Here is a 57,671-nt window from a genome sequence, read left to right as displayed (position 1 = left end):
GTAGATGTCGTAAACGGATTTGCTGGTTTACGAGTTCGTTCTTTTTTAGTTACCTTCGTTACTTCGAATCGATCACCATCTAACGCATTTGTAATCAACTTCACGTCATCTTGATTCGTTAGCTTAAATGGTTTCCCTTTATAATGAAGAAACTTAGCTGTAAATTTTGATTTTTGATATCGGAATGCCCCTTCAATCGTCCAGTACTCTTCTGGTTTGAAGTTTCTAATTTCATTTTCACGATCAATAACTAATCGAAGTGCCACTGATTGCACACGACCTGCTGACAAGCCCTTTTTCACTTTTTTCCATAATACTGGTGAAATGTTATAACCTACTAATCTATCTAAAATACGTCGTGCTTGTTGTGCATCAACGAGCTCCATTTCGATACCACGTGGGTTTTTGAAACTTGCCTTTACTGCGTCTTTTGTAATTTCGTTGAATACGACTCTATTATCTGTTTGATCTTGTAGTTCAAGTATATTTGCCAAATGCCATGCAATTGCCTCACCTTCGCGATCGGGGTCACTTGCAAGGAAAACTTTTTTTGCTTTCTTTGCATGTCGTTTCAATTCTTTTACGACAGGCCCTTTACCACGAATTGTAATATATTTAGGCTCATAGTTATCTTCTACGTCCACACCCATTTGACTGCGTGGTAAATCTCGCACATGTCCCATAGAAGCAATGACTTTATATTTTTTTCCTAAATATTTTTCGATTGTTTTAGCTTTTGCAGGCGATTCAACAATGACAAGATTCTCTGCCAATGGAGATCCCCCCTTGCAATTTCTGATTACAAATGTAAATGATAAACGCTCAATTTTGTTTTTGTCAATGTTTTATCATTATTTTGCAAGGCTTTTCCAAAATTACTGACAATAATCCTTCAAAATATCATTTTCTGACAAGACGACTTCTGCACCTTCTTGAATTCTCAATAAATTCCCCTTTGTAAATGGATTATACATATCACCGGGTAATACATACACATTGCGATTTTGTTCTAGTGCGTGATCTATCGTAATAAGCGCACCACTCCGCTCTTTCGCTTCAGTAATAAATACTCCTTTTGACAGACCGCTAATAAGTCGATTCCGTTCGGGAAAACGATAAGCCGCTGGTGGTACAAATGGCGGGTATTCACTAATTGTTAATTGTGCACGGTCCATATAGTTGCGTAAGTACTTCGTTTCTTTCGGATAATGATGTTGATGGCCAAATCCCAATACAGCAATTGTTGGACAACCGTATCGAATCGCTAATTGATGCGCACATGCATCTGCACCCTTTGCTAGCCCTGATACAATCTCTAATTGTGCTGATGCAAAATGTGGCATGATATCGTTTAATACTTTGTTCGTATAGTGAGTATGATTGCGAGAACCTACAATCGCAAGTGTTTGATTATATGTTAAAAGTTGAAGTTGTCCACGACAAAATAGGATAGTTGGGGGATCATAAATATGTTTTAAAAGCGTGGGATAATTGGCAGCATATAAACTGACGGTATGAATACATTCATCTTGTAAATGCTGCTCAATCAATTGTATATTCATGTGACGTAACTTATTGATTTTTCTTTGAATTCTTTTATCTTGATGTGATTCTAGTATTTCAATTAATGTCGATTGGTTGCCATTCACTCTCTCTATATTCGGGAAGAATTTGTGGATTTGCCGTGTAGAAAACCCACTATATACTAGTAGCAACAGTAATTGTTCAATCGTTAATTTATCTGTCATGTGTTACCTCCAATCATAAAATACAAAAAGGCAGGGCTTATCCGTTATGCAAAAGGATAAAACCCCACCCATATATTTATTACATGTGTACATGTATCAATATATCTTATTTTTTAACTGTTAAAAGTGATTCGTAAATACCAGCTTCTTTAGCAGCATCGATTAATGTTGCACCAATTTCAGATGGTGTTGCTGCTGTTTTAATACCACAGCTGTTTAAAGTTTTAATCTTCTCAGCTGCTGTTCCTTTACCACCTGAGATAATCGCACCAGCATGACCCATACGTTTTCCTGGAGGTGCTGTTTGTCCACCGATGAAGCCAACGACTGGTTTTGTCATGTTTGCCTTAACCCATTCTGCTGCTTCTTCTTCAGCAGTACCACCGATTTCACCAATCATCACAACCGCTTTTGTTTCTTCGTCGTTATTAAACGCTTCTAAAACATCGATGAAGTTTGTACCGTTAACTGGGTCACCACCGATACCAACTGCTGTTGATTGACCGATACCTTCTTCAGTTAATTGATGAACCGCTTCATAAGTCAATGTACCAGAACGAGATACAACGCCTACGTGGCCTTTTTTGTGGATATATCCAGGCATGATACCAATCTTTGTTTCATCAGAAGTAATAACACCTGGGCAGTTAGGTCCGATAAGACGTGTCTTCTTACCTTCTAAGTAGCGTTTTACTTTAACCATATCCACAACTGGAATATGTTCTGTAATACAGATCGCTAAGTCTAACTCAGCATCTGCACATTCTAAGATCGCATCTGCTGCGAATGGTGCAGGTACATAAATAACTGATACAGTTGCACCTGTTTCATTTTTAGCTTCTTCTACTGTATTGAATACTGGTACGCCTTCAACTACTTGTCCACCTTTACCTGGTGTAACACCTGCTACGATTTGCGTGCCATATTCTAACATTTGTTTAGTATGGAAAAGGGCAGTTGACCCTGTAATACCTTGTACGATAACTTTCGTATTCTTATCTACAAATACACTCATTTTAGTTGTCCCATCCTTTCCTTACGCTTCGTTTACAAGTTTAACGATTTTTTGTGCACCTTCAGCCATTGTGCTTGCAGGTTCGATCGCTAAGCCTGATTCTTCCAAGATTTGTTTACCTTGTGCTACGTTTGTACCTTCTAAACGCACAACTAATGGTAATGTAAGGTCTACTTCCTTAACAGCTGCTACAATACCTTCAGCGATGACATCACAGCGCATAATACCACCAAAGATGTTTACAAAAATACCTTTAACATTTTCATCACCTAAGATGATTTTGAATGCTTCAGTAACTTTTTCTTTTGTAGCACCGCCCCCTACGTCTAGGAAGTTTGCTGGCGTACCATTGAAATGGTTGATTGTATCCATTGTCGCCATTGCAAGACCTGCACCGTTTACCATACAACCGATGTTACCATCTAAAGCGATGTAAGAAAGGTCATATTTTGATGCTTCGATTTCTTTTGGATCTTCTTCTTCTAAGTCACGTAATTCTTGAATGTCTTTATGACGGAATAATGCATTGTCATCAAAGTTAATCTTAGAGTCTAATGCTAATACGTCTCCTTCACCTGTTAAAACAAGTGGGTTGATCTCAACGATTGAGCAGTCTTTTTCAATGAACACGTTATAAAGTGAAATTAAAAACTTAACTGCTTTGTTGACTGATTCTTTTGGAATATTGATGTTGAATGCGATACGACGTGCTTGGTATGGTGCAAGACCTACCACTGGATCGATTGTTTCTTTGAAGATCTTCTCTGGAGACTTCGCAGCAACTTCTTCGATCTCAGTTCCCCCTTCTTCAGACGCCATTAATGTTACGCGATCTGTTGCACGGTCGATAACAAAGCCGACATAGTATTCTTTCTTAATGTCCGCACCTTCTTCAATGTAAAGACGCTTCACTTCTTTACCTTCTGGGCCTGTTTGGTGTGTGACTAAAACTTTACCCAATAACTCATTCGCATAAGTTTCCACTTCTGATAAAGACTTAGCAATTTTAACACCGCCTGCTTTACCACGGCCCCCTGCATGGATTTGTGCTTTCACTACATAAACATCTGTGTCTAATTCTTTTGCCTTTTCAACAGCTTCTTCAGCCGAGAAAGCAACACGCCCCTCTGGTACTGCTACGCCCATTGAGCGAAAGATTGCTTTTCCTTGATACTCATGGATATTCATACTCCATCCTCCTGTTTCTTAAGGTTAAGTTCATATTCAATTATAAAAAATGTAAGCGCTATTGTAAACAGATTCATACTACTTTCATATGATTCATTTTTTGTATTCCAAATCATTCAAAACATAAATCTTCTCTATTACTATATCTCACATGACATCATGCAAATAAAAACAACACCTTGTTATGTTGTTCACAAAGGTGTTGTTCATAAGTCATGTATTATTTTTCAGTTTGGAATGTCACTTGTGTTTCTTCATCCATTGGGACACTTACAATTTTTTGATCGTCTTCGGCAGATTCTACGACAAAGTTATGCTCTTTCAATACACGAATAAGATCTAGTTGTGATAATTCTTCTACTGATACATCTAAGTTTTCTTCAATTTCATTTTTGATTTTTGCTAAAGTTGCTTCATCTTCAGTAATCTCAGCTTCTTTTTCTTCAAAATGTACTAAGACTGAATAAAGCTTTTGTAATGTTTCATCCATAAATTAACATATCCCTTTCTTTTTGGCATGTATATAATTAGTAAAACATAAATATAGCTTTTTGAAAACTATTTAACATAATAACTTACTCTAAAATCTCTATACGACCGTGATGATACTGCACTTTTTGCCCTTTTTTTACTTTTTCATAATCAGACTTAGGTAACACAATTAATCGATCTTGTTGGTTATCAGTTTTAATCGTCAATGTGTATAGTTTTTCACCCGGTTTTACTTGTTTTTTTAAAATGCGTTTCTGCGCATCTAACGACATCATTTTACCCTTTCGCTGTTTCTCTAAATCATCATTTGCTGTAATGATTTGATAAAAAAGCACATTATTATAGTAGCCTGTAATTTGATATTGTAAAAATGGCGCTAAATTGTCTTGATACGATGTTGGCACTGGCACAATAGGATGATATTTTGCTGGGAGTTCAACTTGTTTGTGCTGGGCTGTTACATTTCGTCCTTTTTGTTGTCCTGTACTTCGGTATTGCTGATTCCGTACTGCAGTTTGTCGAGTGGCGTTTTGTTGTGCACGTTGCATTGCTTGTCGACTTGCATTCAGTGATGATTGCCTTGCAGTGATGCTAGATCGAGATGCATTACTTGAAGACGAACTCGTACTCTGTGTCGTTGATGAACTGCTAGTACTTGAACTTGTCGCACTGTGTGCTTGCACTTGTATAGATGCGAGCGTTCCAAACACGAATAAGCAACTAACTATACCTATGAATCGCTTTTTCATCGATTACCACTCACTTCATTTTTATCTACTACTTCACCTTTTACACTGTCATCACCAAATGTCATGTAAGGAGGACGATATACGTGAATATCCTTACCGTCTTTGACAAAGAATGGTGTCGTCTCATCTTCAATAATATGTTCATATACATAATCTAAGTTTGTATAAATATGTTTCAGTTTCCCCTTTTCTTTGTATGCAATATCTACTTTCGGATAATCTTCGTCGCCATTGTTCAACACTTCATAATACACGAATTCATGTTTATGTTTCTGATATGCTTCATCACCTGGTGCGGAAACAGGCGCTTCTCTCCCACATGCACTTAATAAAATAATGCAAGCTATAAACAAAGTGCTAATTATTTCAGTTCTTTTCATTCTATCATCCTTCCATTTGAAAACGTTTTACTTCATTGTATCTTAAGACCATACATATTTTGAAATATAAAAAGATCTTCTCTCTCTGTGTTTGGATACAAAGAAAAAAGACCTTCTATAAATAATTTTATTGATATTTTGATTTGATGGGTTCAAAAGATAGTCGGTGAATTGGACAGACACCTTGAGTCGCTAAGCCGTCTAGATGTTTTGCTGTTCCATAACCTGCATTGTGTTCAAAATCATATCCGGGATACGTTTTAGCATATTCAACCATCATTTCATCCCGATAGACTTTTGCAATAATACTCGCTGCAGCAATAGAGACACTATTCGCATCTCCTTTTATAATATTTTGCTGGGGGGCATCCAGTTTCTCCAATGTCATGGCATCAATTAAATAATGCGTAGGTTGCACTGATAAGTCATTGATTGCACGATACATTGCTAACTTTGTTGCTTCATAAATATTCAATGTGTCAATTTCTTCTACACTCGCAACACCAATTCCCCATGATCGAACATTTTCTTTCAATGATTGATTTAATGCTTCACGCTTCATTGCATTCAACTGTTTGGAATCATTAATCCCAATATGTTGATGATTCGTCTCCAGAATAACAGCACTCGCTACAACTGGACCTGCCAAAGGTCCACGTCCCACTTCGTCGATACCACATATTAACGCTTCAGGTTGTTCGTCTAAAATAGCTTGTTCATAACGAGACATTTCCACATACTGTTCCAGCAATTGCGCTTGCTTCTCTAATTGTTTTCGACGAGAACGAAAGGCTGCTTGTACCCCTTTTCTTGTATCTTGAGCATCAGGATGGTGAGCTAACGCTTCGAGTGTTTGCATATTTTCAAGCAACTGTTTAATTTCTTGAATTGTTTTCTTTTTATTCGTCGTCATCTTGAATATCCTTCATTTCGTCGTGCAAATCAAAGCAATAAGCACCAATTTTTGCATTTCGGATATCATTGATAATCAATTCAATCACCGCTTCATAATCCACTTCATTTCCACGTTGTAAAAGACCACGTTTTCGTCCAATTGCATCAAACCATTCTAAGTTTTCTGCATCTCTCGGTACATCAACTTTATAATGCTTAATCAAACTGTCATAATCATGTTCAATCAAAAAGTTTAAGCCATATATCGCCACTTCATCTAAATGAACAATGCTATCTTTAATCGCACCTGTCAGACTGAGTTTTTTACCGATCAGTTGATCTTCAAACTTCGGCCATAAAATCCCCGGTGTATCTAACAATTGTAAAGACTTTCCAACCTTAATCCATTGCTGTTGCTTCGTCACACCCGGCTTATTTCCCGTTTGTGCAATAGAACGATTGGCTAACTTGTTAATTAATGTCGATTTGCCAACATTTGGAATCCCAACAATCATCGCACGAATTGCACGTGGTTTAAGCCCTTTTGCTTTTTCACGTGCAAACTTCTCTTTTGTTGCTTCAATTGCAGCCGCTTCAACTTGTTTCAAACCTTTGCCATGCTTTGCATCCACCGCAACTGAAAGGGCTCCTTTCTCCTTGAAAAAAGCAAACCATTTAGACATTTCACTTTCTTTAGCCATATCTTTTTTATTTAAAATCACAACACGTGGTTTTTGTTGAATCACTTCATCAATCATCGGATTACGTGAACTATACGGGATACGTGCATCTACCAATTCAAATACAACATCAACCTTTTTTAATTGTTCTGTGACTTCACGTCTTGCTTTCGCCATATGTCCAGGGAACCATTGTATTGTTGCCATCATTTTTCTTCCTTTCACTTTAAAAATTGCATCATTTATTTTTATCGTTTCATATTTAAATATTCAAGATAATCTTCTATTAACTACTCACATGAAGTAAATCTTAACATGATTACCATTCTGTATTGTATCATGTTTTATTATGTCATTTTGTTTCATTTTTAATCTACTATTATCTTTTTTACATCTCACAACCTTAAAAAGTGCCAAAACATTGAGACATTTATTATCTCAATGTTATGACACCTTTGTAAAAATTGATTTATATATTTTCAAGTGCTTCTACATCTACAATTGAAATGTTGCGCCCTTTTCTTTCGATACATCCAAGTTGTTCCAAGTACTTTAACTTTCGAGATAATGTTTCAGGCGTTGTCCCTAAAAACGTCGCAAGATCTTTCATCGACATCGGAATCACCACTTTGTTGCTCTCCTCAGCTATCATAAGATCAATCAGATACGATGCTAAACGTTCTTCTACCTTCTCCATTGAGAGAAATTGTGTTTGTTGCTCTAATTGAAGGACCTTCTGCATATTATATTCTAATAACTTCATAGAAAGTTGTGGATGATCCACTAAGATCTCATTAAAATCTTGTTTACTAATTGAACAAATTGTTGTTTTGTTTAATGCTTCACCAAAGCGAGCATCATTCTCTACACCGAACAATTGACTTTCTCCTTCATAACTCCCCGGCTCTACAACCCGTAATAATTGTTCTTTACCATTACTCGATAATTGATAAATTTTCATATTTCCATCGGCAACGATATATAATTGTTCATCACCCGGCTGGAAAATGACATCTCCTTTTTCAAAATGCGATACCTTTGCACACGCATTAATCTTCTTTAAATCTTCATGATCGAGTTGATGAAATAATGGGACCAATGATACACATAGATGCTCTGACATCAAATCCCTCCTCTGAGCATGTTTATCTATCTTCAGTCTACCGCACTCAAGCTTTAAATTGAAACATTTGATATCAATGACTCGTGTCTATGCAAATCGTTATTTTTCTGTTGCTTTTAAAACTTCATATCCCATTGATTCAATCGCATTGACAATTTGATCCAGCTTCAACTTTTCTGCGTCAAAGTCTGCTTTTACTTTGCTCGCATTAAACATCACATTCACACTTTCTGCATTGACACCTTCTAATCGTTTCATTGCAGCTTCAATCTTTTGAATACATGATGGACAAGTTAATGTTTCTAATTTTAAAATTGCTTTTTTCATAATAATCTCCCTCTCATATTTGTTATATTTATCGTATCAATAGTTCAACCATTAGAAATTGATATCTATTAAGTTTTCATCATTTTTGTTTATAATTTAATAAGCGCATACCATTTAATATGACGACTAATATACTTGCTTCGTGTACAAACATGCCAATTGCCATATTCATCCAATCACTGAAGATAATACTTAAAAGAAGTACGAGTACAACAGCTAACGCAATGACAATATTCTGTATCATATTTCTTCTAATTGATTTTGCTAATCCAATCGCATGCGGTAAATGATGGAAGTCTTCATTCATTAAAACCACATTCGATGTCTCAATGGCAACGTCTGTACCTGATCCCATTGCCATGCCAATATCTGCAAGTGCTAGGGATGGACTATCATTTATCCCATCACCAATGAATGCCACTGTTTCACCATTATCTTGCAATTGGCGTACAACCGCTGATTTTTCATCTGGCAGCATATTGCCGTATCCTTCTGTCAAATTCAATTTTTTTACTACACGATCAACAGTACCTTGATTATCCCCTGACAGAACAATCCGTTTTTTTACACCTAGTTTATTTAATCGTTCCAAATCTTTTTCAAGACCTTCACGAACTTGGTCTTGTATGCCATTGATTAATGCGATCTGTTCATCAATCACTGTGATAACAATTGTATGTCCTTCATTCTCAAGTCGTGCAATATCTAATTTGATTGTTTCCGGTACCGCTATGTTGTATCGTTCTAATATTTGGCAATTCCCTATGATGACATGTTGCCCATCGACAGTTGCCGTCATGCCTTCACCTTTCACAACAGTTAAATCATCGATGTCATGTTTTTTAGCTGTATTATATTGATCTAATATGGCCTTAGCAAGCGGATGATTGGAAGATTTTTCCATACTCACAAGATAAGAAATAGCTTTTTCACGGTGTTTCGTATAAAAGATTTCTTCGTTCACACGTGGCGTTCCATAAGTCAAAGTACCTGTTTTGTCGAATAAAATCGTATCGATATGACTCAAGCGATGAATCACTTCACTGCCCTTTAATAGCACGCCATTTTTAGCGCCATTTCCGAGTCCAGCAACATTTGATACAGGAACACCGATAACGAGTGCGCCGGGACAACCCAGTACGAGAATTGTAACAGCTAACTCTATATTTCTTGTAATCATCCAAATAGCAATCGCTAACAGTAAAATAAATGGTGTATAGTACTTCGCAAACCGATCAATAAAACGTTCCGCTTCTGACTTTGAGTCTTGTGCTTCTTCAACTAACTCAATGATTTTTCCAAATGTTGTTTCTTCTCCTATACGTTCTGCTTCCACATGCAACATACCGTCTTCTAATATCGTACCTGCAAAAACTTTTGCTCCAATCTCTTTCGTGACAGGTACTGATTCTCCTGTGATACTGGCTTCATTAATTGTGCCGCTTCCGTATATGACAACACCATCTACGGGAACACTTGCCCCTGTTTTGACAAGCAACGTATCTGATACATCAATCTCATCAATATCCGTCTCGACAAACTCCCCATTCAACTCTTGTCGTAGTGCGGTTTCAGGTGATAGCTCCACTAGATTTTGAATGGCAGAACGTGTTTTATTTAACGTTCGTTGTTCTAAATATGACCCGAGTAAAAATAGAAATGCTACGACTGCCGATTCTTCAAAGTTTTTAATAAATAGTGCGCCAACAATCGCAATAGAAACGAGTAAATCAATGCTGACAACCCGTACTTTCAATGCCTGAAAAGCTTGTACGAAAATCGGTGCACCACCGAGTATTGATGCAATAACCAATAGTATCTCAACGATAGCCCCATATCCTGAGACCAAATGAACAATAATTGCTAAAGCAAGTAATATCGTCACGATGAGTAGTAAATGATGTTTGTATTTCAAAATAGCCTTTTGCATATGATGACCTCCTTGTTATCTCAAGAATAATCAATTCCGTCATTAAAATAATTGTTTAGTATCAAGTTTTGCCAATTAAAACAAAAAATAGCATACAATCGATAACGATTATATGCCACAATTCCCAAAAATCATTTAATGTTTACTTTCAAACTATATTGTAATTACGCATTAAAATTTACCACTTTTAATTCGATTAAAAAGTGTAATAATCATTAAAACAAAAGTACTCAACAAAAATTCTTGAAAAACAAACCAAAATATGTGCCAATCTTCATGTTTCTGTTAAATAAAATAACTGATGTTTTAGACTGAACCGTATTGTTTTCAATCGTTGATATTGGTGTCACATTTAATATTGAGATAATAACAATAACAAAAACAATAGAACTCGTAAGAATAACTAACCATTTAAATCGGCTCCTTGCTGCAATCCTACCTATAAAAAATGCAGATAAAATTGATGGAATGATTTGAACAAAAATCATATATTGAAATATCGTTAAATGATTAATGAATAAAAAGCATAAGATAAACTCAGTTGTAATCAATAAAAGTAACATATATTCAAATTTTGAAAGTTTCATAGTCCCACCACTAACTATATTTTTAATCATCGTAAACCATCCACTACATTTTTGTTAGCTGCCACCATAGCTGGAATTACACTAAACAATACACCAAATAGAACCGTTGCACCTATTGTGATCAACACCTGGCTTACTGATAACTTTGACTGCAATCCCGTAGTATTCATAATAAAGACGAATATCAAAGCCATCATACTTCCAGCGAAACCACCAATTGTTGATAATATAGTCCCTTCCATCATATAAGCAAGATGAATATCTGACTTTTTAGCACCTAACGCTCTCCTAATCGCAATCTCTTTTGTTCGCTCATTTACCGAAGAAAGCATCGCATTCATCACACCAAACCCTGCGACAAATATTGAAATACTTGAAAGGATAGCAATAAAATTAATCACGGTTGTCGCTTGATCTTCTGTTTCTTCATATAAACGATGTTTGTCATCATAAGTGTACATACCTGTTTTACGATGCGTACCTTTTTCATCTAATACTGTCAATGCTGTATTGACATCACTTAAACGATTGGTTGGCATAATGATTTCATCATAATATGCTTTCCCATTCATTAAGTTGTTTTTCAGTTGCTTTGATACAATCAGTGACGGTAACATTTTATTAACTTCTGATCCGAAATAAATTACTTGAATTTGATACTTTTTTCCTGAAATCGTTAAATGTGTCCCGAGAAAATGTTCAATCTGATTTTGATGTGTGAGTTGTATTAATGCCTTATCACTTATCGCAATACCATTGGATAAATTTTTCAAATCCTTACCATTTAAAATCGTTGGAAGGTTGACACTATTGTCTTTTAAATCTTCTATACTGCGAAAACTTAAATGATGTATCGTATTTTTATAAGAAACGGGTGTATATAGACCATATGAACTCGAAGACAAACGAACTGGCTTTCCAATTTTCCGTTCTATTAATGCTTTATCAGTTTTTGTAAATCCAGAATGATCGAGTATATTTACTGGTGTGAACGTCAATGTCATCATCGCTTTATCAACATTCAAATCATCTCTCAATGATTCTGTTGTGTAATAAGAACTGGACAATACGATAAGTACAACAAATGTTGCAATAGCGATTGCTAATGAAGTCAAGATACTTTGTCTCTTATTGCGCAATAATAACTTAAATGTATCAGCAAAAATTTTTTTAATTCTCATCGGTCGTCACTTCTTTCAAAGTTACTTTACCATTACGCGTAACGTAAATTCTGTCACAATAACTTGCAACAACATCATCATGCGTGACAACAATTACTGTTGTGCCCTGATCATTTATTCGTTTGAATATTCTTAAAATTTCATCTCTATTTGCCTCATCTAAAGCGCCCGTTGGTTCATCAGCAATTAAAAATAATGGTTTGTGTGCCATTGCTCTTATCATTGCTACACGTTGTTTTTGACCACCTGATAATTGATTAGGATAGTCATTTAGCTTATCTTCTAATCCTAAATTCTTAATGAGTTCCTGAATATATTGCATATCATAGGTATGTGTCGAATAAAGAAAAGGAACTAATATATTCTCTTTCACCGTATATTCATCAATTAAATTAAAGTTTTGAAATATAAAGCCAATATATTCATTTGGGTACATCGCCCTTTGTTGTTCACTCATACTAGTGACATCTTCACCCTTTAGTATGTGCTCACCTTCAAATTCACTGTCTAACAAACCAATAATATTGATTAGTGTTGATTTTCCACAACCAGACGTTCCGACAATCGCCACAAAGTCCCCTTTTGCAATTTCCAATTGGATACCTTTTAAAACTTCTGTTTGTACCTGTCCTTGAGTATATGTCTTGATCACATTACTTAACTTAATCATCATGCATCACCAATCAATTTGTCTTATAGCAATGAGTTAACTCAAAATGTAAACGTTTACAATATTATTGTATATATATGTCTTATCATACGAAAAGGTTCTGTTTTACAACTTCTTAGAAATATTACATTAACAACTAAGTTTTTAATGATATTTTGTTTAGATATAAAATATTATTGTTCTAAATCAATCTATTTCATCATATCCTTTTACAGTTGAAAAAAATACCAACACAACAAGATGTCAGATATTGAGATAACAAACGAGTTGCAACACTTTTTAAACATATATGGCATATAAATAATATCCCTTTCAATATGGTTTATGTTATATTTTATCAGTAGGTTTTCATTCTTTAATGTATTGATATATCTACTATTATTCATGAAAGTAGGATTTTTTAATATGACTTCTGAACGTCTTTTTGAAATCATTCGTTTTATTATTGTAGGTGGTTTAAATACTGTCAACTATTACATTGTCTATTTACTTTTATTACATATCTTTCATATTCAATATTTAATCAGTCATCTTGTTGGATTTGTTGTAGCATTTGTCATTTCATACTATTTAAATTGTTATTACGTCTACAAAGTGAAACCAACACTGAAAAAGTTTTTGGCATTCCCTTTAACACAAGTTGTCAATATGGTTATTCAAACACTACTTATTTTTGTATTTGTAGATTTTTTAAATTTCAATGAGTCCATCGCACCATTTGCCGGCCTCATTGTGACAATTCCAATTACTTATGTATTGTCAAAGTTTATTTTGACAAAACGCATTTAATTTTTAAAGAATGAAGAAAGAGTGAACAAATTTGAAGATTAAAACTCGTATCCCTCATTGGGTGAAGATTATACTGATTGCTTGTTGCGTCGCTGCCATTGTGTATGCACCTGTCGTCGGTCGCTTTATATTACACGGTGCCATACATAGTGGTGAAGGTGATGGCTTTAAACAAATGATGCCATTCCAATTGTTTCTCTATGAACGGATGTCTAGTTTCTCATCTTTTTATGACATTGGTTTAGGATTAGGCGGAGATTACTTCACAGATTTATCTTATTACTACACGACTTCTCCCATTATGTACATTAATTTTTTATGCATTAAATTTTTCCAACTATTTACCTCTATTGATCCATCTCACATTGATTTTTGGCCTGCAAATCAAATTATCGTTGCATATTTTAAATGTGTTCTAACATTCCTAATCACTTATGGGATGTTCAAAATGTTTAATATTCGTAACCCCTATCGCTTTTTAGGCGCTATGTTATACAGTACATCAACGATTCTATATTATTTTAATTTTACATGGTCATTTTTTGGAGATATCATGCTCTATCTCCCGCTATCAATTTGGGGAATGGAACGTTTCTTCAAAACAAGGAAGATTGGATTATTTATAGTTGCAATCGCACTCACATTGTTCTCTAACTTTTATTTTAGTTATTATGAAGCACTGGCTTTGGGTGCCTATTTCATTTATCGGATGATTTTCCCACATCCAGACGATATTATGACACGTTGGAAAAAACTATGGTTACTCATTCCGGCTGTTTTGATCAGTTTTTGTATTGCATCTTTTGGCTTCCTGACAGGCGTTCGTTCATTTCTGAATAATGACCGTCAACTCAATGATTTTGATATCTCGCCTTTGATTGATTTTACACAGAAATATCATATTTTTTCTAATGGATTTTACTTTACGATTACGTTCATCGCACTCGTTGCATTGTTTTCGTTCAGATTATACCGTTACTATTACTATCGTATGTTTTCAATTTTGACTTGGATTTTGTTAATTGGTGCCTTAACACCGTATTTCGATAGTCTTTTTAATGGGTTTTCATATCCACAGAGACGTTGGGGCTATTTACTTGTCCTATCAACGAGTATCTTGATTTCCATCTGGTTGAAGCATATTACTGAATTATCATGGCGTGATTATTTGATTTCATTGTTCCCACTTATTCCATTAGCCATTGCGACTGTAATACTATCTGAAGGACGAATGTGGTGGATGATTGCGAGTAGTTTGATTTTAGTCATTCTTGCATATTTCGTATATCATCAAAAACCAATCACACAAAGATTGACATATATAATAGTAGGATTATTTATCATCCAACAGTTTGTATTATTGCTGAATTATCATTCGAATAATATCATTGCACATCAAGCAGGTACTGATCGCTTACATTCCGCAAAGTACCATAGTCAAGAACTTCAACAGACGATTAACGCTATAACAAATAGACAATCACCACTTGAACGCATTGATTATATGAGCAACTACGCAGTGAATTCCAATATGATTTATGGCTTTAATGGTGTTGCTCTCTACTCCAGTATTTTTGATGGAGAAATATTAGAGTACTACGACAAACAAATGCAGATTAATATGGAATATGACAGTAACAGTACGTACCGTTTGCTCGGAAACCGTGCAAATCTATATGCCTTATGGGGTGTTACAGATCGTATCAAAAAAGGCAATGACCCATCAATCGCTTATGGTATGCGCAAAGAAAATCAAATTCATCACGGAAATACAACTTGGACACATAGTCATAATACAATTGATTATCCTGCACCACATCTGACATCAAAAGTTTATAATGCATCAGATTTAAAATCACCTTTAGATCGTGAACACGCAATGTTACAGGGTGTCGTACTGGATGGTGTGAAAGGTAACACACCTTTTCAAGCAAATCCAAATCTTGTGAAGTCTGCAAAGATTACGCCACGAGATGCGGTGAAACAAGGTGATCAACTAACAGTTAACAAACAGTTAGGCGGTCTTGATATATCTATGCCGTCTTCTATACAAAAACAATATAAAGACTATTATTTAGAAATGGATGTTGAATTGTTACATCCAGACCAAGCACATTATTTAAAAGTAGATGATTTTCATCAACGACGAACAAGACTTGACTACAAGTATAAACGCTTCGTGTCACCTATCACCGTACGAGTTCCAGCAAATGAGCCAATGCAACTGAAACTAAAAAAAGGAACCTATCGTGTGAAACTTAAAGGTATCTATGGTGAAAGTTATGAGACATTGAAAAAAGCACAACACGATGTGACACCCGTGCATGTAACAAAAACAGCTCGACATATGGATGTTAAAATGCGTCCAACGAAAGATTCATATCTTGTGCTCCCTATCCCTTATCGTGACGGATTGAAAGCGGAAGTAAATGGTGAAGCAAGATCTGTCAAACAAGGTAATGGACTACAAACTGTAATTCCAGTTCATGAAGGTGATCATCACTTAACACTCAGTTATGAATTACCTTATTGGCGACTCTACACTGGCATGACTATCTTTGGTTTAATCAGTGCATTCATCTATCGATGGTGGCTGCGTCGTAATAGTTAATCTATATCACAAGCCATGACAATTCATCCTAAATTGTCATGGCTTTTTTACGCAAAAAACAGGCCAAATACCTGTTGTTCAGATATCAAGCCTGTTTTTATGTTAGTACCGCACTGTATGAGTACGATATGATTAACGAATCTCTTGGATACGTGCTGCTTTACCACGTAAGCTACGTAAGTAGTACAGTTTTGCACGACGTACTTTACCACGACGTTTCACTTCGATTTTCTCGATTTTTGGTGTATGTACAGGGAATGTACGTTCAACACCAACACCTGAAGAAATTTTACGAACTGTGAAAGTTTCTGAGATACCGCCACCGCGACGTTTGATTACAACACCTTCGAATACTTGGATACGTTCGCGAGTACCCTCAACGATACGTACGTGTACACGTAAAGTGTCACCAGGACGGAATGATGGGATATCATCACGTAATTGTGATTGTGTTACTGCTTCGATTAATTTGTGGTTTGTCATTATTTATTCTCTCCTTCAACCTATGTTCTTGCCTTGACAACTGAATAGCAGCGGATCATAGTGATATTTGTGCTTTCACACTTAGATTATACTAGCACACTTCTATTAATATTTCAATTACCTTTTGAAGCGTTCGACTATTTTTTTATCTGCTTCATTGAGTGGATATGACTCTAATAAATCTGGACGCTTTTGATATGTTCGATACAAAGATTGTTCATGTCGCCACTTTTCAATATGTGCATGATTTCCAGATAACAATACATCTGGGACATCATATCCTTCAAAAGAACGTGGACGTGTATATTGTGGGTACTCTAACAATCCACTTGAAAACGAATCATCTTCATGTGACACTTGATTGCCAAGTACATCTGGTAGTAAACGTACGATGGCATCAGTCATCACCATTGCAGGTAGCTCACCACCTGTTAACACATAGTCACCAACTGAGATTTCATCAGTGACTAACTGTTCTCGAATGCGTTCATCATAACCTTCATAATGTCCACAAATGAAGACGAGATGTTCTGCTTCAGATAATGATTCTGCAAGTTTCTGATTAAATGGTTGACCTTGTGGTGTCATCAAAATCACACGTGTCTCTGGCGTTGTATCCAGCTCACGCATCGCATTAAAAATTGGTTCTGGCTTTAATACCATACCTTGCCCGCCGCCGAATGGATAGTCATCTACTTGATTATGTTTGTTGTTTGCATAGTCTCTAAAATTAATCGTTTGTGTAGATAGCTGACCTTTCTCACGTGCCCGTTTCAAAATAGATTGATTCAAAACCCCTTCGAACATTTCTGGAAATAATGTTAAATAATCAATTCTCATTCATTTAACAATCCTTCCATTGGTGTAATGACAATCTTTTTACCATCCACATCAACACTTTGAACAACATCCGCAATATATGGAATCAAGTGTTCTTTGTCACCTTTGACTACCCATACGTCATTCGCACCTGTTTCGAATATTTCTGTCACACGACCAATTGCTTCATCGCCATTAAATACTGTGCATCCGATAATATCAGAATAATAAAATTCATTTTCTTCCAATTCAATAGCTTCATGATCACGTTCTTGAGTTAACTTCGCACCTTTTAAATGTTCGATATCATTAATATTATGAACGCCTTCAAACGTTAACATATGCAAGCCTTTATGCATACGATGGCCTCTAACCGTCAAATCAGTTATTTTACCGTTTACTTCTGCTTGTAGGACTTCTCCCGGCTGAAAACGAATATCTGTAAAATCAGAATCAGACTTTACCTTCACTTCGCCTTTGATACCGTGTGTATTCACAATTGTCCCTACTTCAATCTTCACACAAATGACCTCCTTACAATTTTTCTATTACGAATGCGCTTCTTTCATATCTTCTTTATGTCCGTATTCCAGAAGCAAAATTCTCGGCAGAACTTCTCAATTTAACAAAATAAAAAGCTATTTTGCGCATTGCTTCCGTTCTGCTCGAATTTAAAACGCTTCTTTCATATCTTCTTTATTTCTAATAAAAACAGTGAGACAAAACCACTATTTGATTTGTCCCACTGTTAAAGTGTTCTTCGTATTATTTTGAACGTTTTTGTTCGTCAAATGTTTTTAAGATACCTTCACGAGATAAGATATTGTGAACTGTATCAGTTGGTTTCGCACCGTCTTTTAACCATTTTAAAGCTAATTCTTCGTCGATTTTAACTTCTGGTGCATTCACAGCTGATGGGTTGTAAGTACCGATTTGCTCGATGATACGACCATCACGTGGTGAACGTGCGTCAGCTACAACAATACGATAGAATGGATTTCTTTTTGAACCTAAACGTGTTAAACGAATTTTTACTGCCATTTATAATTCTCTCCTTCAAAGTCATAAGTTTTGTTATCTACAAGAAATAATAATAACAGGTAAAAGAACCTTTGTAAAGAGAAAATACTTTACCTTTTTATTTTCTTATAAATAATGTGTTAGAACGGCAAGTTCATGCCTTTCAACATGTTTTGTAATTGGCCTTGTTTGCCTTTTTTACCTTTACCGCCACCTGTAAATTGTTTCATCATTTTCTTCATATCATTGAATTGTTTGATAAGACGATTGACTTCTTGTAATGAACGTCCTGAACCGTTAGCGATACGGCGTTTTCTTGAAACATTCAACTTCTCAGGGTGTTCACGTTCATCCAATGTCATTGATTGAATAATCGCTTTAATATGGTCGATTTGTTTCTCGCTCATATTAAGCTGATCTAAGCCTTTCACCTTGTTCATACCTGGAATCATCTTCATAATGTCATCCAATGGGCCTAAGTTTTTCACCTGGTCCAATTGTTCTAGGAAGTCATCCAATGTAAATGATGATGTACGCATCTTTTTCTCAAGGTCTTTCGCTTTTTCTTCATCAACGTCTTGTTGTGCTTTTTCAATTAAGCTCAAGACATCACCCATACCTAAAATACGTGATGCCATTCGTTCTGGATGGAACAGTTCTAAACCATCCATTTTTTCACTCATACCGACAAACTTAATCGGTTTCTGCGTGACGGCACGAATAGATAGCGCTGCCCCACCACGTGTATCACCATCTAATTTTGTTAAAGTAACACCTGTTACATCAAGTTGTTGGTCGAATGATTCAGCTACATTGACAGCATCTTGACCTGTCATCGCATCTACAACCAGCATAATTTCATTTGGTTTTGCAATTTCTTTGACTTCTTGTAATTCATTCATCAATGCTTCATCAATATGCAAACGACCTGCTGTATCGATAATCACAAAATCTAAATGTTCTTCTTTAGCATGCTTCAATGCATTTTCAACAATTTGTTGCGGTTTGACTTGGTCTCCTTCTGAATAGACCGGAATGTCAATTTGCTTACCAACTGTTTGTAATTGTTTGATGGCAGCAGGTCGATAAATATCCGCAGCAACTAATAGTGGCTTTTTGTTGTATTTCTTGCGCATTAAGAGTGCTAACTTACCTGCAGTTGTTGTTTTACCTGCCCCTTGTAAACCAACCATCATCACAACTGTTGGTGGCTTTTTCGCCATCGTAATCGCACTGTTGTCTCCACCCATTAACGTTGTCAATTCTTCTTGAACAATCTTAATGACTTGTTGTCCGGGTGTGAGTGATTTCATGACATCTGAGCCAAGTGCACGTTCTGAAACTGTCTTCACAAAGTTTTTCACGACTTTGAAGTTAACGTCTGCTTCTAGTAACGCAAGACGTACTTCACGCATCATCATTTTGATATCAGCTTCAGTCACTTTACCTTTACCTTTAATTTTTTGCATTGTCGCTTGTAAACGATCGGATAATCCTTCAAACGCCATAAAGTGACCCTCCTTATTCTAATTCTTCCAGTTCTTGTATATATTGTTCGAGTGTTTCTGGTTCATGAATATGTTCACGCAGCGCACGATATAACTCTTGGCGCCGAGTGAAACGACGGTATAAGCCAAGCTTGTCTTCGTAATCTTCAACAAGTTCACCCGTTCTTCTTATGTTATCATACACGGCTTGACGGCTCACATCAAATGTATCTGCAATTTCACTCAATGCATAATCTTCCAGATAATATAAACGCAAATAATTACGCTGTTTTTCAGTGAGCAACGATTGATAAAAGTCATACAAATAGTTCATGCGTAATGTTTTAATTAAATCATTCTCTGCCATCAGTTTCTGCCTCTTCATCCGCCACATTTTCTTCAATCATATCAGCGAACAATCCGTAAACGTAGCTTTCTGCATTAAATGGTTGTAAGTCATCCATCTGTTCACCAAGACCGACATATTTTACAGGAATGTGCATTTCATTGCGGATTGCAAGTACAATACCACCTTTAGCTGTTCCATCTAATTTGGTAAGCACAATACCTGTCACGTCTGTTACTTCTTTAAATGCTTTTGCTTGTGCTAAAGCATTTTGTCCAGTTGTCGCATCTAAACATAACAACACTTCATGTGGCGCATCAGGCATTGCACGGCCAATCACTCGTTTTACCTTTTCAAGTTCGTTCATCAAGTTTTGTTTATTTTGTAGACGTCCTGCTGTATCACAGATTAAAATGTCTGCACCTTTATTTTTGGCCGCATTCATCGCATCGTACATGACAGCAGCAGGGTCTGCCCCTTCACCTTGTCGAACGACTTCAACACCAACACGCTCTCCCCAGACTTCAAGTTGCTCTATCGCACCTGCACGGAAAGTATCCCCGGCTGCTAACATGACTTTTTTTCCTTGAGATTTATAGCGATGTGCTAATTTACCAATTGTTGTTGTTTTACCAACACCGTTGACACCCACCATTAAAATGACGTTTAAACGCCCTTCTTCAATCGCCATTTCTTCTGATTTGTCATCTTCTTGATGATAGATTTCAACGATTTTTTCAACAATTGCTTCACGCAAATCAACTGTTTCTGTAATGTTGCGACGTTTTGCTTCCATACGTAACTCGTCTACTAATTCCATAACTGTATTAAAGCCAACATCTGCTTGAATCAACATTTCTTCCAAAGCTTCAAAGAAATCCTCATCGACTTTTCTGTAATGTGCCAATAAGTTATTCAACTGATTTTGGAAATTCTCACGTGACTTTTCAAGTCCGTCACGGAACTTCGCACCAATTTTTTGCGATTCAAGTTCTTCAAACTCTTCAATCGAAATCAAATCATCATCAAAACTTTGATCTAACCATTGATTATCCGTCGAAGTTGTTGACTCAGACTCTACTTTACTAGACTGTGCCTCACCTTCAGCAGTTGAATCTGGTTGAGTCTCAATCTGTTCCTCTTGCGGCTTCACTTCTTCAGATTTTGCAAATTTATCTTTTAGTCGTTTAAAAAAGCTCATTTTATTGTTGCTCCTCCTTCATCACTTCATCAATTGTATTCAAATTCACACTGACTAGCTTCGAAACACCAAGTTCTTGCATTGTGACACCATATAGTCTATCACACATCTCCATTGTCCCTTTGCGATGCGTAATTACGATAAACTGTGTTTGTTCGGATAGTGTTTTTAAATATGAAGCATAACGCATTACATTCGCTTCATCGAGTGCCGCTTCAACTTCATCGAGTATCACAAATGGTGCTGAGCGTACCTGCAATATCGCAAATAGTAACGCAATTGCGCTGAGCGCACGTTCACCACCACTTAGTAATGACAAATGTTGTAGTTTCTTACCGGGTGGTTGTACTTTGATATCTACACCTGCAGTCAAGTAGTCATTCTCCGTTAGTAACAATTCTGCTTGTCCACCACCGAACAACGTCTGGAATACTTCTGAAAAATGTTTTTGAATCGCATGAAATGTCTCGCTAAAACGTGTCACCACTTCTTGATCCATCTCATTAATCAACTGTTCAAGCGTTGACTTAGCTTCACGTAAGTCATCACGTTGTGCACTTAAAAATGTGTAACGCTCATTGACTTCTTCATATTGTGAGACTGCATTCATGTTCACTGGTCCAAGTTCATCAATCGACATCTGTGTCAACTTGACCTTTTGGCGTAAAGCTTCAATATCTTGATCACCTATTGGATATGTTTTGGCCGCATATTCATAAGTCATATGATAACGTGTGGACAGGTGATCCATCGCATGATCAATCAATACATCCAAACGAGATTGTGCACCTTTTACTTCTTGATATTGGTTCTCAAGCATTAGCAGTTGTTGATGTGTTTCTTCAAGCGCATGTTCATTTGCTTCAATCAACTGTTCAATAGATTGGCGTTTTGTACGTAAAGTATCTTGTTCATTCATCAACGTCTCTTTTTGTGTTTGTGCAGTTTGAATCTCAGTCTCTAGTTTGCTCAACGTCGTATCATCGTTTACTTCATCTGAATTGATAATGGACAACTGCGCCTCTAACTTCTGCTCTTGATCTGATATTTGATCAAGTGTCTGCTTCAAACGTGTCTCTGATTGTCGTTGCGTGCGCAATCTTTCATTCAACACCGCTAAGTCTGATTGCTTTTGGTGAAGTTGTTGTTGGCATTCGGCAAGTTGTGCCTTACCTTCCTTACTCTCTGTTGTTAATTGCTTAATCTGACGATCCAAAGTTGCTAATTGTTCAGCAATTTCCGATTTTCTACGTTCTTGTGCGGCTAACGTTGCTTTGCCTTTATCACTTTGATAACCATCATTTTTCTCAAACTCAAATGCTTCATGATCATTTTGAAGTCGTTGAACAACTTCATCATAACGGTCATATTCTAAGTCTAAGTCATGTAACACTTGTTTCAAATGATTGTATTGCTGTTGTAATTTGACATACTCATCACTATGGCGTGTCTGTTCTGCTTTCTTTTCAGCACAAAAACGCTCAAGTTGTTGTGTCTTCTGTTGGTAATCTGCCAGTTGCACTTCTAATTGTTGTACTTCATCTTTTTGGCGTAACAATGATTGACGTTGTGCTGCACCGCCACCTGTCATCGAGCCACCCGGATTCACGACATCGCCATCTAATGTAACAATACGAACTTTATATCCGATGCTTTGTGCCACTTCATTCGCATGCTTCAAGTCATCAACAATCAGAATACGCCCTAACAAATAATCAACGATGTGTTGATATGACTGTTCTGTCGATACGACTTGATTAGCAACTGCTATAAACCCTGCATGTTGTTGTGCCTTTTGCACTAAGTACTGATCGACTTGTTTCGGTTGAATAACGGAAAGTGGTAAAAATGTCGCACGCCCAAGCCGTTTCGACTTCAAATATTGAATGGCTTTACGTGCTGCTGCTTCATCCGTTGTAATGACGTGTTGCATACTCGCACCAAGCGCCGTTTCAATAGCTGTCGTATATTGAGACGGTACATCAATTTTTTGCGCAACTGCACCATGTATACCCGTCAAAGTGTCCGTTGCTTTTAATACCGCTTTTACTCCTTGATAGAAAAAACTCAAGTCGTCTTCTCGCATCTTCATACTATCAATGCGAGATTTCAACTTATCATTATAACGATATGCCTGATGTAACTTCTCCTCCGACTCCGCATGTAATTGTTTCACTTCTGTTAAGGCAACTTCTGTTTCTTTACTTCGTGACTTCACACTTTCAAGTTGTCTTCGCTTCTCTTGTCGTTCCGACTCAACACGTGTCAACTGTTCCTTCGCTTCATCCAGTTTTGCATAGGATTCAGACATGCGTGAGTCCAAGCGTGTTTGTTTTTTCTCATGTTCTTCAAGTGTTCGTGTTAAAAAACGAATTTCGTTATTAATGTCTGACTGCTCAGTCATCAGTTGATAATATCGATCTTTCAACTGTTCCACATCTTCATCTGAAATAGATTGAGACGTTTCAAACGTCGTTTCCAATTCATGAACTTCTTGTGTCAACTGTTGCTTTTGCTTTTTTAATGATGCAAATTGTTCCTTAACTTCTGTTAATTCGTCTATTACACTTGTACGTTGTGTCAACAGGTCCGCTTGTTCTTCTTCTATGCGAGCATTCGTTTGAGATTGGTTTTTCTGACGCTCTTCTATCAAATGATATTGTCCAGTCAACTTTTCAACTTGCTCAGTCACTTCGATCAATTGTGCATTCAAACGTTCTAATTGACCATCAATATCGAAACGTTCACCCTTATTCGTTTTGATTGTGCGCATCATTTGATGTTTCTTAGTTTGCGTGCGTTCTTGATCACTCTTCAATCGATTCAGTGAGACATCATGTTCCGCAATTTGCGCACGATACCCTTTTATGTCATGAACCGTCACACTCACATCACTTTCTTGTAAAATATCAGATAGTGCTGTATATTCTTTTGCAATCGCCGCTTCTTCTTTTAACGGTTCGACACGTGCTTCTAAGTCCACCAAAATATCTTCTACACGCATCAAATTATCTTCTGTCTGTTCCAACTTGTCGAGTGATGCTGCTTTACGTTTTTTATACTTCAAAACCCCTGCTGATTCTTCAATAATCTGCCTGCGGTCAATCGGTTTTGCGTTTAAGACTTCATCTACACGCCCTTGTGAAATAATGCTAAATGCTTCTTTCCCTAAACCCGAATCAAGGAACAATTCAGTAATATCTTTTAAACGTTGTTGATCATTATTTAAAAAATAGGCACTTTCACCACTGCGATACAAACGACGTGTGACAACGACTTCATCCGCATCAATATTCAACTGACGTTTCGTATTATCAAGCTTCAATTGTACTTCCGCATAGTTTTGTGCATTTCGATGTTTAGCACCTGAGAAAATAATGTCTTCCATCTTACTACCACGCAACGAACGTGCAGATTGTTCACCTAGCACCCATTTGATCGCATCCGTAATGTTACTCTTTCCACTACCATTCGGACCTACAATCGCTGTAACACCTTGATCAAATTGTATTTGTGTTGGCTCTGCAAAAGACTTAAAACCATGTGCATCAATAGACTTTAAATACACCATCGCTTACTCCTTATCGTTCATTTTTACATAGGCACGCTCTGCAGCCTTTTGTTCAGATTCTTTCTTCGTTCTACCATCACCTTTTGCAATTGCTTTACCATTCAATAACACTTGTGATGTAAACTGTTTATTATGGGCAGGCCCTTCTTCTTTGGCAATACGATATGATAATGCCCCTAAATGATGTTGATGGATATATTCTTGTAGCTTTGTTTTGAAATCCACAACACCCATCAATGTTTCATCTTCAATATGTGGGAAAATCGCATATTCCGCAAACTGTCTCACTGCTTCTAGTCCTTGATCTAAATATAATGCTCCTACAAACGCTTCAAAAGCATCAGAAACCAACGCAGGCCGTGTGCGTCCCCCCGTCTTCTCTTCACCATTCCCTAACAGGATAAGTGGATTCAAATCAATATTCGTCGCAAATATTACAAGTGAGGGTTCACACACAATAGTTGCACGCATCTTTGTCAAATTCCCTTCTGGTAGATGTGGATATTCATCATATAAATAGCGTGATACCGTCAATTCTAATACCGCGTCGCCTAGAAACTCTAAACGCTCATTATGCATCAAACGAGGCATATTGAAGTCATTAATAAAACTTGAATGTGAAAATGCCTGTTGATAAATTTCAATTTGATTGTATGACAATCCAAGTTCCTTCATCTTTTCATCAAATCTTTCTCTAAAAACACGAACTAACGCCTCTTTGCTCAACTTAGCCATATTGCTTGCCTCCTTATTCTTGTTGCTTAATTATTTCATCATAAATGCAATGCATGATTCAAAAATACATATAGTAAAAAATCTGAGCCGACACAAATCGGCTCAGATGAAAACAATTATTTTTCAAGTGTATTAATGAAATTAACAGCGTCGCCTACTGTATTGATTTTTTCCGCTTCTTCATCCGGAATTTCTGTACCGAATTCATCTTCTAATTCCATCACTAATTCTGCGATGTCAAGTGAATCTGCGCCTAAATCGTCTTTGAATGATGCACCTTCAGTGACCTTGTCAGCATCTACGCCTAAACGGTCAACGATGATGTCTTTAACTTTATCGAAGTTTTCCACAGTCTGTCACCTCCTTTAAAGATTCAAGGACTCTCCCTTGGTCGACTGTAGTGATACTTGTAATTGATCATACCCGACTGTTATATTTTGCCATGATATTGTCAGAATTACAAGCCACGCCATCATTGACTTTTCACACGGGGAGTTTCCTGTATATTATAGCATGGTTCCCGCAACAGCGCAGGTTATTCCATGTGCATACCACCATTAACATGAATTGTTTGTCCAGTAATATAGCTCGCTTTTTCTGAAGCTAAAAATGCGACTGTATGAGCGATATCAGTATCTTGACCGAAGCGACCGAGTGGAATTTGACCTTTCATCGTTTCTTTCAACTCATCACTCAGTGCATCGGTCATATCAGATACGATAAAGCCTGGTGCAACAGCATTGACTGTAATGTTACGTGATGCCAATTCACGTGCTGCCGTTTTGGTCATCCCAATGACACCTGCTTTAGTCGCAACATAGTTGATTTGACCAGGATTTCCAACTGCACCTACCACACTTGTTAAGTTGATAATACGACCTTGACGTTGTCTTAACATTTGTGGAGTGACCTTTTGAATACAGTTAAAGACACCTTTTAAGTTTGTATCAACAACATCATCCCATTCATGCTCTTTCATGCGCATCAATAAGTTATCGCGTGTAATCCCTGCATTATTCACAAGCACATCGATAGAGCCAAATATTTGAACGACTTCCTTCATCATCGCTTTCACTTCATCACCATTTGCGACGTTCGCTTGAATGGCGATACTCTCTTGTCCTTTTTCTTGTATCTCCGCAACAACCGCTTCTGCCTTCTCCTTATTGCCAGCATAGTTTACAACTACGTTATAACCTTCTTCAGCAAGTTGCAATGCAATACTACGCCCAATACCACGTGATGCACCTGTTACTAACGCTACTTTAGTCATTCGACAACCATTCCTTTACGTCTTCGAGTGTTTGAATCGAAGTTATTTTAACATCTCTATTGATTTTCTTTACAAGGCCTGAAAGTACTTTGTTCGGTCCAATTTCAACAAAGTGTGTCACACCTTGTGCAATGAGCCATTCGACCGAATCAATAAATTGTACTGGTGAATACAACTGTTCAATCATGTGTGCCTTGATCGTTTCAGCTGATGTCTCCCCTTGTGCGTGGACATTCTGTACAACGGGAACTTTGGCATCATGCCAATCAAATTGATCGATATAAGATGTAAAGTCATCAGCAATCACTTTCATCATCGACGCATGAAAAGGACCAGACACTTGCAATGGCATTACACGTTTCGCTCCTAAAGATTTTCCTTCTTTGACGAGTTGATTGATTGCAGCCGCATGACCAGACACAACAATTTGTCCAGGACAGTTAATATTTGCTGGTTCCACCACTGCGTCATCCGTTGAGATTTGTTGACAAATGTCACGAACTTCTTCAAGTGATAAACCGAGTACAGCGGCCATACTTCCAACACCACTCGGAAATGCTTGTGCCATCAGTTCACCACGACGACGTACAATTTTGATTGCATCTTCAAATGCCAATACACCATTTGCAACAAGACTTGAATATTCCCCAAGACTATGGCCGATAACGTAATCAGCAGTCGGTTCTCCTATCGCTGTATATAGTGCTGTACTATGGGCTAATAATGCAGGCTGCGTATTTTCAGTTTGTGATAAAACACCATCAGTATCGTTAAACATTGTTTCCAATAAATCAAAGTTGACACTTGACTGTGCACTTTCTAAAACTGCTTTTGCCAATGTATCTCCTTCAAACAAATCTTGTGCCATGCCCACTTTTTGTGCCCCTTGACCCGGAAACATAAAAGCTGTTTTACTCATCCGCATCACCAACCATTTCACGCATATTATCAACAATTTGTGTTTCACAAGCAATCTTAGCTTGACGAATAGCTGAATAAAATGCTTTGGCGTTCGAACTACCATGCGCCTTTACAACAACGCCATCTAATCCAAGCAACACTGAACCACCGTATTCCGAATAGTCCATTTGTTTCGCAATGGCTTTCATATCTTTTTTCAATACAAGCGCTGCTAATTTATTTTTAGCACTTGATAAAATATTTTGTTTAATCACTTTACCGAATGATTTTGCAACACCTTCTAAGTTTTTCAAAATCATATTACCTGTAAAACCGTCCGTTACAATGACGTCTGCTTCGTCTTCTAAGATTGACTTCGCTTCAATATTTCCAACAAAGTTGAACTGATCCGTTTCTGCCATCTGTTTATAAGCTGCTTTTGTTAAATTATTCCCTTTTTGCGCTTCTGTCCCGATATTTAACAATGCAACTTTTGGATTTTCAATACCACGCAATTTTTTAGCATAGACATGACCTAAAATTGCATTTTGATAAAGGTGTTCTGCTTTTGCATCAGCATTTGCACCTAAGTCTAATAACACCGTTCCTTTACCACTCACAGAAGGAATCGTCGCAACAAGTGCTGGTCTCGCAACACCTGGTAAGCGGCCGACAACAAATAATCCGGCTGACATCAATGCACCAGTGTTCCCAGCAGATACACATCCTTCTGCTTCATCATTTTTGACAGCTTCTGCCATGCGTACCATAGAGCTGTCTTTCTTTCTTTTAATGGCGCGAACGGGTTCGTCTTCCATTGTAATCATTTCTGAAGTATGACGGAATGTAATACGTGGATGATTCAACGTATATTTTGCTTCGTCACCAAACAATAAAATCTCTAGATCTTCAAAGTCATTGATTGCTTTTTCTACTGCTTCTAAGACGATTTGTGGTGCATCGTCCCCACCCATCATATCAACAGCTATTTTTACCATGTTATTCATCCTCACTTATATAGTACATTTTGAATAATCCTTCAAACACTTTTTCTTCCCCTACGTATGAGCTAACAGTCATTTCATAATACTTATCATCATGATGTGCAACTTCCGCTTCTGCCACAACTGTATCTCCCAAATGAACAGGTTTCACGAAATGGATGTGGCTTTCTTTCGTTAAGACAAAACCATGTTTAATCATTGCAACACACAATGAATTGGCCTGTGCAAATACGATATGTCCACGTGCAATATTATTTCGAGAAAAAACATCATTTCCTGATATCATTAACAAAGACTTGGCAGAGTGATTAGGTTCAAGTGCAATAATATCACCAATGATATCTTGATTCTCCAATGAACTAATATGTGGATATTGTTCTTCAGCGACCTGCTTAACACGTACACGTAGTTCTGGAATATGTAATTGATTCCGATCAAGGCGAATCGTTTGAATGCTTACTTCATACATTTCGCTCAAAGCTTGATCAGTGATAAATGGATTTTGTTCTATCGTTTGTTGTATTAACTTACGTCTTTCATTTTTATTCCTTTTCACTTCATCGCCACCATCATTTAGTACCAAGTCTTAATTGGTTCTTGTATATTCTAACACGTTCTTACTTATCTTCAAAATGATTTAACAGATGTAGATAAAAGATATGCGTCTCTATTTTTTATTTGACTAAACACTAAAAACCTTCGATGCAGTGACTGCACCTATCGGATTGACACATATCTAATCACCCTGTCAGTTTTCGAAAAGTAGCATTCTAACCTCGTTTAAACGGTGTCCTAACCTAGTCGCTAATCAAAACTTTGATGTAGCATATTACGTTCGATAAATTCTCTCAAACGAACAAATTCTTCTGTAAAGAAACGACCGGATTGAATCATTTCCGCCGCTTCATCTCTCGCAACTTCCAACATGCGATAATCTTCTACAAGGTTGGCAACTAAAAAGTCTGGCAAGCCACTTTGTTTTACACCGAAGAAGTCACCCGGGCCACGCATTTCCAAATCACGTTCGCTTAATTCAAAACCATCCGTTGTTTGCGTCATAATTGTCATACGCTCAATTCCTGTTTCAGTTTTAGGAGAAGCGATTAATACACAATAGCTTTGATGATCACTTCGTCCGACACGACCACGTAATTGGTGAAGTGTTGAAAGACCAAATCGATCTGCATCGTAAATCATCATGAAAGTTGCATTTGGTACATTAACTCCCACTTCAACAACGGTCGTTGAAACAAGGATATCCAATTCATGTGAACTGAATTGCTGCATTACTTCATCTTTTTCATCCGATCGCATTTTTCCGTGAAGAATACCGATACGACGATTCGGTAGTTGAGACTTTAAACTCTCATACAATGCAATCACGTTTTGAACGTCTTCCAGATGTTCTGAGCTTTCGATAAGTGGAGAAATGACATAAGCTTGTCTCCCTTTTGTCAACTCTTGTTCCATTTGTGCAAGCACATGATCGTATCCTTCATGTTTAACCCAATGTGTGATAATCGGTTTTCGCCCTTTTGGCATACTTTTAATGGATGATACATCCATCTCACCGAACACAGAAATGGCTAATGTACGCGGTATTGGCGTAGCTGTCATAAATAAGACGTTGCTCAACGCCCCCTTTTCACGCAATGTTTGACGTTGTGCAACACCAAAGCGATGTTGCTCATCTGTAATAACAAGCCCGACATCATGAAAAACAACATCGTCTTGGATAAGTGCATGCGTCCCAATCAAACAGTCGATGTCACCACTCGCTAGCTGTTCTAAAAGTAACTGCCGTTTTTTTCCTTTTACAGAACCTGTTAAAAGTGCCACGTTCATCCTGTCTCCGAATAATTCTGATAAACTTTCCGCATGTTGTTCTGCCAATATTTCTGTCGGTACCATTAAAGCTGATTGATAACCTGCTGTTTTAAGTGCATACATACAAATAGCAGCGACAACCGTTTTACCAGAGCCAACATCACCTTGAAGCAAGCGATGCATACGAATCGGGGCTTTTAAATCACGGAAAATCTCATTGATACTTTGTTTTTGTCCGTCTGTTAATTCAAAAGGAAGGTCTGCAATAAATGCTTTGACTAACTCGATATCGTATTGCACTGCAACAGCTTCATCAGAACTTTTTTCTAAACGATTCAACCACTGCATTCGTAGTTCGAACATAAAAAATTCAGTAAATGCAAAAGTTCGACGTGCTTTTAAAATACTTTCTTGATTCTGTGCTTCGTGTAACGCATGAAGCGTATCACGGAGTGTCTCCAGCTTATATTTTTGTCGAAGTGTCTCTGGTAACCACTCATGAATCGTGACATCTTTTAACGTCATATGAATCATGTCTCGTAAGTTTTTCTGTTTGATCCCTTCTTTGACACGATAAATCGGTGTGAATCGGGCATCAGCTAGCTGAGTAATGTCTGTAAACATTTTCTGTCCGTTAATTTCTTGTTTACGTCGTGACCATTTCCCTTTGATGACAACAGTGTCATGTAACTGTACTTTATTTTTAAGGTAGTGCTGATTGAAGAAGACAACCTTTACAGCGATATCGTTTACCATCATATGAACAGTTAGCTTTGAACGATTGCGTCCTAAAAATGCCACTGTCGGCGTTGAATAGATTTGTCCTTGTACTGTTACAACAGATTCATCTTCGGCTTGCGTCAAATCTATCACCGAATTGTCTTCGTAACGCGTGGGCAAATGCAATATCAAATCTTGTACAGTATAAATATTCATTTCATTAAGTAGTGTTAAGCGTTTAGGCCCTAAGCCTTTAATCGCCTTCAACTCGTATGGATTTTCAATTATCGCTATTTTTGTCATGTTTAATCACCAAATATTTGTTGTTTTAGGCGTTGGCCTGTTGGCGTACCTGCCAAACCACCACGTCCTGTTTCACGCAATTCAACTGGCATTGTTTGACCGATGCGGTGCATTGCATCAATAACTTCGTCTGTCGGAATGCGTGAAGAAATACCTGCGAGTGCCATATCTGCCGACACAATCGCATTGGATGCACCTGCTGCATTACGTTTGACACATGGAACTTCAACAAGGCCAGCCACAGGATCGCATACGAGGCCAAGCATGTTTTTCATACAAATAGCAAATCCTTCTGCTGACTGTTGTGCAGAACCACCAGCAGCTTCAACGATTGCTGCGGCTGCCATCGCACTCGCTGAACCGACTTCTGCTTGACACCCACCAGCAGCACCAGATATAGATGCATTATTCGCTACGACAAAACCAAAAGCACCTGCTGTTAGTAAGAAATTCAACATGCCTTGTCGATCAAGTTGTAACTTGTCTTTGAGCGCAAACAATACGCCTGGTACAACCCCAGCTGAGCCAGCAGTAGGCGTCGCACATATTTTTCCCATCGCTGCATTCACTTCATTCGTTGCAACAGCTTTACTGATGGCATCAAGTACTAGATTGCCAGCTAACGCATTGCCACTTGCGATGTATTGTTGCATCAGTACTGCATCGCCGCCTGTCAAGCCAGTTTTAGATGTAACGCCATTTAACCCCTCTGCAACCGCATTTTCCATCGTCGTTAAGTTACGATCCATGTGCGCATATACATCTTCTTTCGACATGCCAGTCACTGACATTTCTTGTTCAAGCATCACTTCATATATCGCTTTATTTTCTGACTCACATTTTGAAATTAATTCTTTCACACTTTTAAACATTAGAATCCCTCCAATCAACCTTCTCCCATTAACGATACAGTAATAATACCTGGTATTTGGCGAATCTCTTCAATCATTGCAGGACTGACAGACTCGTCCAATTCGCATGTCATTAATGCCTGGTCTCCCTTTTCTTTTCTCGAAACGTGCATACTACCAACATTGATACTGTTCTCACCTAAAACATTTGCTACTTTCCCAATAGTACCAAATGTATCTTTGTGAAAAACGAGCAACGTTGGATAATTTCCACTCATATTGATTGGAAAATTATTAATTGCGACAACTTCAATCTTACCGCCACCAATTGATACCCCTTCAACTGAAATGGTTGTTTCACCGTCAGTCATATCGATAATTGCCGTATTAGGATGCGAACGCTCTTCAGACATCTCAATAAAGTTCACACGCATACCCAGTTCTTTTGCTGTTTCAAGGCTTGATTCGATACGGCTATCATCTGTATCATAGCCGAGCAGTCCGCCCACTAGTGCGACATCAGTACCATGCCCCTTATATGTTTCCATAAATGATCCGAACAAATAAATATCGACTTGCGCTGGCTGACCTCCGAATAATGAACGTGCTACAAGTCCGATGCGAACCGCACCTGCTGTATGCGATGATGATGGACCGACCATCGTAGGTCCAATAATGTCGAATACACTTTTAAATTTCATAGTATCCCCCCTGAATCTCCCCATAAAATATAATGCTATTATAACAATTCTAACTTTTATATTGAAACTTTTGTCACCAATTTCTAAATAATATGAATTTAAATAAAATAAACGTACAAAAAGTGGGACACTTTCTCAATATCATTAAGAAAATGTCCCACTTATCTATCTCACGTCATCTTGCCTTTATTACTCAACAGAGAATAAATAAGGATAGATTGGTTGCTGTCCGTCTTGAATTTCAATTTCAACATCTTCAAAGTGTTCTTCAACAAACGACTCAATAAATGCTGTATGTTCATCTGTTGCTTCTTCACCTGCAATGACTGTTAAAATTTCACTGTCATCATCTAACATTGCTTCTAAAGTTTGTTGTAATGTAGCTTTTGCATCACGGTCACTTACAACGATTTTATCTTCAACTAATCCCATGTATGCATCTTTTTCAATCTTGATGCCGTCGATTTTCGTATCACGCACAGCATACGTAATAGAACCTGACTTAACATTAGATAGCGCATCTGTCATCGCTTCAGCATTTTCTTCCAATGAAGCAGTTGTATCATAACTGAACATCGCTGCAATACCTTGTGGTACTGTACGTGTCGGTACAACGACTGCATCGACATCGACGATTTCAGCTGCTTGTTGACTCGCCATCTGAATATTTTTGTTATTCGGTAAGATGATTGCACGTTTACAACCACTTTCTTGAATCACTGTCACGATATCTTCTGTCGATGGATTCATTGTTTGACCACCACTAATGATATGTGTCGCACCCATTGATTTGAAGAGCTTCGTGATGCCATCACCCATTGAAATCGTAATAATCGCTGTTTCGACTTTTTCAGTCGCTGCTGGTTCAGTTGCTACTTCTTTGTCTGATTTTCCAGCTTCTTTACGCAATACTTCACGGTGTTGTTCACGCATGTTTTCTGCTTTCACCTTGATCAATTCACCATACTTTTGACCGAAAGTAAAAACTTCACCCGGTGTCTCAGTATGTACGTGAACTTTAACGATTTCATCATCGCTAATAACAAGTAATGAATCACCGAAACGACTCATATCTTCTCTGAAAGTTGGTTCGTCAAATGGTTCTTTGCCAGATTGGAAGCGGACCATCATCTCTGTACAGTAACCATAAATGATATCTTCCGTGTTAATCACACCATGGAAGTCATGGTCATCATTGAAGAATTCTTCCTTGTCTACTTTCGGCGTTTGCGCTTCGATTGTTTCACCTTTCATCGCTTTGACAAAGCCTTCGTATACTAACGTTAAACCTTTACCACCGCTATCTACAACGCCTACTTCTTTCAATACAGGTAATAAATTCGGTGTATTCTCTAAAGATTTTTGTGCCGCTTCATATACTGCAGTCATTACTTCTAAACAGTCGTCTGTTTTTTCAGCTGTATCGACTGCCGCTTTACCTGCATCTTTTGCAACTGTTAGAATCGTACCTTCGACTGGTTTCATAACTGCTTTGTATGCTGTTTTAACACCAGCATCAAAGCTGCGTGCAAATTGCTTTGCGTCAATTTCACTTTCATCTTCAAGTGCTTTTGAAAAGCCACGGAAGATTTGTGACAAGATTACACCTGAGTTACCACGTGCTCCCATCAACAATCCTTTCGAAAATGACTTACCTAAGTCACCAATATGGCTCGTTGGATTGTTTTGTACTTCTTCTTTACCTGAAGTCATCGAAAGATTCATATTCGTTCCTGTATCTCCATCTGGTACTGGATATACGTTCAATGAATCCACTAAATCAGCATTGTTTGATAAGTTTTGAGCCCCTTGTATAATCATATCGGCAAATAGATTACCGTTGATTTTCGTAACCATGCGAATGTCCTCCTATTTGTCGTTCCCGTCATTGTTAAAACGTACGCCTTGTACGAATATATTAACTGAGTTTACTTTTAATTTAAGTGTATGTTCTAATGTATATTTCACCGTTGATTGGACGTTTTGTGCAACTTCCGAAATTTTCACGCCATAGCTGACAATAATATACATATCTACATCTAGAGTGCCGTCATTTTCTCTTACAACAATCCCTTTTGCGTAATTTTCATGACCTAATATTTCAGCAATACCATCGCGTACTTGTTGACGAGAAGCCATGCCGACAATCCCGTAACATTCAACTGCTTTACCGCCTACAACAGAAGCGATCACCTCATTCGAAATATCGATACTACCGTAATCATTTGTAATTTCTAATGCCATATCGTTACGCCTCCTATTCTATTAATTGCTTATCGCTACATTTTCGTTGTTAAATTTGCTGTTCAAATCAATAGTACTAATTAAACATACAATTGCACATATTACAATTAGTTATATTTTACTATGTACAGAATATGTACGCTACTATAATGAATAAACTAAGGCCGTTCAACTGCTAAAATCAAGCACTTAAACACCTTATATGTAATCACAATAGTAAATTATAACAGAAACTTAAAAAGACACAAAGTGATTTATAAAATTGTGCCTATCTTTTTATTGCACACACTCTTATATTATGGTATATTACCGTAGTATGTAGTAGCAAAGTGTATTTGTATTTCTTAAAGGAGGTACGATGATGGGTAAAGAATGTTTCGTAACAGGACGTAAAGCATCAACTGGTAACAGACGCTCACACGCATTAAACTCAACGAAGCGTCGTTGGAATGCGAACTTACAAAAAGTGAGAATCCTTGTTGATGGTAAACCTAAAAAAGTTTGGGTTTCAGCACGTGCTTTAAAATCAGGTAAAGTAACACGCGTATAATTTTAATATTATAAGAAATAGAACGAGACTATATGTGGCAGTCTCGTTTTTTTTGTACAAAAAACGACTTGATATCACATTGATATGAACTCAAGTCGTTTCTTTTACTTTTATCATTCAGTCATATCTCGACTGCGTATTTGATATACTAATCCTTCATGCACGTTGATTTGTGCATGTTCATGATGAAACTCATTTGAAATGGTAAGTGTCGTTCCGATTTCTAATGTTTCTTCATCCAAGTCATATTTAAACCCTTTTAAAGACAATGTAACCTGTTCGTTAGCAGGCACAAAAGAAATGTATGGAAACTGTGACTTACATTGGATGTCATAACAACCTTTTGACAATAATGTAATTTCATTTTGAATATCAATCAATTCAATGCGACACGCTTGATAAGAAGGTGCCTTCAACAATTGCATTGCACCCATAAAATGATCTAATCGACCACCTGTTGCACCATAGATGGCAATTTCTTTATATCCATGTGCTACCGCTTCTGCAACAGCAAGCCCTAAGTCTGTATCTGCTTTTTCTGCTGGAACAGGCGAAATGGCGATGTGTTCCGATATCCATGCACGCTCTGCATCGGTAACCGAATCAAAGTCACCTACTGTAAAAGTCGGTTGAATGCCTTGTTCTAAAAGGATCTTTGTTCCACGATCGACACCACCCCATTCTGCATCTTTCAATGTTTCAAAGAGCCCTTCAGGAAGATAACGATCACTGCATAGTAAATGAATACGTTTTGACATTAAGATGACGCCTCACCTTTTAGTGTCACAACAGCTTGTGCATACTGCTCTTGATTGAAGAAGTATGAACCTGCTACGAGCCAATCCGCACCCGCTTCAACAACTTGTTGTGCCGTTTCCGCATTTACACCACCGTCTACTTCAATGCGGAATGACAAACCTAACTTCTCACGCAATATTTTAAGTTCACGAATTTTATCAAGGCTTGATGATATGAACGCTTGTCCACCAAAACCGGGATTCACTGACATAATTAATACGAAGTCGACATCACCAATGATAGGACGTATCGCTTCAATTGATGTGCCAGGGTTTAACACAATACCGGCTTCCTTACCATGTGCATGAATTTTTTGAATGGCACGATGAATATGTGGCGTTGCTTCAACATGGATAGAGACTTTGTCAGCACCTTTTTCACAGAAGTCATCAATGTACGCTTCTGGGTTGTCAATCATTAGATGTACATCGATTGGCAATGATGTCCCACGTCGAACTGCTTCTAGTATCGGAAATCCAATTGAAATATTTGGCACAAACTGTCCATCCATTACGTCAAAATGTACACCGTCAACACCTGCTTTTTCAAGTGCGTGTAGCTCATCTTGTAACTTTAAAAAATCTGCAGATAATAAAGAAGGGAAAACTTTTGTCATTAGTATCGTACCTTTCGATTAGAAATTTCTTGTAGTAATTGTTCGTAATGTTGATATCTGAAATCAGCAATTTCGCCCGATTCCACCAGTGCTTTCACATGACATTTCGGCTCATTTGTGTGCGAGCAATCACGAAACTTACAATACTCACTCGCTTCACTGATTTCAATAAAATACCCATCTAGCTCATACTTTTCAATGTGATCAAAATCAAGCGCACTAAATCCAGGCGTATCCGCAATATAACCATTTGCTCGTGGATAGAGTTCTACATGTCGTGTCGTATGGCGTCCACGGTTCAAAGATTGTGAAATACTATTCGTTTCAAGCGCCAACTCTGGTCGATAACTATTCAGTAGCGTTGACTTCCCAACACCTGATTGACCGCTTAATACTGCTATGCCTGACTCCCACGCATCAAATACCGCTTGAACATCATCATCCTTACCAATAAATTGCGTATCATAACCAATGTGTTGATAAATTGCTAACAAACGTTCAATTTCAGCTCGTTGTGCATCAGTTGCCAAATCTTTCTTCGTAATGACAATCCGTGGTGACAAACCATAAGAATGGGCAATCACAAGAAAACGATCTAACAATTGTGTTGAGAAGTCCGGCTCTACCGCACTCATCACAACAACAAGTATATCAATATTACTCACTGGCGGTCGTTTCAGCTCATTTTTCCGTTCATGTACATGCTGAATATAGCCTGATGCATGCGTTTCAAAATCGATATCTACAATATCACCGACTACCGGTGTTATTTGTTTTTTTCTAAAGAGTCCACGTGGTTTCGCATCAAATTGCTCCCCATCCACATCAACTCGGTATACACCACTGATAGACTTAATAATCTGTCCTGTTTTCAAATTCACACCTCATCTTAATCATCTATTTCAAATTACGTTAATTATACCAAAATACGTCATCTCGTAACAGTTGCGAATGCTACAATGACACACTTCACTTCTGTATATGATATTGATGCGATTTTAATTTTAATATGGAATAGCAAATTTAGATGTCAAAGAAATAAAAACATTGCACTCAGGATAATATCCGATGTACTCAAACCTTATACTACATTCTAAGACCATCCCATATTTGACATCATCTTATACCTGTTTATACTATATTGAAAAAGCATTTTTATAAAAGGAGTACTTTTGCCATTGAAAAAACAACCTTTTCTTATTTTTATAGGCTTGTTATTTATCTGTTTCATCGTAGCATTCACGATTATTAATCGTCCACAGTCAAGCAACGTTCAAGTTCACCCGACAAATGACCCTGACGATGCCTACGTCACAAATAACGCAATAAAAAAACAGTCTGGGAGTGGAAAAGCTTTCCAATTGGCACAGCGTATCGATGATGATGATGTGTCGATTAAAACAGTTCAATCACCCATACCCAAGCCGTATCAATCTATCGGGCGACTCATTAATCATAAAAGAGATATCGCAGGCACAGCCGTTGCGATAGATGATCACACACTATTGACGAATAATCATGTGGTCGAAGAATCAAAAACAAGGCCTGGAAAACGAAACTATCGTCCTGCCAAACCACAATTTTTACGATTCAAACCGATGCAAACACCGACGCAAACTCCTTATACTTTTACCGTGCGTTCAGTCCATATGATTAAGGGCGTCGACTTGGCTGTTGTTCATACTCATGAAAATCTCAGTGATGTCATGACACCAATGCCGATTGCAAGTGAGCATAGTATCGAATCAATGTCATTCAAAGATCGGATTAAGATTGTTGGATACCCTGATCCTAAGTACTTTGAATCACGTTATCCATCACTTGCAAAAATACCTAGTCATCAAATGTTTATTACACAGGGCTATTATTTAAATAAAGCAACTACAAAAGAACCACAAATTTACTTTAATGCCGTTACGAGAAAGGGTAATTCTGGAAGTCCCATGATGAATGTCAATAATGAATTAATTGGTATTTTTCCAAATGGTTTCAATAATTCCGGTCGATCTACTTTCAAATACAATGAAGAAGAAATGGGCTATGGCGTTGTCATGACTAAACATGTGAGAAAAGAAATAAATAATATCTCCTATTAAATGCAATATCCCCCATTTAAAAAGCACGTGACGTATATTTTCGGATATACATCACGTGCTTTTCGTTAGAAGTCATCATATTTTATTTCATTACTTTCCACTTCTTTACCGTCTACAACAACACGATAGCTTGCACTACCACCGTCTTCAATTGTGAAGTTTAATACTTGAGACGTGTTGTTTTTAATTTGGAATGTACGTGGCTTTTTACCATCATTGTTTTTGTCTTTTATATAGACTTCAACTTTTTGAGGTTTTTTATCTTTTCCAGTATATGGAATCGTCAATGATTGCGTATATGTCTTATCATAAGCTTGTTTATTATCTGAGCTGTCTTCTTCATCATCTTTATCCTTGTCATCGTCTTTCGGTTTGTTTTTCAGCTTATCTGCTTCTGAAGCTCCTTTAGAAACGATAAACTTAACTTCAGAACCTTCATCAACTTCTTTATTTTTTGGTGACTGTTTAATAATATGATTTTCCTTCACTTTGTTATCTTCACGTCGTTCAATCACTGTCACTTTCAAACCTTCTGATTCTAAATCTGAAGTTGCTAGTGCAATATCCTTGTACGTATAGTCATTGACATATACTTGGCGTTTACCGAGTGATTCCGTAATCTCAATCATCTCTTTTTTCACAGAAACTTCCGTGCCTGGTGAAACATTTTGCGCTTCGATATGGCCTTTCGGAATGTCATTTTGCGTATAAGCCGTTGTATAATGTACTTTTTCAAAGCCTAATTCTCCGAGTACTTTTTCAGCTTCTTCACGTGATTTACCGACTAAATCCGGCATTTTTTCACGGTGCTCACCTTTCGAAATAACAAGATCCACTGTGCTATCTTGTTTTACTTTCTCGCCTTCTTTCGGACTGATTGAAGCAATTTGACCTTCTTCATACTGATCATTATACGTTTGTGAAACATTGCCTACTTTGAGATTTTTCTCAGCTAGCATCTCTGTCGCACGTTCTTCCGTTTGCCCGAGTACGTTTGGTACTTGGCTATATTTATTCCCCATCATTGCTGCAGTCACGAAGAAAAATAAACTTACAAATAACAACAACAAAATCAATCCCGCAATTACTTTCTTCTTGCGTGAACGTTTCGGTTTTCCCGTATACGCACTTGCCATTGCCGCACGATGTGTTCTCGGTGGTGGCGTTGATCGTGTTGTGTTTTGTTCTGTTTGGACAATCGGAATACTCGCAGTCTCATTTGATGTAACAGGTTCTTGTTGTTGCTTCAATGCATTTTTATCCACTGCGACTGTTTTCGTAATAGATTCGTCAGCTTGGTACATCTGTTCATCTGCTCGACTATCATCGAGTACTGTTGCCACATCGTGTGCCATTTCAGACACTGTCACATAGCGATTTACAGGTTCTTTTTCTGTTGCTCTCAGTATAACGTTACTCAAAGCTTGTGGGATGTCTGGATGATGCTCTGTCACATTGGGTACAGGTTCTTGAATTTGTTTAATCGCAATACTTACTGCTGTTTCACCGTGAAATGGTGCTGCTCCAGTCAACATTTCATATAAAACAATACCAATCGAATAAATATCTGTACGCTCACCTGTTTTTTCGCCTTTTGCTTGTTCAGGTGATAAATATTGTACAGTACCAATCACATGATTCGTTTGTGTCATCGTTGACTCACTCAATGCTTTCGCAATACCAAAATCAACAATTTTCAACGTATCATTGGGGTCAATCATAATATTTTGTGGTTTTATATCACGATGTACAATGCCTTGTTCATGCGCATGTTGAATCCCTTGCATCACTTGTTCAATATAGCCAATCGCTTTCTCAGGGGCAATCGGTCCATGTGTTTTAATGTATTCAGACAATGTTGTTCCTTCAATGAATTCCATCACAAGATAGAAACAATCATCTTCTTCTCCAACATCTAAAACACTGACAATGTTTGGATGCGATAATTGTGTTGTATTCTGAACTTCTCTCTCAAAACGATCAATCGTTGCCTGTCTCTCACTTGCAGGAACTTGGATCATCTTGACTGCAACTTTGCGATTCAAAATCGTATCCATCGCTCCGTATACTTTTGACATGCCACCGCCGCCTAAAACATCTTGAATCTCATAACGTTCATCAATGATGCGCCCGATCATACTGGATCACCTGCAATTTCTGCCAGAATGAATGAAACATTGTCTTTAGCCGCACGCACTTCTGCACGTGCTAACAAGTCATCTCCTAGTTCACGCAGTGTTTTCGGTTCAACAAGTAACTCTTGAATTTCTTGTTTTGTGACATAATCTGTTAAGCCATCGGTATTTAATAATAAATATTGGTAAAACTGTGTGCGTCTTGTATAAACATCTGGACTCACAAGTTTATCTGTTCCCATGACTTTCGTAATAAGGTGTCGTTTCGGATGGTTAAAAGCTTCTTCTTCGGTAATCTGTCCAAGCATTACGAGTTGGTTTACAAATGTATGGTCCATTGTCACTTGATCACACGTTCTGCTGTTCACCAAATAGGCACGTGAATCACCAATATTCGCAACGATGATATGATGATCATACACAAGTGCACAAACACATGTTGTTCCCATACCTGTGTATGCGTCGTTTTCTTGTGCCAATGCATAAAGCTCTAGATTCACTGCTTGTAATGTTTCTTTTAACCACGCTTCTGCTTGATTTTGTTCAATGAAATTTTCGCGTTCAAAACGTGTTTGAAGTGCTTCTACAACAAACTGCGATGCCACTTCACCAGCCAAATGACCGCCCATACCATCACACATGACAAGTAACTGTTGATCTGTTTGATTGTAAAAGACACCGGCCGCATCTTCGTTCTGATCACGATAATCTCCTGTTATCGAATAAAGTTCTGCATTTAACATCACTCTCTACCTCGTTTCTGCTTCTCGTTCCTTCGCGCGTAACTGTCCACATGCTGCATCGATGTCAGCACCTTGTTCACGACGAATCGTCGCATTAATACCGAGACGTTTTAATTCTTTTTCAAACTTAAAGATATCTTCTTTCGGTGTTTTTACATAGTTACGTTCTGGTACATGATTGACTGGAATTAAGTTCACATGACAGTTCAAATGTTTGATCAACGCTGCGAGTTCACGTGCATGTGTCAATTGATCATTCACACCACCAAACAAGCCATATTCAAATGTAATACGACGGTTGGTTTTCTCTTGATAGTATTCAATTGCTTCAATTAATTTGTTCACATCATAAGCACGGTTAATCGGCATGAGTTGTGAACGGATATCATTGTTCGCTGCGTGCAAACTAATCGCAAAGTTGATTTGTAATGATTCATCCGCAAAATCATAAATACGTGGAATAATGCCAGATGTTGATACCGTAATGTGGCGTGCACCAATATTGAGACCATTATCATCATTAATGATTTTTAAGAAATCCATCATTTCATCATAGTTCTCAAAAGGTTCACCGATTCCCATGATAACGATTGATGACACACGCTCGTCTGTTTCGTCCAACGCTTTCTGTACAGTTAATACTTGTGAAACAATCTCACCTGCTTCAAGATTACGCTTCAATCCACCTAATGTTGAAGCACAGAACGTACAACCGATACGGCAACCAACTTGTGTTGTCACGCAAACTGAGTTGCCATATTCATGTCGCATTAAAACTGTTTCAATTGTATAACCATCTTGCAATTCAAACAAAAACTTAATCGTACCGTCACGACTTTCTTGTCGTACAACAGTTTCTAATGTCGTCATTGTAAAGTTATCTTCAAGCAGTTGACGTAAGTCTTTCGACAAGTTCGTCATCTCATCAAATTGATTGACTCGTTTGTCATAAAGCCATTCAAATATTTGCTTTGCTCTAAAGCTTTGTTGTCCATGTGTTTTCAACCAATCTTTCATTTCGTCAAAGCGGACGGAATAAATTGATTGTTTCTCAAAATCAGGCAAGAATTTATTTTTTTTCTTCTTTTCTGCTGTTATCATCTCACTGATCCTTTCTTCTTATCTTCGTTATAAAAAAGCCATCTGCATCAAAATCTTGTGGTAGAAGTTGTAATGTTTTAACTTGTTCTTTCGTTCTTGGATCTTGTAATGTAACAAATTCAAATTCAGGATGTGCTTTTAAAAAGGTATAAATCACATTCTCATTCTCCATTTGTTCTATTGTACAGGTTGAATAGATGAGCTCGCCACCTATTTTTAAATTTTGCGCAACATTGTTAAGGATTTGTAATTGAATCTTAACTAATTGATCGACCGTTTCTTGGTTCATTGTATATCGAATTTCTGGTTTGTGTCGTAGTACACCAAGTCCACTACAAGGGGCATCGACTAATATACGATCAAATGTCCCTTCATAAGGTGCTGTCGCATCATGCTGACGAGCTTGAATGCCTGACAATCCTAACTTATCAATATTATGTTGAATCAATCCAATTTTATGATCATGGATATCCGTCGCAAGTATTTCCCCTGTTCCATCTAATATCTCTGCCATATGACATGACTTGCCACCTGGTGCACTGCAACAATCTAACACGCGTTGTCCATGTTGTAAATCTATCATTTCTGCAACAAACATTGAACTTTTATCTTGAATACTAATCTTACCTTCTCTAAACAGTTGCGACTGCATCACGCCTGTGCCTTCAACAATCAAACAGTGTGCAATATCGTTATCTTGTTGTACACGATACCCTTCTTCTATCAATTGTGCTACCGCTTCATCAGGTGTCAGTTTTGTACGATTTACACGCACTGTCTGTACAGCTGGAAGCAACATCTGTGCAGCGATTTCTTCGGTTTTTTCAAGTCCAAAGTGTGTTTTCCAATGACGAATAATCCACGTAGGCAGACTGTAACGAATGGATAACTGCTCTTCTTTATTTTTAATACTATCGATACTTCTCAACGGTTGCGTCGTTGCTTGGCGAAGAATCGCATTCACTGTATTGCCTGTTTGTTTACCACCACGTTGCTTAGCAATTTCAACCGCTTCATTAATAATGGCATGCGTAGGAATTTTATCCATATAGACGAATTGATACAAACTCATCCAAAGCAGACGTCTCACCCATCCTTTAATTTTCGTTTTGACGTACGGCTTTAAATAAAAATCTAAAGTGAGTTTTCGTTTCAGTGTCCCATAGACAAGAGCCGTGTAAAGACCTCGATCAGCAGGACTTAAAGGGTGTTCCTGTAACACTTCATTCATTTTTAAATTACTGTATGCACCATCTTTTAATACTGCTTCTAATGTTTGATAACTCAGTTCACGTACAGTTGTCATGAATGTAATTCCTTTCCAACGAGAGTTTCGTGATAACCACTCAAGAAGTTCGCAACAGGCATTCTTTTCTTCCCTGCAAGTTGAATTTCTGTCAATGCAATAGCATCTTCAGAACCCGTTCCGACTATTATTTGTTTTTTTGTCGTTTCGATAATTTGTCCCGGCTCACCTTGCTTACCAGTCACAATGTGTGCATCGTATAACTTCATGACTTTATCATCTAACTTCGTATATGCAACCGGCCATGGTGATAAACCACGAATATGATTAAAGACCGCACGTGCATCTTTGGTCCAATCAATACGCTCATCTTCACGTTGAATGTTAGAAGCAAAAGTCGCTTTATCAGATTCTTGCAGTGTACGCGCATTCGTTCCATCTAAAATACTAGGCAGTGTTTCCTGTAAAAGCACTGTTCCAAGATCACTTAACTTATCATGCATAGATCCTACATTATCCGTCTCTTCTATTGGAATGGCACGTTGTGAAATAATGTCTCCTGCATCTAATTGTTTTACCATATACATAATTGTGACACCTGTTTCTGCCTCACCATCGATAATAGATTGATGGATAGGTGCACCTCCACGATATTTAGGTAATAAAGACGCATGCACATTTACAGCACCATATGTTGGGTGTGAAAGTAATGATTCTGGCAATAATTGTCCAAAAGCTGCAGTAACGATTAAATCACATGGCATATTTAATAGTGTTTCTAACTCTTCAGACCCTGTAAGCTTTTCAGGTTGGAGAACAGGAATATTATGTGCTACCGCTACTTTTTTCACTGGTGGCGGCGTCAGTGTTCTCTTTCTACCCACAGGTCTATCTGGTTGTGTAACAACAGCAATAACTTCTTCCGTCTCGATTAACATTTCTAATATTTTCGTTGAGAAATCGGGTGTCCCCATAAAAATTATTTTACTCATCTTCTAAATACGCCTCCAATTCTGCTTCTGTCACTTCTTTTTTCATTTTATCAATAAATAAAATACCGTTTAATGTATCAATCTCATGTAAAATCATACGTGCAATATCATCATATGCTGTGAGTTCCACTTCATTGCCATGCAAGTCGTAGCTTTTCACAACAATCATACGACTTCTCTCAACTTCACCGTAACGACCTGGAACACTCATACATCCTTCCAACTCGATAGCTGTTTCCGAGCTAGAAGAAATAATTTCCGGGTTTATCAATTGCAGCAAACCATCTTGTCCCATATCGATTAAAGCCACTTGTTGATTTACACCGATTTGTGGTGCGGCAATCGCCTGACTGTCCATCTCATACATCGTATCTTCAAGATTTTCTATTAAAGTTGTTAGCTTTTCGTTAAATGTTGTTACCGGTAGCGTCTTTTGTCGCAAATTAGACGTGCGATAATTTAAAATTTTTTTTATCGCCATGATGCACACTCCTCATACAAAATTCATCATTTCATTATAGCTTAAATCTCGTTCAAACGATAGTTCTGTGCCATGTGATAACGTTAAAAACCTTTCATATCAACTGTTTGATTACTTTTCTTTCCCATTACTTTGAAACATCAAAAATCAACATATTAAATACTTAAGAACATCAATTATCACTATCTCAAAATAGTTATTAAGTTTTTATTTTAATTAAATTTCGATGTTGTTTTTATAAAAATCTTAGCATATAATCTCCTTAGCAGTATGAATATACGCTAAATAAAACGTATAGGGGTGTAAATATGAATAAGAAGTACGATTTTATTCCAAATCGGCTGAATAAGTACTCTATTCGAAAGTTTACCGTGGGCGTTGCCTCCATTTTAGTCGGCTCCACATTAATTTTCGGATTAAGTGATGATGCCAAAGCGGATGAAATTGAAACACAGGAATCTGCAACTGTGATTAACAGTGATGATGATGATTCTGACCCTACCGAAGGTGCTTTTGATACTTCAACGCCTACCAATGATGAAGTATCTGATAGCAGTCAGACTCCCCCATCACTACAAGCAGACCCATCACTTTTAGAAAGTGATACAACAACAAATGTTCAGCCAGAAGAAGTCACACCTGTGACAGACAGCGCAACAAATTCTTCATTAGAAGCAACGGATGAAACAGCTGAGGAAGATGTTGCAACATTATCAAACGACGTTGATGAAGCAACAGAATCTACGACGGAAGATATTTCCACATCAAACACTTCACCTACTTCAACAGTTGATGTCCCTCAAACAGTCAACGAAGCAGCAACAACTCCAGAACATCGACTCCCTACACCAGAAGATAACCACTTAACAGAACTCAAACCACAATCAGAAGATATTAACAGAAATTCAAATGTCGTGGGTACAGACGTTCCAGCAATTGTAAGAAATTCATGGCCAATTGGTAATATCCCGACAAACGACAATTTTATCGCTCATACATTGAATACGGGTGCTGTATTCCGTTCAGCCAATCAAGCACATTCTATTGGTGACAAAGTTTGGGAAGATACAAACAAAGACGGTATTCAAGATCCGGATGAACCGGGTATTCCAAATGCCACTGTTATCTTATACGAATATTCATACCCAGATGGTGTATCAACTGAACTTCGTCGTACAACGACAGATGAAAACGGTCATTACTCATTCGACAACGTAGAACAAGGTATCTACAGAATCGGATTCGTTACACCTGATCACTATCTGACTTCACCAACGCGTGTAGGTAGTGATAGAAATATTGATTCCGATGCACCTAATGGATTCGTATCAATATATTTTAGAGATTTAACAGATATTGATGCGGGATTTTACAAAGAGCCAACGTACACAGTCGGTGATCTTGTGTGGGACGATGCGAATATCAACGGTATTCAAGATGAAGGCGAAATAGGTATTCCGAATGTCACTGTCGTCCTTCACGAATATGTGGGCTCTGAAACATTTGAAGTTGCACGTACGACAACAGATGAAAACGGGCACTACCATTTCGACAATGTTTTTGATGGACTCTATCATGTAGAATTTGTCACACCTGACGGTTACCTTCCTACGGAAGCGAGAGCTGGCGAAGATGAATCGATTGACTCTGAAACTTTCACTAATACAGTCAGTGTTAGTGGTGACGATGTGACAGTAGATGGTGGGTTCTATCAACCTTTAAGTCAAATCGGTGATAAAGTATGGGATGATACGAATCACGATGGTATTCAAGATGAGAATGAACCTGGTTTGGCGGGTGTCACTGTCATTCTTCATGGTAGTGTTAACGGTGTCACAACTGAAATTGCCCGCACGACAACAGATGAGAATGGTCATTATTTATTTGACCACCTTGATCACGGAAACTACACAGTTGAATTTGTGACACCTGACGGCTATCTCCCTTCTCCTAAAAATGTTGGAGATGATGATAATGTCGACTCTGATGGTAAAAAGGTCTTTGTGACAGTTACTGCTAATCAGCCCGTTGTATCTGTTGATACTGGTTTCCATCTCCCACCGACTTATTCTATTGGTGACAAAGTCTGGGAAGATACAAACAAAGACGGTCTTCAAGATGAAAGTGAAACAGGTATTCCGAATGTCACTGTTATCTTAGCTTCATACAAAGATGGTGAGGCAACAGAACTTCGTCGTACGACGACGGATGAAAACGGTCATTACTCCTTCGATAACGTCGATCCTGGTATCTACCGAATTGAATTCATTACACCTGATGGTTACCTTAGATCACCACAACGTGTTGGCAAGAATAAGCATATTGACTCTGATGCCCCACTCGGTTTTGTTGGCGTAAACTTTACTGACGAATTACATGTCGACGCTGGATTCTACAAAATACCGACATACACTGTTGGTGACTATGTATGGGATGATACCAATATCAACGGTATTCAAGACGAAGGCGAAGCAGGTATTCCGAACGTAACTGTTGTTCTTCACAAATATAAAGGTTCTGACACATTTGAAGTCGCACGTACGACAACAGATGAAAACGGACACTACCATTTCGACAACGTTGTTGATGGACTTTATCATGTTGAGTTTGTCACACCTGATGGTTACCTTCCTACGGAATCGAAAGCTGGCGAAGATGAATCGATTGACTCTGAAATTTTTGATAATACAGTCAGTGTTAGTGGTGACGATGTGACCGTAGATGGTGGGTTCTATCAACCTTTAAGTCAAATCGGTGATAAAGTATGGGATGATACGAATCACGATGGTATTCAAGATGAGAATGAACCTGGTTTGGCGGGTGTCACTGTCATTCTTCATGGTAGTGTTAACGGTATCACAACTGAAATTGCCCGCACGACAACAGATGAGAATGGTCATTATTTATTTGACCACCTTGATCATGGAAACTACACAGTTGAATTTGTGACACCTGACGGCTATCTCCCTTCTCCTAAAAATGTTGGAGATGATGATAATGTCGACTCTGATGGTAAAAAGGTCTTTGTGACAGTTACTGCTAATCAGCCCGTTGTATCTGTTGATACTGGTTTCCATCTCCCACCGACTTATTCTATTGGTGACAAAGTCTGGGAAGATACAAACAAAGACGGTCTTCAAGATGAAGGTGAAACAGGTATTCCGAATGTCACTGTTATCTTAGCTTCATACAAAGATGGTGAGGCAACGGAACTTCGTCGTACGACGACGGATGAAAACGGTCATTACTCCTTCGATAACGTCGATCCTGGTATCTACCGAATTGAATTCATTACACCTGATGGTTACCTTAAATCACCACAACGTGTTGGCAAGAATAAGCATATTGACTCTGATGCCCCACTCGGTTTTGTTGGCGTAAACTTTACTGACGAATTACATGTCGACGCTGGATTCTACAAAATACCGACATACACTGTTGGTGACTATGTATGGGATGATACCAATATCAACGGTATTCAAGACGAAGGCGAAGCAGGTATTCCGAACGTAACTGTTGTTCTTCACAAATATAAAGGTTCTGACACATTTGAAGTCGCACGTACGACAACAGATGAAAACGGACACTACCATTTCGACAACGTTGTTGATGGACTTTATCATGTTGAGTTTGTCACACCTGATGGTTACCTTCCTACGGAATCGAAAGCTGGCGAAGATGAATCGATTGACTCTGAAATTTTTGATAATACAGTCAGTGTTAGTGGTGACGATGTGACCGTAGATGGTGGGTTCTATCAACCTTTAAGTCAAATCGGTGATAAAGTATGGGATGATACGAATCACGATGGTATTCAAGATGAGAATGAACCTGGTTTGGCGGGTGTCACTGTCATTCTTCATGGTAGTGTTAACGGTGTCACAACTGAAATTGCCCGCACGACAACAGATGAGAATGGTCATTATTTGTTTGACCACCTTGATCATGGAAACTACACAGTTGAATTTGTGACACCTGACGGCTATCTCCCTTCTCCTAAAAATGTTGGAGATGATGATAATGTCGACTCTGATGGTAAAAAGGTCTTTGTGACAGTTACTGCTAATCAGCCCGTTGTATCTGTTGATACTGGTTTCCATCTCCCACCGACTTATTCTATTGGTGACAAAGTCTGGGAAGATACAAACAAAGACGGTCTTCAAGATGAAGGTGAAACAGGTATTCCGAATGTCACTGTTATCTTAGCTTCATACAAAGATGGTGAGGCAACAGAACTTCGTCGTACGACGACGGATGAAAACGGTCATTACTCCTTCGATAACGTCGATCCTGGTATCTACCGAATTGAATTCATTACACCTGATGGTTACCTTAGATCACCACAACGTGTTGGCAAGAATAAGCATATTGACTCTGATGCCCCACTCGGTTTTGTTGGCGTAAACTTTACTGACGAATTACATGTCGACGCTGGATTCTACAAAATACCGACATACACTGTTGGTGACTATGTATGGGATGATACCAATATCAACGGTATTCAAGACGAAGGCGAAGCAGGTATTCCGAACGTAACTGTTGTTCTTCACAAATATAAAGGTTCTGACACATTTGAAGTCGCACGTACGACAACAGATGAAAACGGACACTACCATTTCGACAACGTTGTTGATGGACTTTATCATGTTGAGTTTGTCACACCTGATGGTTACCTTCCTACGGAATCGAAAGCTGGCGAAGATGAATCGATTGACTCTGAAATTTTTGATAATACAGTCAGTGTTAGTGGTGACGATGTGACCGTAGATGGTGGGTTCTATCAACCGTTAAGTCGAATCGGTGATAAAGTTTGGGAAGACTTAAATCATGATGGTATTCAAAATGAAGATGAGCCGGGACTTCCAAACGTTACTGTTATCTTATCTAACTTCGTGAATGATGTTAAAACTGAAATCAGTCGTACGACAACGGATGAGAACGGTCACTATTCATTCGAAAACTTGGACAGTGGTCAATACAAACTTGATTTCCTTACACCTGAAGACTATGTGCCTTCTCCAAAAAATATTGGAGATGATGATAGCATTGATTCTAACGGTATCAGTTTTGAGGTTGGTTTAAGACATAATGAGGCTAAGTTAACTTATGATGTTGGATTCTACCAAAAAACGAGAAAAATTGGCGATAAGGTGTGGGAAGATAAAAATAAAAACGGTATTCAGGATGCAGATGAAAAAGGTCTCCCTAACGTCACTGTCATTTTAGAAAATGAAGAAGGAACAGAAATATCACGTACAACTACTGACGAAAATGGCCATTATGTATTTGAAAATCTTGATAAAGGCCCATACGGAATCGAATTCATAGCACCAGAAGGCTATGCCCCTTCTCCATATTTTCAAGGTGATGACCGTGAAGTGGACTCTGATGGTGACAAAGTTCATGTAGTTCTGAACGAAGATGATTTATCAATAGATTCAGGCTTCTATCGTACAAAATTCAAAATAGGAGATTTTGTATGGAGTGATGGTGAACGTCTTGATTACGCAAATGAATACTATGATTTATATTTAGGATATCAACTTGATACTTATTCTAAAGCACCACTGCCAAATGTCACTGTTATCCTAAAAGATGCAGAAAATCATGAAATCACTCGTACAACGACTGATTATGATGGTCATTACGTATTTGATAATTTAGATCCTGGAGACTATATCGTAGAATTTGTTACACCTGATGGCTACACTCCAACGTTAGTACACCATGTCCCTAATTCTGAGAATAGATTGGGGCTTCCACCAAACGAAGATCTTTTAGATCCAACACAGGATTCTGATGGTTTAATCGTTCCTGTTCATCTGACTGATGATGATTTTACAATAGATTCTGGTTTTCTCAAAGATGACTTCTTGATTCAAGGTGAGGTCGTATTAGATGGTAACGATGACGGTTACTCTATTTACGAAGAAAGTTACGACGATTACCATATTGATGACGATGACTATATGGAAGGTGTAACAGTTATTCTAAGAGATGAAAACGGTGTAGAAGTTGCACGTACTGTTACAAATGGTCCGAATATTCGACATAGTACTGGAGATCCTGAAATAGATAACTGGAATAATCGCAGAGGAGAATATGCCTTTGGTCATATAAAACATGGTCATTACACAATTGAAATTGTACCACCAGAAGGTTACCGTGTATCATCATATACTCCAATTAACGTTTATGATTCTTATACAGGTATAGAGGCTGAGACATACCCAATTGTTCAAGATGGTATTTCTATTCCAGTGAACCTAGATCGAAGTAGAATGTTTCATTACACTGTGCTTGCACCCGCTGTTAAGCTTGGTGATAAAGTATTTGAAGATGCGAATAAAGATGGCATTCAAGATGCGGATGAAGCAGGCCTTGCGAATGTTACTGTTATCTTAAAAGATGCTAATGGTACAGAAGTATCTCGTACAACGACTGACTCAAATGGCCAATATCTATTCGATAAACTTGCCAAAGGTCACTACACTGTTGAATTCGTAACACCAGAAGGCTATACCCCTTCCCCATCAAACCAAGGTGATAATGATATCGTTGATTCGGATGGTACAACTGTTGATGTTGATTTACAAGAAGACAACTTGACAATTGATTCTGGATTCTTTAAAACACCTGTAATTAAAAATCTCACAATCGGTGATACTGTATGGAACGATTTCGACAAAGACGGTATCCAAGATCCTGATGAATATGGTATCGGTAGTATTCCTGTTAAATTGATTAATGATCAAGGCGAAGTGATTGCTGAGACAATAACAAATAGCAATGGTAAATATGAATTTAATAATGTGAACCCTGGAGATTACACAATCAAATTTGACTTACCAGCTGATTACAGACCAACAGCGGCAAATCAAGGTGACGATGATAGTGTTGATTCAGACGGTCTCGAAGTTCACGTTACACTTGAAGATGATGACTTAACAATTGACTCAGGATTTTTCGTCATAACAGATGAAGATTCGGATTCCGATGCTGACTCAGATGCGGACTCAGATTCCGACAGTGACTCGGATGCAGATAGCGACTCCGATAGCGACTCTGACTCGGACAGCGATTCGGATTCTGATTCTGATTCCGATAGCGACTCGGATGCAGATAGCGACTCGGATTCTGACAGTGACTCAGACTCGGACAGCGACTCTGACTCGGATAGCGATTCAGATTCTGACAGTGATTCTGATGCCGACAGCGATTCTGACTCGGATTCTGACAGCGACTCGGATTCTGACAGCGACTCGGATTCTGACAGTGACTCGGATTCCGACAGTGATTCAGATTCTGATAGTGATTCGGATTCTGACAGTGATTCGGATTCTGACAGTGATTCGGATTCTGACAGTGATTCGGATTCTGACAGTGACTCAGATTCTGACAGCGATTCTGACTCTGACAGCGATTCCGATAGTGACTCGGATTCTGATAGCGACTCTGACTCGGATTCCGACAGCGATTCCGACTCCGACAGCGATTCCGACTCCGACAGCGATTCTGACTCGGATTCCGATAGCGATTCTGATTCTGACAGCGACTCGGACTCCGACAGTGATTCAGATTCTGATAGTGATTCGGATTCTGATAGTGACTCTGACAGTGATTCTGACTCCGACAGCGATTCCGACTCCGATAGTGACTCGGATTCTGACAGCGACTCGGATTCTGACAGCGACTCAGATTCGGATAGCGATTCTGACTCAGACAGCGATTCGGATTCGGATAGTGACTCAGATTCTGATAGCGACTCGGATTCTGATAGCGACTCGGATTCTGACAGCGATTCCGACTCCGACAGCGACTCGGACTCTGACAGCGATTCTGATTCTGATAGTGATTCGGACTCTGACAGCGATTCGGATAGTGATTCTGATTCAGATAGCGACTCGGATTCTGACAGTGATTCTGATTCCGACAGTGATTCAGATTCCGACAGTGATTCTGACTCCGACAGTGATTCCGATTCTGATAGTGACTCTGACTCAGATAGTGATTCGGACTCTGACAGCGACTCGGATTCTGATAGCGATTCTGATTCCGACAGCGACTCAGATTCGGACAGCGACTCTGACTCCGACAGTGACTCGGATTCTGATAGCGATTCTGATTCCGACAGCGATTCTGATTCCGACAGCGATTCGGACTCGGACAGCGATTCCGATTCTGATAGTGACTCTGACTCCGACAGCGATTCTGATTCCGACAGTGATTCTGACTCCGACAGTGATTCTGACTCCGACAGCGATTCTGATAGTGACTCGGATTCTGACAGCGACTCGGATTCTGACAGCGATTCTGATGCAGACAGTGATTCTGATTCTGATAGCGACTCGGATTCTGACAGCGATTCGGATGCAGATAGCGACTCGGACTCCGATAGCGACTCGGACTCTGATAGTGACTCAGACTCGGATAGCGATTCTGATTCTGACAGTGATTCCGATTCTGATAGTGACTCGGATTCTGACAGCGATTCGGACAGCGACTCTGACTCGGATTCTGACAGTGATTCGGATTCTGACAGTGATTCGGATTCTGATAGTGATTCAGACTCCGATAGCGACTCTGATGCCGACAGCGACTCTGACTCGGATAGTGACTCAGATTCTGATAGCGATTCGGATTCCGACAGTGATTCTGATGCAGATAGTGACTCGGATTCCGACAGCGACTCTGATTCTGACAGCGATTCCGACTCCGACAGTGACTCTGATTCGGATAGTGACTCTGACTCTGACAGTGATTCTGATGCAGATAGCGATTCTGATGCAGATAGCGACTCTGATTCTGATAGCGACTCTGACTCTGACAGCGATTCTGATGCAGATAGCGATTCGGATGCAGATAGCGATTCTGACTCAGATAGCGATTCCGACTCTGACAGTGATTCGGACTCGGACAGTGACTCGGATTCTGATAGTGACTCAGACTCCGACAGTGATTCAGACTCCGATAGCGACTCGGATTCTGACAGCGATTCTGATAGTGACTCAGATTCTGATAGCGACTCAGATTCGGACAGCGATTCGGATTCCGACAGCGATTCGGATTCTGATAGCGATTCTGACTCGGATAGCGATTCGGATGCAGACAGCGATTCTGATTCTGACAGCGACTCTGACTCCGACAGTGATTCCGACTCGGATAGTGACTCAGATTCTGATAGCGACTCAGATTCTGATAGTGACTCGGATTCTGACAGTGATTCTGATTCGGATAGCGACTCAGATTCTGATAGTGACTCGGATTCTGACAGTGATTCTGATTCGGATAGCGACTCGGATTCTGACAGCGATTCCGACTCTGACAGTGATTCTGATAGCGACTCAGATTCGGACAGCGATTCCGACTCCGACAGTGACTCTGACTCTGATAGTGACTCCGATTCTGATAGCGACTCAGATTCTGACAGCGATTCGGATTCCGACAGCGATTCGGATTCTGATAGCGATTCTGACTCGGATAGTGACTCAGACTCTGATAGCGATTCTGATTCGGACAGTGATTCAGATTCTGATAGTGACTCAGATTCGGACAGCGATTCCGATTCTGATAGTGACTCTGATTCAGATAGCGACTCAGACTCTGACAGCGATTCTGACAGCGACTCGGATTCTGACAGTAACTCAGATTCTAACTTCAATTCGAATACAAGTTCGAATGATACGTCATCGAATGACAACCACGATAAGAAGGCTTTACCTGACACAGGTCAAGACGATGCAAACACAGCTGCAATCGGTACATTGTTTGGTGGATTAGGTTCGTTACTTCTATTTGGTCGTAAAAAGAGACGTGAAGAAGATTAAATTTAAGCATTAAAAAAGAGGGGTACGCCCCTCTTTTTTCTTCCTTATAAATCAATAAAAGCTGCAATTCATTACAAAAATGTAATCAATTGCAGCTTTATATTTTGTATTACATCATCATATATGGACCAATATCAATGCGTAATGCAAGTTTTTCTTGCTCATAGCGTTCATGGTAGTAGTCGTCTAAATAACGTAAGGCATCAATCAACCCGGGTTCATGCTTGTATTTCAATAATATTTGAAATCGGTATTCATTGTTAATCCGAGATAAGGCGGCAGGTGCTGGGCCGAGAATAAATGCCTTTTCTGTCACATGTTGTAGCAATGTTTGATGGACATGTGTTGCCGCTTGTAATGCAACCTTCATCTTTTCATGTGTCACCGTAAAGTTAATTAAAAAGAAATAAGGTGGATACTTGGCTAGCTGTCGAAATTGCATTTCTTTTTCATAAAATGCTAGATAATTATTAGCTTGTACATCTTGAACAGCATAGTGATCTGGGTTATACGTTTGTATGATAACTTCTCCTGTTTTTTCATGGCGTCCAGCACGCCCCGCAACTTGGGTCAACAGTTGGTATGTTCTTTCACTTGATCTAAAGTCAGGTAAGTTCAACATCGTATCTGCATTCAATACGCCAACTAGTGTAATATTAGGAAAATCTAACCCTTTCGCAATCATCTGAGTCCCTAACAAAATATCACCTTTTCCGTCACCAAATGCCTTTAATAGCTTTTCATGACTCCCCTTTTTGCTTGTCGTGTCCACATCCATTCGAATAATTCTTGCAGATGGAAAGCGCTCTTGAATCAACTCTTCAACACGTTGTGTCCCCGTACCCATCTGTTGAATGTGTTCACTGCCACAACTCGGACATTGAAATGGTGCTGGCTCGTGATATCCACAGTAATGACACTTTAACTCATGTGTCGTTTTGTGATACGTCATCGAAATATCACAATTCGGACACTGTGGCACATGCCCACAATCTCGACATAACATAAAGGAAGCGTAACCACGACGGTTCAGAAATAGTACAACTTGTTCTTGTTTTTGTAAACGATCTTCAATTGCTACTGCCAAGTCTTCAGAGAATATTGAGCGATTGCCATTAGCAAGTTCATCTCTCATATCACGAATTTTAACTTCCGGGAGCTGCTGATTGTTAACACGTGTCGGCATGGATAACAATGTATAAACCTTTCGAGTTGCTCGTGCATAACTCTCTAAGCT

The 57,671-nt window shown here is 38.4% G+C and carries 48 protein-coding genes and 4 pseudogenes (2 of these 52 running past the window's edge); 8 read left to right on the top strand and 44 right to left on the bottom strand.

Annotated elements, in window-relative coordinates:
* From topA to C7J88_RS01060, 15 genes are all read right to left on the bottom strand, one after another.
* Window positions 1-773: the 5' end (the start) of a type I DNA topoisomerase gene (gene topA / locus C7J88_RS01125; RefSeq protein WP_095116367.1), read on the bottom strand. Its footprint begins 1,297 nt before the window's first position; the window shows 773 of its 2,070 coding nt (coding positions 1-773); it begins with the start codon at window positions 771-773; the stop codon falls past the left edge of the window.
* Window positions 774-875: 102 nt separating this feature from the next.
* The gene (dprA, locus tag C7J88_RS01120) at window positions 876-1,748 is read right to left on the bottom strand and encodes a DNA-processing protein DprA (protein ID WP_095116365.1); all 873 of its coding nucleotides are present in this window, start codon (window positions 1,746-1,748) and stop codon (window positions 876-878) included.
* Window positions 1,749-1,854: 106 nt separating this feature from the next.
* A complete protein-coding gene (gene sucD / locus C7J88_RS01115; protein WP_095116363.1) occupies window positions 1,855-2,763 on the bottom strand; it encodes a succinate--CoA ligase subunit alpha in 909 nt (302 codons plus the stop codon).
* Between the two features lie 21 nt (window positions 2,764-2,784).
* A complete protein-coding gene (sucC, locus tag C7J88_RS01110) occupies window positions 2,785-3,951 on the bottom strand; it encodes an ADP-forming succinate--CoA ligase subunit beta (RefSeq protein WP_095116361.1) in 1,167 nt (388 codons plus the stop codon).
* Window positions 3,952-4,171: 220 nt separating this feature from the next.
* Entirely contained in the window at window positions 4,172-4,441 is a 270-nt protein-coding gene (locus C7J88_RS01105; protein ID WP_095116359.1) for a hypothetical protein, read from the bottom strand.
* An 85-nt stretch (window positions 4,442-4,526) separates the two neighbouring features.
* A complete protein-coding gene (locus C7J88_RS10580) occupies window positions 4,527-5,192 on the bottom strand; it encodes a hypothetical protein (RefSeq protein WP_095116357.1) in 666 nt (221 codons plus the stop codon).
* Window positions 5,189-5,572 carry a hypothetical protein gene (locus tag C7J88_RS01095; protein ID WP_095116355.1) on the bottom strand — a complete coding sequence of 128 codons (384 nt, stop codon included), beginning with the start codon at window positions 5,570-5,572 and terminating at the stop codon, window positions 5,189-5,191. Before C7J88_RS01095 ends, C7J88_RS10580 begins: the two co-directional genes overlap by 4 nt.
* Window positions 5,573-5,699: 127 nt before the next feature.
* Window positions 5,700-6,485 (bottom strand): ribonuclease HII, encoded by a 786-nt coding sequence (locus tag C7J88_RS01090; RefSeq protein ID WP_095116353.1) that lies wholly within the window; start codon window positions 6,483-6,485, stop codon window positions 5,700-5,702.
* Window positions 6,472-7,353, bottom strand: coding sequence for a ribosome biogenesis GTPase YlqF (gene ylqF, locus C7J88_RS01085; protein WP_095116351.1), 882 nt, complete (start codon window positions 7,351-7,353; stop codon window positions 6,472-6,474). Before ylqF ends, C7J88_RS01090 begins: the two co-directional genes overlap by 14 nt.
* Window positions 7,354-7,615: 262 nt before the next feature.
* Window positions 7,616-8,269 carry a Crp/Fnr family transcriptional regulator gene (locus tag C7J88_RS01080; protein WP_095116349.1) on the bottom strand — a complete coding sequence of 218 codons (654 nt, stop codon included), beginning with the start codon at window positions 8,267-8,269 and terminating at the stop codon, window positions 7,616-7,618.
* Window positions 8,270-8,368: 99 nt separating this feature from the next.
* Window positions 8,369-8,596: a heavy-metal-associated domain-containing protein gene (locus tag C7J88_RS01075; protein ID WP_095116347.1), complete on the bottom strand. Its 228-nt coding sequence runs from the start codon at window positions 8,594-8,596 to the stop codon at window positions 8,369-8,371.
* A gap of 79 nt (window positions 8,597-8,675) precedes the next feature.
* Window positions 8,676-10,526, bottom strand: a complete 1,851-nt coding sequence (locus C7J88_RS01070; protein ID WP_095116345.1) for a heavy metal translocating P-type ATPase — start codon at window positions 10,524-10,526, stop codon at window positions 8,676-8,678.
* A 230-nt stretch (window positions 10,527-10,756) separates the two neighbouring features.
* Window positions 10,757-11,143, bottom strand: a complete 387-nt coding sequence (locus C7J88_RS10510; RefSeq protein WP_170040997.1) for a hypothetical protein — start codon at window positions 11,141-11,143, stop codon at window positions 10,757-10,759.
* Window positions 11,140-12,294, bottom strand: a complete 1,155-nt coding sequence (locus C7J88_RS01065; protein ID WP_095116341.1) for an ABC transporter permease — start codon at window positions 12,292-12,294, stop codon at window positions 11,140-11,142. Before C7J88_RS01065 ends, C7J88_RS10510 begins: the two co-directional genes overlap by 4 nt.
* Window positions 12,284-12,964: an ABC transporter ATP-binding protein gene (locus C7J88_RS01060; RefSeq protein ID WP_095116339.1), complete on the bottom strand. Its 681-nt coding sequence runs from the start codon at window positions 12,962-12,964 to the stop codon at window positions 12,284-12,286. Before C7J88_RS01060 ends, C7J88_RS01065 begins: the two co-directional genes overlap by 11 nt.
* 405 nt (window positions 12,965-13,369) lie before the next feature.
* Here C7J88_RS01060 and C7J88_RS01055 point away from each other — a divergent pair, with 405 nt between their 5' ends.
* Both C7J88_RS01055 and C7J88_RS01050 read left to right on the top strand, forming a co-directional pair.
* Window positions 13,370-13,753: a GtrA family protein gene (locus C7J88_RS01055; RefSeq protein WP_095116337.1), complete on the top strand. Its 384-nt coding sequence runs from the start codon at window positions 13,370-13,372 to the stop codon at window positions 13,751-13,753.
* A gap of 31 nt (window positions 13,754-13,784) precedes the next feature.
* Entirely contained in the window at window positions 13,785-16,364 is a 2,580-nt protein-coding gene (locus C7J88_RS01050; RefSeq protein ID WP_169712255.1) for a YfhO family protein, read from the top strand.
* A gap of 132 nt (window positions 16,365-16,496) precedes the next feature.
* Here the strand turns inward: C7J88_RS01050 and rplS are convergent, their stop codons facing one another.
* From rplS to C7J88_RS00955, 19 genes are all read right to left on the bottom strand, one after another.
* The gene (gene rplS, locus C7J88_RS01045) at window positions 16,497-16,847 is read right to left on the bottom strand and encodes a 50S ribosomal protein L19 (protein ID WP_044360991.1); all 351 of its coding nucleotides are present in this window, start codon (window positions 16,845-16,847) and stop codon (window positions 16,497-16,499) included.
* Between the two features lie 117 nt (window positions 16,848-16,964).
* On the bottom strand, window positions 16,965-17,687 hold the full coding sequence (gene trmD / locus C7J88_RS01040) for a tRNA (guanosine(37)-N1)-methyltransferase TrmD (RefSeq protein WP_095116335.1): 723 nt from the start codon (window positions 17,685-17,687) through the stop codon (window positions 16,965-16,967).
* Window positions 17,684-18,187 (bottom strand): ribosome maturation factor RimM, encoded by a 504-nt coding sequence (rimM, locus tag C7J88_RS01035; RefSeq protein WP_095116333.1) that lies wholly within the window; start codon window positions 18,185-18,187, stop codon window positions 17,684-17,686. The genes trmD and rimM overlap by 4 nt, the downstream gene beginning before the upstream one ends.
* Before the next feature lie 244 nt (window positions 18,188-18,431).
* Window positions 18,432-18,707, bottom strand: a complete 276-nt coding sequence (rpsP, locus tag C7J88_RS01030) for a 30S ribosomal protein S16 (protein WP_095116331.1) — start codon at window positions 18,705-18,707, stop codon at window positions 18,432-18,434.
* Window positions 18,708-18,826: 119 nt separating this feature from the next.
* Complete coding sequence (gene ffh / locus C7J88_RS01025; protein WP_095116329.1) at window positions 18,827-20,194, bottom strand: signal recognition particle protein; 1,368 nt, start codon at window positions 20,192-20,194, stop codon at window positions 18,827-18,829.
* 13 nt (window positions 20,195-20,207) lie between these two features.
* Window positions 20,208-20,540: a putative DNA-binding protein gene (locus C7J88_RS01020; protein ID WP_095116327.1), complete on the bottom strand. Its 333-nt coding sequence runs from the start codon at window positions 20,538-20,540 to the stop codon at window positions 20,208-20,210.
* Window positions 20,527-21,720: a signal recognition particle-docking protein FtsY gene (gene ftsY, locus C7J88_RS01015; protein ID WP_095116325.1), complete on the bottom strand. Its 1,194-nt coding sequence runs from the start codon at window positions 21,718-21,720 to the stop codon at window positions 20,527-20,529. The genes C7J88_RS01020 and ftsY overlap by 14 nt, the downstream gene beginning before the upstream one ends.
* A gap of 1 nt (window position 21,721) precedes the next feature.
* Window positions 21,722-25,291 carry a chromosome segregation protein SMC gene (smc, locus tag C7J88_RS01010; RefSeq protein ID WP_095116323.1) on the bottom strand — a complete coding sequence of 1,190 codons (3,570 nt, stop codon included), beginning with the start codon at window positions 25,289-25,291 and terminating at the stop codon, window positions 21,722-21,724.
* A 3-nt stretch (window positions 25,292-25,294) separates the two neighbouring features.
* Window positions 25,295-26,026, bottom strand: a complete 732-nt coding sequence (rnc, locus tag C7J88_RS01005) for a ribonuclease III (RefSeq protein ID WP_095116321.1) — start codon at window positions 26,024-26,026, stop codon at window positions 25,295-25,297.
* Window positions 26,027-26,142: 116 nt separating this feature from the next.
* The gene (locus C7J88_RS01000; protein ID WP_044361001.1) at window positions 26,143-26,376 is read right to left on the bottom strand and encodes an acyl carrier protein; all 234 of its coding nucleotides are present in this window, start codon (window positions 26,374-26,376) and stop codon (window positions 26,143-26,145) included.
* Between the two features lie 185 nt (window positions 26,377-26,561).
* The gene (fabG, locus tag C7J88_RS00995; RefSeq protein ID WP_095116319.1) at window positions 26,562-27,299 is read right to left on the bottom strand and encodes a 3-oxoacyl-[acyl-carrier-protein] reductase; all 738 of its coding nucleotides are present in this window, start codon (window positions 27,297-27,299) and stop codon (window positions 26,562-26,564) included.
* The gene (gene fabD, locus C7J88_RS00990; RefSeq protein WP_095116317.1) at window positions 27,292-28,218 is read right to left on the bottom strand and encodes an ACP S-malonyltransferase; all 927 of its coding nucleotides are present in this window, start codon (window positions 28,216-28,218) and stop codon (window positions 27,292-27,294) included. The genes fabG and fabD overlap by 8 nt, the downstream gene beginning before the upstream one ends.
* Window positions 28,211-29,197: a phosphate acyltransferase PlsX gene (gene plsX / locus C7J88_RS00985; protein ID WP_095116315.1), complete on the bottom strand. Its 987-nt coding sequence runs from the start codon at window positions 29,195-29,197 to the stop codon at window positions 28,211-28,213. The genes fabD and plsX overlap by 8 nt, the downstream gene beginning before the upstream one ends.
* A 1-nt stretch (window position 29,198) precedes the next feature.
* On the bottom strand, window positions 29,199-29,759 hold the full coding sequence (gene fapR / locus C7J88_RS00980; RefSeq protein ID WP_169712254.1) for a transcription factor FapR: 561 nt from the start codon (window positions 29,757-29,759) through the stop codon (window positions 29,199-29,201).
* Between the two features lie 248 nt (window positions 29,760-30,007).
* The gene (recG, locus tag C7J88_RS00975; RefSeq protein ID WP_095116311.1) at window positions 30,008-32,053 is read right to left on the bottom strand and encodes an ATP-dependent DNA helicase RecG; all 2,046 of its coding nucleotides are present in this window, start codon (window positions 32,051-32,053) and stop codon (window positions 30,008-30,010) included.
* A gap of 2 nt (window positions 32,054-32,055) precedes the next feature.
* Window positions 32,056-32,925, bottom strand: a complete 870-nt coding sequence (gene sdaAA, locus C7J88_RS00970; protein ID WP_095116309.1) for an L-serine ammonia-lyase, iron-sulfur-dependent, subunit alpha — start codon at window positions 32,923-32,925, stop codon at window positions 32,056-32,058.
* A gap of 14 nt (window positions 32,926-32,939) precedes the next feature.
* A complete protein-coding gene (gene sdaAB, locus C7J88_RS00965) occupies window positions 32,940-33,605 on the bottom strand; it encodes an L-serine ammonia-lyase, iron-sulfur-dependent subunit beta (protein ID WP_095116306.1) in 666 nt (221 codons plus the stop codon).
* A gap of 189 nt (window positions 33,606-33,794) precedes the next feature.
* Window positions 33,795-35,462 (bottom strand): fatty acid kinase catalytic subunit FakA, encoded by a 1,668-nt coding sequence (fakA, locus tag C7J88_RS00960; protein WP_095116304.1) that lies wholly within the window; start codon window positions 35,460-35,462, stop codon window positions 33,795-33,797.
* 12 nt (window positions 35,463-35,474) lie between these two features.
* Entirely contained in the window at window positions 35,475-35,849 is a 375-nt protein-coding gene (locus C7J88_RS00955) for an Asp23/Gls24 family envelope stress response protein (RefSeq protein WP_095116302.1), read from the bottom strand.
* A 361-nt stretch (window positions 35,850-36,210) separates the two neighbouring features.
* Between C7J88_RS00955 and rpmB the strand changes: the two genes are divergently transcribed.
* Window positions 36,211-36,399, top strand: coding sequence for a 50S ribosomal protein L28 (gene rpmB, locus C7J88_RS00950; RefSeq protein WP_086429264.1), 189 nt, complete (start codon window positions 36,211-36,213; stop codon window positions 36,397-36,399).
* Between the two features lie 113 nt (window positions 36,400-36,512).
* Here rpmB and C7J88_RS00945 read toward each other — a convergent pair whose 3' ends face one another.
* Genes C7J88_RS00945 through rsgA form a run of 3 tightly spaced genes read right to left on the bottom strand, consistent with a single transcriptional unit; the run spans window position 36,513 to window position 38,688 of the window.
* Window positions 36,513-37,157 carry a thiamine diphosphokinase gene (locus C7J88_RS00945; protein WP_095116300.1) on the bottom strand — a complete coding sequence of 215 codons (645 nt, stop codon included), beginning with the start codon at window positions 37,155-37,157 and terminating at the stop codon, window positions 36,513-36,515.
* Window positions 37,157-37,813 (bottom strand): ribulose-phosphate 3-epimerase, encoded by a 657-nt coding sequence (gene rpe / locus C7J88_RS00940; RefSeq protein WP_095116298.1) that lies wholly within the window; start codon window positions 37,811-37,813, stop codon window positions 37,157-37,159. Before rpe ends, C7J88_RS00945 begins: the two co-directional genes overlap by 1 nt.
* Window positions 37,813-38,688: a ribosome small subunit-dependent GTPase A gene (gene rsgA, locus C7J88_RS00935; RefSeq protein ID WP_095116296.1), complete on the bottom strand. Its 876-nt coding sequence runs from the start codon at window positions 38,686-38,688 to the stop codon at window positions 37,813-37,815. The genes rpe and rsgA overlap by 1 nt, the downstream gene beginning before the upstream one ends.
* A 303-nt stretch (window positions 38,689-38,991) precedes the next feature.
* On the opposite strand from rsgA, the gene C7J88_RS00930 reads away from it, so the two are divergent.
* Window positions 38,992-39,909 (top strand): trypsin-like serine peptidase, encoded by a 918-nt coding sequence (locus C7J88_RS00930; protein WP_157728679.1) that lies wholly within the window; start codon window positions 38,992-38,994, stop codon window positions 39,907-39,909.
* Window positions 39,910-39,974: 65 nt separating this feature from the next.
* Here the strand turns inward: C7J88_RS00930 and pknB are convergent, their stop codons facing one another.
* From pknB to def, 6 genes are read right to left on the bottom strand one after another with little or no spacing between them, the layout of a single operon-like run.
* Window positions 39,975-42,047 carry a Stk1 family PASTA domain-containing Ser/Thr kinase gene (gene pknB, locus C7J88_RS00925; protein ID WP_095116291.1) on the bottom strand — a complete coding sequence of 691 codons (2,073 nt, stop codon included), beginning with the start codon at window positions 42,045-42,047 and terminating at the stop codon, window positions 39,975-39,977.
* Window positions 42,044-42,787 (bottom strand): Stp1/IreP family PP2C-type Ser/Thr phosphatase, encoded by a 744-nt coding sequence (locus C7J88_RS00920; protein ID WP_095116290.1) that lies wholly within the window; start codon window positions 42,785-42,787, stop codon window positions 42,044-42,046. Before C7J88_RS00920 ends, pknB begins: the two co-directional genes overlap by 4 nt.
* A gap of 6 nt (window positions 42,788-42,793) precedes the next feature.
* Complete coding sequence (gene rlmN / locus C7J88_RS00915; RefSeq protein WP_095116287.1) at window positions 42,794-43,888, bottom strand: dual-specificity RNA methyltransferase RlmN; 1,095 nt, start codon at window positions 43,886-43,888, stop codon at window positions 42,794-42,796.
* Window position 43,889: 1 nt separating this feature from the next.
* Window positions 43,890-45,194, bottom strand: coding sequence for a 16S rRNA (cytosine(967)-C(5))-methyltransferase RsmB (gene rsmB / locus C7J88_RS00910; protein ID WP_095116285.1), 1,305 nt, complete (start codon window positions 45,192-45,194; stop codon window positions 43,890-43,892).
* Window positions 45,191-46,126 carry a methionyl-tRNA formyltransferase gene (gene fmt / locus C7J88_RS00905; RefSeq protein ID WP_095116284.1) on the bottom strand — a complete coding sequence of 312 codons (936 nt, stop codon included), beginning with the start codon at window positions 46,124-46,126 and terminating at the stop codon, window positions 45,191-45,193. The genes rsmB and fmt overlap by 4 nt, the downstream gene beginning before the upstream one ends.
* Complete coding sequence (gene def / locus C7J88_RS00900; RefSeq protein WP_095116282.1) at window positions 46,119-46,607, bottom strand: peptide deformylase; 489 nt, start codon at window positions 46,605-46,607, stop codon at window positions 46,119-46,121. The genes fmt and def overlap by 8 nt, the downstream gene beginning before the upstream one ends.
* Before the next feature lie 308 nt (window positions 46,608-46,915).
* On the opposite strand from def, the pseudogene C7J88_RS10715 reads away from it, so the two are divergent.
* From C7J88_RS10715 to C7J88_RS10700, 4 pseudogenes are all read left to right on the top strand, one after another.
* Window positions 46,916-47,050, top strand: a pseudogene (locus C7J88_RS10715) (YSIRK-type signal peptide-containing protein); the annotation flags it as partial.
* Window positions 47,051-47,074: 24 nt separating this feature from the next.
* Window positions 47,075-52,327 (top strand): annotated as a pseudogene (locus C7J88_RS10710) (SdrD B-like domain-containing protein); the annotation flags it as partial.
* A 585-nt stretch (window positions 52,328-52,912) separates the two neighbouring features.
* Window positions 52,913-53,824: pseudogene (locus C7J88_RS10705) on the top strand (SdrD B-like domain-containing protein); the annotation flags it as partial.
* A gap of 2,490 nt (window positions 53,825-56,314) precedes the next feature.
* Window positions 56,315-56,434, top strand: a pseudogene (locus C7J88_RS10700) (LPXTG cell wall anchor domain-containing protein); the annotation flags it as partial.
* A 109-nt stretch (window positions 56,435-56,543) separates the two neighbouring features.
* Here the strand turns inward: C7J88_RS10700 and priA are convergent.
* On the bottom strand, window positions 56,544-57,671 hold the end of the coding sequence (gene priA / locus C7J88_RS00845; RefSeq protein ID WP_095116281.1) for a primosomal protein N'. Its footprint extends 1,281 nt past the window's final position; 1,128 of the gene's 2,409 nt are visible here — the last part of the coding sequence; its start codon lies off the right edge, out of view; the stop codon is at window positions 56,544-56,546.

Origin of the sequence: Staphylococcus muscae, from assembly GCF_003019275.1 — a bacterium.
Classification (GTDB): Bacteria; Bacillota; Bacilli; order Staphylococcales; family Staphylococcaceae; genus Staphylococcus; species Staphylococcus muscae.
The sequence above is the reverse complement of the archived record's forward strand: the minus strand, read 5'-3'. Positions and strand labels throughout refer to the sequence as shown.

What these genes read in the sequence shown, in the direction of transcription:
- fabD (WP_095116317.1), bottom strand. Translation starts at nt 28,218, where the DNA reads ATGAGTAAAACAGCTTTTATGTTTCCGGGTCAAGGGGCACAAAAAGTG.
- smc (WP_095116323.1), bottom strand. Translation starts at nt 25,291, where the DNA reads ATGGTGTATTTAAAGTCTATTGATGCACATGGTTTTAAGTCTTTTGCA.
- C7J88_RS01095 (WP_095116355.1), bottom strand. Translation starts at nt 5,572, where the DNA reads ATGAAAAGAACTGAAATAATTAGCACTTTGTTTATAGCTTGCATTATT.
- C7J88_RS00945 (WP_095116300.1), bottom strand. Translation starts at nt 37,157, where the DNA reads ATGTCAAAACGTATTCATTTACTATGCAGTGATCGTTATCTTCCTGAA.
- ylqF (WP_095116351.1), bottom strand. Translation starts at nt 7,353, where the DNA reads ATGGCAACAATACAATGGTTCCCTGGACATATGGCGAAAGCAAGACGT.
- C7J88_RS01105 (WP_095116359.1), bottom strand. Translation starts at nt 4,441, where the DNA reads ATGGATGAAACATTACAAAAGCTTTATTCAGTCTTAGTACATTTTGAA.
- C7J88_RS01090 (WP_095116353.1), bottom strand. Translation starts at nt 6,485, where the DNA reads ATGACGACGAATAAAAAGAAAACAATTCAAGAAATTAAACAGTTGCTT.
- fabG (WP_095116319.1), bottom strand. Translation starts at nt 27,299, where the DNA reads ATGACTAAAGTAGCGTTAGTAACAGGTGCATCACGTGGTATTGGGCGT.
- C7J88_RS00920 (WP_095116290.1), bottom strand. Translation starts at nt 42,787, where the DNA reads ATGTTAAATGCAGAACTTTATTCGATAACAGGAGATTATCGTGATCAG.
- C7J88_RS01055 (WP_095116337.1), top strand. Translation starts at nt 13,370, where the DNA reads ATGACTTCTGAACGTCTTTTTGAAATCATTCGTTTTATTATTGTAGGT.
- C7J88_RS10580 (WP_095116357.1), bottom strand. Translation starts at nt 5,192, where the DNA reads ATGAAAAAGCGATTCATAGGTATAGTTAGTTGCTTATTCGTGTTTGGA.
- sdaAB (WP_095116306.1), bottom strand. Translation starts at nt 33,605, where the DNA reads ATGAAATTTAAAAGTGTATTCGACATTATTGGACCTACGATGGTCGGT.
- rpmB (WP_086429264.1), top strand. Translation starts at nt 36,211, where the DNA reads ATGGGTAAAGAATGTTTCGTAACAGGACGTAAAGCATCAACTGGTAAC.
- ftsY (WP_095116325.1), bottom strand. Translation starts at nt 21,720, where the DNA reads ATGAGCTTTTTTAAACGACTAAAAGATAAATTTGCAAAATCTGAAGAA.
- C7J88_RS01020 (WP_095116327.1), bottom strand. Translation starts at nt 20,540, where the DNA reads ATGGCAGAGAATGATTTAATTAAAACATTACGCATGAACTATTTGTAT.
- C7J88_RS01060 (WP_095116339.1), bottom strand. Translation starts at nt 12,964, where the DNA reads ATGATTAAGTTAAGTAATGTGATCAAGACATATACTCAAGGACAGGTA.
- fmt (WP_095116284.1), bottom strand. Translation starts at nt 46,126, where the DNA reads ATGAGTAAAATAATTTTTATGGGGACACCCGATTTCTCAACGAAAATA.
- C7J88_RS01080 (WP_095116349.1), bottom strand. Translation starts at nt 8,269, where the DNA reads ATGTCAGAGCATCTATGTGTATCATTGGTCCCATTATTTCATCAACTC.
- C7J88_RS01065 (WP_095116341.1), bottom strand. Translation starts at nt 12,294, where the DNA reads ATGAGAATTAAAAAAATTTTTGCTGATACATTTAAGTTATTATTGCGC.
- C7J88_RS00955 (WP_095116302.1), bottom strand. Translation starts at nt 35,849, where the DNA reads ATGGCATTAGAAATTACAAATGATTACGGTAGTATCGATATTTCGAAT.
- fakA (WP_095116304.1), bottom strand. Translation starts at nt 35,462, where the DNA reads ATGGTTACGAAAATCAACGGTAATCTATTTGCCGATATGATTATACAA.
- pknB (WP_095116291.1), bottom strand. Translation starts at nt 42,047, where the DNA reads ATGATCGGGCGCATCATTGATGAACGTTATGAGATTCAAGATGTTTTA.
- plsX (WP_095116315.1), bottom strand. Translation starts at nt 29,197, where the DNA reads ATGGTAAAAATAGCTGTTGATATGATGGGTGGGGACGATGCACCACAA.
- rlmN (WP_095116287.1), bottom strand. Translation starts at nt 43,888, where the DNA reads ATGATAACAGCAGAAAAGAAGAAAAAAAATAAATTCTTGCCTGATTTT.
- trmD (WP_095116335.1), bottom strand. Translation starts at nt 17,687, where the DNA reads ATGAGAATTGATTATTTAACATTATTTCCAGAAATGTTCGAAGGGGTT.
- dprA (WP_095116365.1), bottom strand. Translation starts at nt 1,748, where the DNA reads ATGACAGATAAATTAACGATTGAACAATTACTGTTGCTACTAGTATAT.
- rsmB (WP_095116285.1), bottom strand. Translation starts at nt 45,194, where the DNA reads ATGACAACTGTACGTGAACTGAGTTATCAAACATTAGAAGCAGTATTA.
- sucD (WP_095116363.1), bottom strand. Translation starts at nt 2,763, where the DNA reads ATGAGTGTATTTGTAGATAAGAATACGAAAGTTATCGTACAAGGTATT.
- C7J88_RS01070 (WP_095116345.1), bottom strand. Translation starts at nt 10,526, where the DNA reads ATGCAAAAGGCTATTTTGAAATACAAACATCATTTACTACTCATCGTG.
- C7J88_RS01075 (WP_095116347.1), bottom strand. Translation starts at nt 8,596, where the DNA reads ATGAAAAAAGCAATTTTAAAATTAGAAACATTAACTTGTCCATCATGT.
- C7J88_RS10510 (WP_170040997.1), bottom strand. Translation starts at nt 11,143, where the DNA reads ATGATTAAAAATATAGTTAGTGGTGGGACTATGAAACTTTCAAAATTT.
- rpsP (WP_095116331.1), bottom strand. Translation starts at nt 18,707, where the DNA reads ATGGCAGTAAAAATTCGTTTAACACGTTTAGGTTCAAAAAGAAATCCA.
- rpe (WP_095116298.1), bottom strand. Translation starts at nt 37,813, where the DNA reads ATGACAAAAGTTTTCCCTTCTTTATTATCTGCAGATTTTTTAAAGTTA.
- recG (WP_095116311.1), bottom strand. Translation starts at nt 32,053, where the DNA reads ATGACAAAAATAGCGATAATTGAAAATCCATACGAGTTGAAGGCGATT.
- sucC (WP_095116361.1), bottom strand. Translation starts at nt 3,951, where the DNA reads ATGAATATCCATGAGTATCAAGGAAAAGCAATCTTTCGCTCAATGGGC.
- rnc (WP_095116321.1), bottom strand. Translation starts at nt 26,026, where the DNA reads ATGGCTAAGTTGAGCAAAGAGGCGTTAGTTCGTGTTTTTAGAGAAAGA.
- sdaAA (WP_095116309.1), bottom strand. Translation starts at nt 32,925, where the DNA reads ATGTTTAAAAGTGTGAAAGAATTAATTTCAAAATGTGAGTCAGAAAAT.
- def (WP_095116282.1), bottom strand. Translation starts at nt 46,607, where the DNA reads ATGGCGATAAAAAAAATTTTAAATTATCGCACGTCTAATTTGCGACAA.
- rplS (WP_044360991.1), bottom strand. Translation starts at nt 16,847, where the DNA reads ATGACAAACCACAAATTAATCGAAGCAGTAACACAATCACAATTACGT.
- ffh (WP_095116329.1), bottom strand. Translation starts at nt 20,194, where the DNA reads ATGGCGTTTGAAGGATTATCCGATCGTTTACAAGCGACAATGCAAAAA.